Origin of the sequence: Pantoea sp. S62 (genome assembly GCF_016658625.1) — a bacterium.
In the GTDB taxonomy this organism is placed as follows: domain Bacteria; phylum Pseudomonadota; class Gammaproteobacteria; order Enterobacterales; family Enterobacteriaceae; genus Pantoea; species Pantoea vagans.
Window position 1 is genome coordinate 230,687 of record NZ_JACVVI010000004.1, and the last position, 57,334, is coordinate 288,020.

The 57,334-nt window shown below is 55.7% G+C and carries 51 protein-coding genes (1 of these 51 only partly in view); 16 read left to right on the plus strand and 35 right to left on the minus strand.

Going from position 1 to position 57,334, the window contains the following annotated elements:
* The first annotated feature begins 177 nt into the window (after positions 1–177).
* Complete coding sequence (locus IBT54_RS08695; RefSeq protein WP_201252019.1) at positions 178–1,587, plus strand: MFS transporter; 1,410 nt, start codon at positions 178–180, stop codon at positions 1,585–1,587.
* Positions 1,588–1,633: 46 nt separating this feature from the next.
* Here the strand turns inward: IBT54_RS08695 and IBT54_RS08700 are convergent, their stop codons facing one another.
* From IBT54_RS08700 to IBT54_RS08710, 3 genes are read right to left on the minus strand one after another with little or no spacing between them, the layout of a single operon-like run.
* Complete coding sequence (locus IBT54_RS08700) at positions 1,634–2,944, minus strand: cytochrome c (RefSeq protein WP_201252020.1); 1,311 nt, start codon at positions 2,942–2,944, stop codon at positions 1,634–1,636.
* A 10-nt stretch (positions 2,945–2,954) separates the two neighbouring features.
* Positions 2,955–4,739, minus strand: a complete 1,785-nt coding sequence (locus IBT54_RS08705; protein WP_095706353.1) for a GMC family oxidoreductase — start codon at positions 4,737–4,739, stop codon at positions 2,955–2,957.
* 2 nt (positions 4,740–4,741) lie between these two features.
* Positions 4,742–5,476 (minus strand): gluconate 2-dehydrogenase subunit 3 family protein, encoded by a 735-nt coding sequence (locus IBT54_RS08710; protein ID WP_201252021.1) that lies wholly within the window; start codon positions 5,474–5,476, stop codon positions 4,742–4,744.
* A 275-nt stretch (positions 5,477–5,751) separates the two neighbouring features.
* On the opposite strand from IBT54_RS08710, the gene sbmA reads away from it, so the two are divergent.
* Complete coding sequence (sbmA, locus tag IBT54_RS08715; protein WP_033781572.1) at positions 5,752–6,993, plus strand: peptide antibiotic transporter SbmA; 1,242 nt, start codon at positions 5,752–5,754, stop codon at positions 6,991–6,993.
* 50 nt (positions 6,994–7,043) lie between these two features.
* Here the strand turns inward: sbmA and IBT54_RS08720 are convergent, their stop codons facing one another.
* The 3 genes from IBT54_RS08720 to IBT54_RS08730 all read right to left on the minus strand — a co-directional run bounded on the left by IBT54_RS08720 (position 7,044) and on the right by IBT54_RS08730 (position 9,904).
* On the minus strand, positions 7,044–8,096 hold the full coding sequence (locus IBT54_RS08720; protein WP_201252022.1) for a YncE family protein: 1,053 nt from the start codon (positions 8,094–8,096) through the stop codon (positions 7,044–7,046).
* Positions 8,097–8,294: 198 nt separating this feature from the next.
* Entirely contained in the window at positions 8,295–8,504 is a 210-nt protein-coding gene (locus IBT54_RS08725) for a DUF1471 domain-containing protein (RefSeq protein ID WP_009092571.1), read from the minus strand.
* Positions 8,505–8,716: 212 nt separating this feature from the next.
* Entirely contained in the window at positions 8,717–9,904 is a 1,188-nt protein-coding gene (locus tag IBT54_RS08730; protein ID WP_201252023.1) for an MFS transporter, read from the minus strand.
* Positions 9,905–10,008: 104 nt separating this feature from the next.
* On the opposite strand from IBT54_RS08730, the gene IBT54_RS08735 reads away from it, so the two are divergent.
* Positions 10,009–10,974 carry an AraC family transcriptional regulator gene (locus tag IBT54_RS08735; RefSeq protein WP_013359813.1) on the plus strand — a complete coding sequence of 322 codons (966 nt, stop codon included), beginning with the start codon at positions 10,009–10,011 and terminating at the stop codon, positions 10,972–10,974.
* A 9-nt stretch (positions 10,975–10,983) separates the two neighbouring features.
* On the opposite strand, the gene IBT54_RS08740 is transcribed toward IBT54_RS08735, so the two are convergent.
* From IBT54_RS08740 to gltP, 4 genes are all read right to left on the minus strand, one after another.
* A complete protein-coding gene (locus tag IBT54_RS08740; RefSeq protein WP_201252024.1) occupies positions 10,984–12,528 on the minus strand; it encodes a PAS domain-containing methyl-accepting chemotaxis protein in 1,545 nt (514 codons plus the stop codon).
* 228 nt (positions 12,529–12,756) lie between these two features.
* The gene (murP, locus tag IBT54_RS08745; protein ID WP_201252025.1) at positions 12,757–14,211 is read right to left on the minus strand and encodes a PTS N-acetylmuramic acid transporter subunit IIBC; all 1,455 of its coding nucleotides are present in this window, start codon (positions 14,209–14,211) and stop codon (positions 12,757–12,759) included.
* Positions 14,211–15,122 carry an N-acetylmuramic acid 6-phosphate etherase gene (murQ, locus tag IBT54_RS08750; RefSeq protein ID WP_033781566.1) on the minus strand — a complete coding sequence of 304 codons (912 nt, stop codon included), beginning with the start codon at positions 15,120–15,122 and terminating at the stop codon, positions 14,211–14,213. Before murQ ends, murP begins: the two co-directional genes overlap by 1 nt.
* A 668-nt stretch (positions 15,123–15,790) precedes the next feature.
* Positions 15,791–17,092 carry a glutamate/aspartate:proton symporter GltP gene (gltP, locus tag IBT54_RS08755; protein ID WP_013359809.1) on the minus strand — a complete coding sequence of 434 codons (1,302 nt, stop codon included), beginning with the start codon at positions 17,090–17,092 and terminating at the stop codon, positions 15,791–15,793.
* Positions 17,093–17,677: 585 nt separating this feature from the next.
* Between gltP and acs the strand changes: the two genes are divergently transcribed.
* The 3 genes from acs (at position 17,678) to IBT54_RS08770 (ending at position 21,755) form a co-directional block, all read left to right on the plus strand.
* Positions 17,678–19,633, plus strand: coding sequence for an acetate--CoA ligase (acs, locus tag IBT54_RS08760; protein ID WP_095706360.1), 1,956 nt, complete (start codon positions 17,678–17,680; stop codon positions 19,631–19,633).
* A 140-nt stretch (positions 19,634–19,773) separates the two neighbouring features.
* A complete protein-coding gene (locus IBT54_RS08765) occupies positions 19,774–20,103 on the plus strand; it encodes a DUF485 domain-containing protein (protein ID WP_013359807.1) in 330 nt (109 codons plus the stop codon).
* A complete protein-coding gene (locus IBT54_RS08770) occupies positions 20,100–21,755 on the plus strand; it encodes a cation acetate symporter (protein WP_013359806.1) in 1,656 nt (551 codons plus the stop codon). Before IBT54_RS08765 ends, IBT54_RS08770 begins: the two co-directional genes overlap by 4 nt.
* Positions 21,756–21,836: 81 nt before the next feature.
* Here IBT54_RS08770 and IBT54_RS08775 read toward each other — a convergent pair whose 3' ends face one another.
* The 3 genes from IBT54_RS08775 to IBT54_RS08785 form a co-directional block, all read right to left on the minus strand.
* Positions 21,837–22,382, minus strand: coding sequence for a YfaZ family outer membrane protein (locus IBT54_RS08775; RefSeq protein ID WP_013359805.1), 546 nt, complete (start codon positions 22,380–22,382; stop codon positions 21,837–21,839).
* 140 nt (positions 22,383–22,522) lie between these two features.
* Entirely contained in the window at positions 22,523–23,218 is a 696-nt protein-coding gene (locus IBT54_RS08780; protein WP_013359804.1) for an LrgB family protein, read from the minus strand.
* On the minus strand, positions 23,211–23,636 hold the full coding sequence (locus IBT54_RS08785) for a CidA/LrgA family protein (RefSeq protein WP_201252026.1): 426 nt from the start codon (positions 23,634–23,636) through the stop codon (positions 23,211–23,213). Before IBT54_RS08785 ends, IBT54_RS08780 begins: the two co-directional genes overlap by 8 nt.
* 103 nt (positions 23,637–23,739) lie before the next feature.
* Between IBT54_RS08785 and IBT54_RS08790 the strand changes: the two genes are divergently transcribed.
* The gene (locus IBT54_RS08790; RefSeq protein WP_013359802.1) at positions 23,740–24,642 is read left to right on the plus strand and encodes a LysR family transcriptional regulator; all 903 of its coding nucleotides are present in this window, start codon (positions 23,740–23,742) and stop codon (positions 24,640–24,642) included.
* A 46-nt stretch (positions 24,643–24,688) separates the two neighbouring features.
* On the opposite strand, the gene IBT54_RS08795 is transcribed toward IBT54_RS08790, so the two are convergent.
* From IBT54_RS08795 to soxR, 4 genes are all read right to left on the minus strand, one after another.
* The gene (locus tag IBT54_RS08795; RefSeq protein WP_013359801.1) at positions 24,689–26,338 is read right to left on the minus strand and encodes a Na+/H+ antiporter; all 1,650 of its coding nucleotides are present in this window, start codon (positions 26,336–26,338) and stop codon (positions 24,689–24,691) included.
* A gap of 145 nt (positions 26,339–26,483) precedes the next feature.
* Positions 26,484–27,833, minus strand: coding sequence for an NCS2 family permease (locus IBT54_RS08800; RefSeq protein ID WP_095706361.1), 1,350 nt, complete (start codon positions 27,831–27,833; stop codon positions 26,484–26,486).
* Positions 27,834–28,192: 359 nt separating this feature from the next.
* Positions 28,193–28,858: a glutathione S-transferase family protein gene (locus IBT54_RS08805; protein WP_201252042.1), complete on the minus strand. Its 666-nt coding sequence runs from the start codon at positions 28,856–28,858 to the stop codon at positions 28,193–28,195.
* Between the two features lie 39 nt (positions 28,859–28,897).
* On the minus strand, positions 28,898–29,383 hold the full coding sequence (soxR, locus tag IBT54_RS08810) for a redox-sensitive transcriptional activator SoxR (protein ID WP_013359798.1): 486 nt from the start codon (positions 29,381–29,383) through the stop codon (positions 28,898–28,900).
* Between the two features lie 100 nt (positions 29,384–29,483).
* Between soxR and soxS the strand changes: the two genes are divergently transcribed.
* Both soxS and IBT54_RS08820 read left to right on the plus strand, forming a co-directional pair.
* Positions 29,484–29,909 (plus strand): superoxide response transcriptional regulator SoxS, encoded by a 426-nt coding sequence (soxS, locus tag IBT54_RS08815; protein ID WP_013359797.1) that lies wholly within the window; start codon positions 29,484–29,486, stop codon positions 29,907–29,909.
* A 255-nt stretch (positions 29,910–30,164) separates the two neighbouring features.
* Positions 30,165–30,446: a YjcB family protein gene (locus tag IBT54_RS08820; RefSeq protein WP_013359796.1), complete on the plus strand. Its 282-nt coding sequence runs from the start codon at positions 30,165–30,167 to the stop codon at positions 30,444–30,446.
* 54 nt (positions 30,447–30,500) lie between these two features.
* Here IBT54_RS08820 and IBT54_RS08825 read toward each other — a convergent pair whose 3' ends face one another.
* A complete protein-coding gene (locus IBT54_RS08825) occupies positions 30,501–31,451 on the minus strand; it encodes an ATP-grasp fold amidoligase family protein (protein WP_013359795.1) in 951 nt (316 codons plus the stop codon).
* Positions 31,452–31,459: 8 nt separating this feature from the next.
* Complete coding sequence (locus tag IBT54_RS08830) at positions 31,460–32,716, minus strand: oligosaccharide flippase family protein (RefSeq protein WP_013359794.1); 1,257 nt, start codon at positions 32,714–32,716, stop codon at positions 31,460–31,462.
* A 524-nt stretch (positions 32,717–33,240) separates the two neighbouring features.
* Between IBT54_RS08830 and IBT54_RS08835 the strand changes: the two genes are divergently transcribed.
* Positions 33,241–33,636, plus strand: coding sequence for a transposase (locus IBT54_RS08835; RefSeq protein ID WP_013359793.1), 396 nt, complete (start codon positions 33,241–33,243; stop codon positions 33,634–33,636).
* A 923-nt stretch (positions 33,637–34,559) separates the two neighbouring features.
* Here IBT54_RS08835 and IBT54_RS08840 read toward each other — a convergent pair.
* Positions 34,560–35,519 carry a DMT family transporter gene (locus IBT54_RS08840; protein WP_013359792.1) on the minus strand — a complete coding sequence of 320 codons (960 nt, stop codon included), beginning with the start codon at positions 35,517–35,519 and terminating at the stop codon, positions 34,560–34,562.
* 77 nt (positions 35,520–35,596) lie between these two features.
* A complete protein-coding gene (locus IBT54_RS08845) occupies positions 35,597–36,424 on the minus strand; it encodes an AraC family transcriptional regulator (RefSeq protein ID WP_013359791.1) in 828 nt (275 codons plus the stop codon).
* A 119-nt stretch (positions 36,425–36,543) separates the two neighbouring features.
* Between IBT54_RS08845 and IBT54_RS08850 the strand changes: the two genes are divergently transcribed.
* Positions 36,544–37,065 carry an isochorismatase family protein gene (locus IBT54_RS08850; RefSeq protein WP_013359790.1) on the plus strand — a complete coding sequence of 174 codons (522 nt, stop codon included), beginning with the start codon at positions 36,544–36,546 and terminating at the stop codon, positions 37,063–37,065.
* Between the two features lie 69 nt (positions 37,066–37,134).
* On the opposite strand, the gene ssb1 is transcribed toward IBT54_RS08850, so the two are convergent.
* Positions 37,135–37,692, minus strand: a complete 558-nt coding sequence (gene ssb1, locus IBT54_RS08855) for a single-stranded DNA-binding protein SSB1 (RefSeq protein WP_033734905.1) — start codon at positions 37,690–37,692, stop codon at positions 37,135–37,137.
* A gap of 224 nt (positions 37,693–37,916) precedes the next feature.
* Here ssb1 and uvrA point away from each other — a divergent pair, with 224 nt between their 5' ends.
* Together uvrA and IBT54_RS08865 are read left to right on the plus strand one after the other, a co-directional pair.
* Complete coding sequence (gene uvrA / locus IBT54_RS08860) at positions 37,917–40,745, plus strand: excinuclease ABC subunit UvrA (RefSeq protein WP_201252027.1); 2,829 nt, start codon at positions 37,917–37,919, stop codon at positions 40,743–40,745.
* A gap of 232 nt (positions 40,746–40,977) precedes the next feature.
* Positions 40,978–42,042 carry an NAD(P)-dependent alcohol dehydrogenase gene (locus IBT54_RS08865; RefSeq protein ID WP_013359787.1) on the plus strand — a complete coding sequence of 355 codons (1,065 nt, stop codon included), beginning with the start codon at positions 40,978–40,980 and terminating at the stop codon, positions 42,040–42,042.
* 52 nt (positions 42,043–42,094) lie between these two features.
* Here IBT54_RS08865 and IBT54_RS08870 read toward each other — a convergent pair whose 3' ends face one another.
* The 6 genes from IBT54_RS08870 to dnaB all read right to left on the minus strand — a co-directional run bounded on the left by IBT54_RS08870 (position 42,095) and on the right by dnaB (position 47,060).
* Positions 42,095–42,418: an MmcQ/YjbR family DNA-binding protein gene (locus IBT54_RS08870; RefSeq protein ID WP_013359786.1), complete on the minus strand. Its 324-nt coding sequence runs from the start codon at positions 42,416–42,418 to the stop codon at positions 42,095–42,097.
* Positions 42,418–42,837, minus strand: a complete 420-nt coding sequence (locus tag IBT54_RS08875) for a secondary thiamine-phosphate synthase enzyme YjbQ (protein WP_013359785.1) — start codon at positions 42,835–42,837, stop codon at positions 42,418–42,420. Before IBT54_RS08875 ends, IBT54_RS08870 begins: the two co-directional genes overlap by 1 nt.
* A 121-nt stretch (positions 42,838–42,958) precedes the next feature.
* Entirely contained in the window at positions 42,959–44,152 is a 1,194-nt protein-coding gene (locus IBT54_RS08880) for an amino acid aminotransferase (protein ID WP_095707672.1), read from the minus strand.
* A gap of 36 nt (positions 44,153–44,188) precedes the next feature.
* Entirely contained in the window at positions 44,189–44,803 is a 615-nt protein-coding gene (locus IBT54_RS08885; protein ID WP_033734896.1) for a YitT family protein, read from the minus strand.
* Between the two features lie 241 nt (positions 44,804–45,044).
* Positions 45,045–45,524 carry an Lrp/AsnC family transcriptional regulator gene (locus IBT54_RS08890; protein ID WP_003855753.1) on the minus strand — a complete coding sequence of 160 codons (480 nt, stop codon included), beginning with the start codon at positions 45,522–45,524 and terminating at the stop codon, positions 45,045–45,047.
* Between the two features lie 129 nt (positions 45,525–45,653).
* On the minus strand, positions 45,654–47,060 hold the full coding sequence (dnaB, locus tag IBT54_RS08895) for a replicative DNA helicase (protein WP_033734894.1): 1,407 nt from the start codon (positions 47,058–47,060) through the stop codon (positions 45,654–45,656).
* Positions 47,061–47,156: 96 nt separating this feature from the next.
* On the opposite strand from dnaB, the gene IBT54_RS08900 reads away from it, so the two are divergent.
* Positions 47,157–48,140 (plus strand): quinone oxidoreductase, encoded by a 984-nt coding sequence (locus IBT54_RS08900; RefSeq protein ID WP_033784470.1) that lies wholly within the window; start codon positions 47,157–47,159, stop codon positions 48,138–48,140.
* Positions 48,141–48,362: 222 nt separating this feature from the next.
* Here the strand turns inward: IBT54_RS08900 and pspG are convergent, their stop codons facing one another.
* From pspG to traF, 3 genes are all read right to left on the minus strand, one after another.
* A complete protein-coding gene (gene pspG / locus IBT54_RS08905; RefSeq protein ID WP_095706365.1) occupies positions 48,363–48,629 on the minus strand; it encodes an envelope stress response protein PspG in 267 nt (88 codons plus the stop codon).
* A 180-nt stretch (positions 48,630–48,809) separates the two neighbouring features.
* A complete protein-coding gene (gene dusA, locus IBT54_RS08910) occupies positions 48,810–49,802 on the minus strand; it encodes a tRNA dihydrouridine(20/20a) synthase DusA (RefSeq protein WP_201252028.1) in 993 nt (330 codons plus the stop codon).
* A gap of 106 nt (positions 49,803–49,908) precedes the next feature.
* Positions 49,909–51,159, minus strand: a complete 1,251-nt coding sequence (gene traF, locus IBT54_RS08915; RefSeq protein WP_147789987.1) for a conjugal transfer protein TraF — start codon at positions 51,157–51,159, stop codon at positions 49,909–49,911.
* A gap of 451 nt (positions 51,160–51,610) precedes the next feature.
* On the opposite strand from traF, the gene zur reads away from it, so the two are divergent.
* A complete protein-coding gene (gene zur / locus IBT54_RS08920; protein WP_033734886.1) occupies positions 51,611–52,132 on the plus strand; it encodes a zinc uptake transcriptional repressor Zur in 522 nt (173 codons plus the stop codon).
* Positions 52,133–52,196: 64 nt separating this feature from the next.
* On the opposite strand, the gene IBT54_RS08925 is transcribed toward zur, so the two are convergent.
* The 4 genes from IBT54_RS08925 to IBT54_RS08940 all read right to left on the minus strand — a co-directional run bounded on the left by IBT54_RS08925 (position 52,197) and on the right by IBT54_RS08940 (position 55,075).
* Positions 52,197–52,409 carry a CsbD family protein gene (locus IBT54_RS08925; RefSeq protein ID WP_033734884.1) on the minus strand — a complete coding sequence of 71 codons (213 nt, stop codon included), beginning with the start codon at positions 52,407–52,409 and terminating at the stop codon, positions 52,197–52,199.
* Between the two features lie 155 nt (positions 52,410–52,564).
* Positions 52,565–53,887, minus strand: coding sequence for an MATE family efflux transporter DinF (gene dinF, locus IBT54_RS08930; protein ID WP_201252029.1), 1,323 nt, complete (start codon positions 53,885–53,887; stop codon positions 52,565–52,567).
* Positions 53,888–53,986: 99 nt separating this feature from the next.
* Positions 53,987–54,601: a transcriptional repressor LexA gene (gene lexA, locus IBT54_RS08935; RefSeq protein WP_013359774.1), complete on the minus strand. Its 615-nt coding sequence runs from the start codon at positions 54,599–54,601 to the stop codon at positions 53,987–53,989.
* Positions 54,602–54,706: 105 nt separating this feature from the next.
* On the minus strand, positions 54,707–55,075 hold the full coding sequence (locus IBT54_RS08940; protein ID WP_013359773.1) for a diacylglycerol kinase: 369 nt from the start codon (positions 55,073–55,075) through the stop codon (positions 54,707–54,709).
* A gap of 128 nt (positions 55,076–55,203) precedes the next feature.
* On the opposite strand from IBT54_RS08940, the gene plsB reads away from it, so the two are divergent.
* Positions 55,204–57,334, plus strand: partial view of a glycerol-3-phosphate 1-O-acyltransferase PlsB gene (plsB, locus tag IBT54_RS08945; RefSeq protein WP_041457162.1) — the 5' portion only. 293 nt of this gene lie beyond the right edge of the window; only the first 2,131 of its 2,424 coding nucleotides appear in the window; its start codon is at positions 55,204–55,206; the stop codon falls past the right edge of the window.

Here is a 57,334-nt window from a genome sequence, read left to right on the forward strand (position 1 = left end):
CGTGCCATGGATGGCATAACCTGCAACGTACATTGCTAAATCGTCAGCAACGACGCTCTCGGCAACGGCGGATGAATTGATTATCCTGCTATCTCTTTGCTTGCTAACGGTTAACTATTTTAATAAGCCTCTGACCGGCTGCGAGTCGTATCCACACTGCCTGAGGTTCACGCTGATATGACCACCACTTCCACCAGACTGCCGCCGATGCACGCTTCATCGGCGGCCCGTAACAGCTTAGCCGCACGCGTTGATGCGCTGCCCTCCTCTGCCGGATTATGGCGCTTTATCACGCTACTGGCGCTGGGCGGTTTTTTTGAGCTTTATGATCTGTTTGAAACCGGTTATATCAGCACCGGCCTGCTATCGGCGGGCGTATTTCACACCGGCGCGGCGGGTGTACTGGGCTTCTCCGATCAGGCCGCGTTCGCCTCGGCCACCTTTCTCGGTCTGTTTTTCGGTGCCAGCCTGCTGGCACCCTATGCTGACCGCTTTGGCCGCCGCCTGACCTTTATGTGTGCGCTGCTCTGGTATGGACTGTTTTCGCTGCTGATGGCGTTTCAGCAGAGTGCGGAGATGATTATTCTGTTTCGCTTCCTGGTGGGGATCGGGCTGGGTGTCGAACTGGTGACCATTGATACTTATCTGTCGGAATGGGTGCCGAGCCATCTGCGCAGCCGCGCTTTTGCCTTCTCCTTTTTCGTGCAGTTTTTGTCGGTGCCTGCCGTGGCGCTGATGTCGTGGTGGCTGATTCCGCAAACGCTGCTCAGCCTGGAAGGCTGGCGCTGGGTGGTGATCGCGGGCGCGGTCTGTTCGCTGGTGATCTGGCTGGTACGCAGGAACCTGCCGGAATCAGCACGCTGGCTGGCGCAGCAGGGGCGTCATCAGGAGGCGCATCAGGTGTTGTCCGCGATGGAGCAGCGCTGTGGCATCCCGGCCGGACCCGCATTTTCAGCCGATGATGCGGCGGCACAGTTGCCAAAACAGGGGCGTTTCAGTGAGATCTGGTCACCCGCTTACCGTAAGCGCACCCTGATGCTGGTGGTGATGAACTTCTTCCAGGCGATTGGCTTTTTCGGCTTTGGTAACTGGCTGCCTGCACTGCTGTCAGGCCGCGGTGCCACGGTGACGCATAGCCTGCTCTACGCCTTCTTCATCACGCTGGCCTATCCGCTGGGATCGCTAATCTGTAGCCGCTACGCTGACAAAATGGAGAATAAGTGGCAAATCGTCCTGTCGTCGCTGATGACGGTGGTGTTCGGTACGCTCTTTGCCTTCCAGACGCAGCCGGTATTGCTGATTATGTGCGGCTTCCTGATCACCTGGTCAAATGCATGGCTGACCTTCAGCTTCCACGCCTATCAGACCGAGATCTTCCCCACCCATATTCGGGCGCGGGCAGTCGGTTTTTGCTACTCCTTCAGCCGCCTTTCTACAGTCTTCAGCAGCATCCTGATCGGGGTGATATTGCAGTATGCCGGAACGCCAGGCGTGATTACCTTTATCGTGCTGAGCATGGTGATGGTAATGCTGTCGGTGGGAATTTACGGGCCGAAAACGCGCGGAATCGATCTGGAGAATATTTAAAAGAAGAGGCCGTCATCCTGATGATGACGGCCTTTTTTACTGCCGGTTACTTGCCTTCCAGTACCCGGATATCTGCACTGCCCAGCCGATCTTTTTCATCTTTACGTAGCTCAGCCACCTGTTTCGCGCTGACCTGCTCCGACGCCTTGTTGCCCCAGCTGTTGCGCACGAAGTTCACCACGTCCGCCACCTGCTGATCGTTGAGGCGCCAGCCGAATGCCGGCATGGTAATGGTCGACGGCGCACCATTCACGCCAGGCAACTGTCCGCCCACCAGCACAATGTGGATCAGCGAGGTCGGATCATCCGCCATGACGACCGGATTACCGCGCAGCGCCGGGTAGAAGCGTTTATAGCCGCTGCCATCGGTCTTATGGCACGCCGCACAGCTGTCGACGTAGGTCGCCGCACCGGTCTGGCTGTCATCGCCACGCCACAGCGCTTTTGCCGTGGCATCATCCACGCTGAACGCTGCCTGATGCGGGTCTTTTGCGCCCAGCGACTTCAGATAGCGTGCAATAGCCGTGATATCGGCCTCGCTAAGGTGCTGCAGACTGTGTTCTACCACGTCGGTCATACCACCGAAAGCGGCGGTCTGATCGTTGCGGCCATAACGCAGGAACTGACGCAGGTCCCCTTCACTCCAGCGACCCAGCCCATCGCGGTTATCGCCGCGCAGGTTGCTGGCGGTCCAGCCATCAATGGGTGCACTGCTGCCCGCCAGATAGTCGCTGCCCTCCTCGTTGGTCAGCGCCTTCTCCTGCATGGTAATGCTGCGCGGTGTGTGACAGGCCCCGCAGTGGCCCAGTCCTTCAACCAGATAACGACCCCGCGCCAGCACCGGATCTTCCTGCGCTGCAGGCTGGAAGGCTTTTACATCGGGCGCAAAAATGCCGCGCCAGATCGCCAGCGGCCAGCGCATTGACAGCGGCCAGGGAATGTCGCTCTCCCGGTTTGGCTGTCCAACCGGCGCAACGCCATGCATAAAGTAGGCGTAAAGCGCCTTCATGTCCTCATCGCTGACCACCGCGTAGGAGGGGAATGGCATTGCCGGATAGAGCGTATCGCCGTTCTTCGCCACGCCGTGACGCACCGCTTTCTGGAAGTCGTCGTAGCTGTATTCGCCAATGCCGGTGTCGCGATCGGGCGTGATGTTGGTGGAGTAGATGGTGCCAATCGGTGTCGCCATCGGCAGACCTCCGGCAAACGCCGCGCCGCCTTTGCTGGTGTGGCAGGCCACACAGTCACCGGCACGCGCCAGATATTCACCCCGTTTAACCAGATCGTCCTGGCTGTTATCCGCCAGGGCGGCGAACGACAGGGAGCCGAGAATCAGAGCCAGAATGCCATTTTTCATCGCCATCTCCTTATGCCTGCACCAGTGGACCGGGGTTTTTCAGGTAGTGTTCGCGAATCGCTTTGGCTGACCAGTAGGTTAGCGCCGCCACCATGCCGGTCGGGTTATAACCCAGTCCCTGCGGGAAGGCGGATGCGCCTGGTACAAACACATTTGGCACGTCCCAGCTTTGCAGATAACGGTTCACCGCACTGGTTTTAGGATCGTCGCCCATGATCGCCCCGCCACTGATGTGGGTAGTCTGATACACCGTCGAGTCAAAATGGGTGCCCGGCTTTTTCGCGCCGCCGATGATCATCTTCGGATTCATCGCTTCCGCGATATTGCGCATCTTGCCAACCATAAACTGTGCCATTTTGATGTCGTTATCCTGCCAGTCAAAGGTCATGCGCAGCAGCGGCTGTCCATAGGCATCTTTGTAGTTGGGATCGAGATCGAGGTAGTTGGCGCGATAGGACTGGTGTGCACCGTGCGCATCCATCGACAGATGGTGGGTGTAGGTATCCGCCACCGCCGCTTTCCATTTGCTGCCCCAGTTAGGTGTACCCGCTGGCACCGGCAGGCCAGAGATCGGTTTAGTGCCCGCCTGGTTAACCCAGAATGGCGAACCGCCGACAAAGCCCAGCGGCCCGTGATCGAAGTTATCCGCGTTGAAATCATCAACCGCTACGCCTGCACCACCCGCGCCGATAAACGGATTGGTAGTGGTGTTCTTATCAAACAGCGCCTTGAGCGTAGAGAGGTTCTGATAGGCGAAGTTGCGGCCTACGGTGCCTTCATTGGTGATCGGGTTGTACGGTTTACCAATGCCTGACAGCAGCATCAGGTGAACATTGTGGAACTGGAAAGCGGAAAGGATCACCAGATCAGCAGGCTGAACCTGCTCACGACCCTGACCATCCACATAGGTCACGCCAGTTGCGCGCGTTTTGTCATCGCTGAGATTGACCCGCAGTACATAAGAATTGTTGCGCAGCTCAAACTTCGGCTCCTGACGCAGCGCAGGCAGGATGTTGACGTTAGGAGACGCTTTGGAATACATGTAGCAGGCGTAGCCGCTGCAGTAACCGCAGAAATTGCACGGCCCCATCTGCGCGCCATAGGTGTTGGTGTAAGGACCCGAAGTATTGGCGGACGGCAGATCGTAAGGGTGATAACCAACCGACTCGGCCGCCTGAGCAAACAGCTGTGACGAATAGGTGCGCTTCTGCGCGGGCAGCGGGAAGTTATCGGAGCGATCCGGCGCAAACGGGTTGCCGCCTTTATCTTTGCCGACCACTTTCCCCTTGATGCTCCAGGCGCTGCCGGAGGTGCCAAAGACTTTTTCTGCTTTGTCGAAAAACGGCTCCAGCTCATCGTAGCTGACGCCAAAATCCTGAATCGTCATGCCTTCCGGGATGAAGTTCTTGCCGTAGCGCTCTTCGTAATGGCTGCGCATCCGCAGTTCAACCGGATCGACACGGAAATGGACGCCGGACCAGTGCAGGCCCGCACCGCCAGTACCGGTGCCGGGCAGAAATGCCGCCAGTTGACGATAGGGAACGGCCGTCTGCGAAGCGTCATGACGAATGGTCACGGTGCTTTTCGACAGATCCTGGAACAGCTTTTTGCGGATGTTATAGGTCAGCTCATCAATGGACTGCGGATAAGAGCCATCAGGATAGGTGTCGCGATGCGGTCCGCGCTCCAGCGCCAGCACGTTAAGGCCCGCTTCGGTCAGCTCTTTCGCCATAATTGCGCCTGCCCAGCCGAAGCCGACAATCACTGCATCCACTTTTTTCATTTCGTTAGCCATGCTTAGCTTCTCTCCCCGCGAATCGACACTGATGGGAACGGATATCGTTCGCCGCGCTCTACCCAGTCCATAAAGTCGGCGCGTGCGCCAGGGAAGTTGATCAGCTTCCAGCCGACCATGCCCTGATTTCCGCCGTGGATGGGATCGCTGAAGAAGCCTTCGCGGGTGTTCTGCAGCAGGAAGCTGAAGAAGACTTTTGATGGCAGCTGACTGAATTCCGCGCTGCCACTCTCCATCGCCTGCAACAGGGCATCCTGCTGCTCGCCACTGAGCTGGGCGAAAACCTTGCCGTGCTGCTGCTTGCTGTAACTGTCGGCATCGGCCAGACCGAGCCGGTAGATCTGCTGGGGTACCAGCGGCAGCTGATAGCCCAGCTCTTTCGGCAGATCGGGATTAAACGGCCCCTGCATATACCAGTTTGAACCCGTGGCATACGGTGTATTCATCTGACGATCGATAAACTCCGGCACGCCGGCTTCCAGCGCACCCGGCCCGCGTTCATCGCTGGGGATCAGGCGAGCTACGGCGGCAGTAATAAAGGCAAACTCTTCGGCGGTAAACCAGGCTGGCTGGTAGTCACGCGCCTGCTGTGGACCCGCCGGGGTTTCAGCCGCCTGCGCAGCGAGCGGCAGGGAGAGCACGCCCATCGCTGTGGAACCTACCGCCATTGCAGGCGCCAGGGTAATAGTCTTCAGCAAAAAATCCCTGCGTGAATGACCCTTTTTTTGTTCTGACATGACATTGCCTCATTCCCGCTATCGTGAGCGGTATGAAAAAGTAGAGGGTTGCGTTGTAATGGTTTTTATAAGCAAATTCAGGGTGACAGATTTTTGTTACCGGTAACAAAGCACCATATTGTAACACTGCCATTCACAAAAATTTAGTTCCACGAAACAAAACCGCACAATTTCATTAACATCTATCACCGTCCTGTCATGAGCAGAAACAACAGACTACAGACAGCGACCCGCCAAAAACGTTATAACAGGCAACACACAACAGCGGAGTGCCTATGTTTAAGTCTTTTTTTCCGCGGCCAGCGCTGTTTTTCAGCTCTGCGGCTGTCTGGAGCTTAGTAGCGATTTTTGCCTGGTTCGGCTTTGCCGCACATCTGCCCGGCATGTGGCCGACTTTTGAAACGGCAATGAAACAACCTTTACCGACCACAGCGGCACGTTTTATCGCTGCGAGTCAGATCTGGTTTTATCTCTATTACTGGATCATGGTAGCCATTTTTGCCCTGGCCTGGCGGCTGATTGATGCGCATCCGTGGCAACGCTGGTCAGTATGGGGTTCCGCGCTGATTATCTTTGTCACCTGGTTTGGTGTGCAGGTGGGCGTGGCCATTAATGCCTGGTATGGTCCGTTCTATGACCTGATTCAGAAAGCCCTGACCAAAGCGGGATCGGTGCAGATTGCAGAGTTTTACCATGAGGTTATCTCTTTTCTCGGCATCGCATTAATCGCGGTGGTGATTGGCGTTCTCAACTCCTTCTTTATCAGCCACTGGGTTTTCCGCTGGCGTACCGCCATGAATAACTACTACATGCATAACTGGCAGCGTCTGCGTCATGTGGAAGGTGCCGCACAGCGTGTGCAGGAAGACACCATGCGGTTTGCAACTACGCTGGAAAACTGGGGTGTTAGTTTTATTCAGGCGATTATGACGCTGGTAGCGTTTTTACCGGTGCTGGTGGCGCTGTCACATCACGTGAAAGATATCCCGATCCTCGGCAATATCCCTTACGCGCTGGTGATTGCAGCGGTGCTCTGGTCTGTGTTCGGCACCGGCTTGCTGGCGCTGGTCGGGATTAAGCTACCGGGTCTGGAGTTCCGTAATCAGCGGGTTGAAGCTGCATACCGTAAAGAGCTGGTCTACGGCGAAGACAATGCCGATCGTGCACAGCCACAGACAGTGCAGGAGTTGTTCAGTCGGGTGCGGGTTAACTACTTTCGTCTCTACTTCCACTATCTCTACTTCAACATCACCCGCATTCTTTATCTGCAAGTCGATAACGTGTTTGGTTTGTTCCTGCTGTTCCCGTCGATTGTGGCAGGCACCATCACGCTGGGCTTACTCAACCAGATCACCAACGTGTTTGATCAGGTGCGCGGTTCGTTCCAGTATCTGATCGCCTCCTGGTCAACGCTGATCGAGCTGATGTCGATCTACAAACGTCTGCGCAGCTTTGAACAGATCCTGGATGATGTGCCGCATGATGAGATGATGCGCGAGGCATCGGAAGAGGTTTAGTGGTTCAGGGGAAGACTCTTCCTCTCTGGCTGGAGAGGAAGAGGAATCACTTACAGTACAATACGCATCACGCTGTCAGGATTTTTTGGCGGTTCCTTGCGCGAGCCGGGCTGTTTTACGCTGACGTACAGCACCTTACCATCCGCCGAGAGCGCCAGACTGTTAGGCAATGCCGGGGTTTTTACCGTGCGCTTCACCTTATAGCTGCTGGCGTCGATGATGCTGACTTCACCGGCTTTGCGATGGGTAACATAAAGCTCATCACGCTGCGCATTGAACAACACCGCCAGCGATTCAGGCACATCAATCCGCTGAATTACCTGCTGATTACGCAGATCCACTACCAGCACCTGCGCCTGCTTTGAATCGGTCAGGAAAGCGCGCTGACCACCGGTATCCAGCGCAAGGTTCAGGAAGAAGTGCGCTTTATCGCCGTCAATCCTCTGCTTCTTCTCAACCGCATTTGTACGCGCATTAATCGTGACCAGTTCGCCATCGGCATTGGTGACGTAGACCTTTTGCGCATCGGCATCCACAGCCAGACCGGTGCCCATTTTGCCGGTATTCGGAATGGTGCTGACAAGCTTCATCGTGCTGCCATCCACCACCCAGACCACGCTCTGCGGTCCCAGTCCGGTGATATACACCCGGTTAGTTTTCACATCCACCGCCACCTGGCGCGGCTGCAGCGGACGCACGGTCTCACTGCGCGGACGGCTATCCAGCACCAGCGTATTCAGTACCTTACTGCTACTGGCATCGATAGCGGTGACCGAACCGTTTACGGTATTACCAATATAAAGCACGTTGGTTTGGGGATTGATTGCCGCACCAAAGGATTTCAGCTCAGTGTTGATTGCCTGCTGTACCGCCAGCGTAGCCGGGTCGAGACGGAAAACCGTACCGCCGTTACCGCTGCTGTTCTGCGCTGTCGCCACGAACAGCGCGTTGTCTTTCGGGCTGACCGCCAGTTCATAAACACCTTTACCCACGGACTGATTAAGATCCGCCGCCTGCGCTGCCAGCCATCCTGAGGCAGAGAACAGGGCCGTAGCCAGTAACAGCGGACGCAGAGTCCGGCGCGTAATGGTAATCGCTTTCATAACTTCTCCAGAGTTAATCCACTGCAGACGCAGTGATAAGAAAGCCCGACATTGCAACCAGAAAGGCCTGACGCACAGGCTGATTTACGTTTTTTTGAGAATGATAATTATTTATGAAGGAAAGGGACAGGATTATTCGCGCAGAAACGAAGCCAGGACGCCCGGAGGCATCCTGTCAGCACAAGAGGGTAAAGCGTTTTATTTCAGCAGCTCAGCGGTCATGTGAACGCCGTTGTTGGTGTAAGCTTCAGTGATTTTATATGAAGCACCAGCTTCCTGCGCCTGTGCAGCAATTTTCGCTTCTGCACCATCCAGCGTAGAGTCGATAGCGGTCACAGATTGCGCGAAGCTGGCGAATGGCAGAACAGAAAGCGCGATAACAGCTGCAAAAGTTTTGATAGATTTCATGGTCAATTCCTCGGTTAATTTTTATCAGGTAAGGCGTGCTGCCTTGTTGATAGATATATTAGTCCGGAATTTGATCAGTAAAAAGCGGAGGGTTTTGCTTATCTCTTTCAGTAAAATTGAACATAAAAAGCACGTATCGCACAGTTATCGCTCAAAAGGTTAATAACCCACTTCCATAAAAAAAGGCAGCATAATGCGCTGCCCTCAGAAGTTTAACCGTGATGCCGCACCCGCGTGAAGATGGTCAGTGCAGCCAGCAGCATCAGCACGCCACTGGCAACGAACACGCCGCCTGCTCCGCGCAGGTCAAACATCCAGCCGCCCGCAGCCGCGCCGACGGTAATCGCCAGCTGAATGGTGGCGACCAGTAACCCGCCGCCTGATTCCGCGTCATCCGGCACCGCGCGCGAAATCCAGGTTGACCAGCCGGTTGGCATCGAACCAAATGCCATGCCCCAGATTGCCACGCCTGCGCCTACCATCCAGCTGACATCGCCAAAGCTCACCAGCATCAGCGCAGTGACGCTCATTAACAGCGCCATCCCGCTCAGCGTCAGCGATACGCTGCGGGTGACCAGAAAACCCGCCAGCGAGGTACCAAAGAAGTTCGCCACGCCAAAGGCGAGCAGCGCCAGCGACAGCTGATTAAGGTTGAGGTGTGCAACGCCTTCCAGGAATGGACGCAGATAGGTGAAGAAAGCGAAGTGGCCGGTAAACATCATGATCACCGCCAGCATGCCCCAGCGCATCACGCCGATACGCAGGAGCGCCAGCACGCCGCCATTGCGGGCTTTGTTCTCTGCTGGCATGGCGGGCAGGGTAAAGAACTGCCACAGCAGCGCCACCGCACCCAGTCCGGCGGTCAGCATAAAGATGTTGCGCCAGCCCACCAGTCCACCGAGATAGCTGCCAAGTGGCGTGGCGATAATCGTCGCCAGCGAGATCCCGCTGAAGACAATAGAGAGCGCACGCGGTACCTGATCGGTGGGTACCAGACGCATGGTGATGGCCGTTGAGAGCGTCCAGAAGCCGCCAATGGCCATCCCCAGCAGCACCCGCGCCAGCAGGATCACCGTCAGGTCAGCCGCAAACGCCACCATTAGCGCCGAGGCAATCAGCAATAGCGAAAACACCAGCATAACGATGCGGCGATCGATGCGCCGCGTGACGCTGCCGGTAACCAGACTGGTAAACAGCGCCACCAGCGCGGTGATAGTGACGGTCTGTCCCGCCTGCCCTTCTGAAACGCCCAGGCTGTGGGCCATTGGCGTCAGCAGACTCACGGGTAAAAATTCGGCGGTAATCAGGCTGAACACCCCAAACGCCATAGCAAACACCGCGCCCCAGGCGGGACGGGTCGGCGAGGAAACCTCATCAGCCACTTCGGTTGTCAGACTCATGCTGCTTCTCCGGAAGATAAAAAAGTGAGTGAGAGCATAGAGTGGAGCGTCAGGACGATCTATGATGCTTACACCTTCATTTTTGATAATTCGTCTGGAATCGTATGAGCCACTATGGAGATCTGACCAGTGAGCTGCTGATGGGAATGCGTTTGTATGGCGTGAACTATCAGCGTATCGCTGTAAGCGCGCCGTTCGGGCTGCATTATGAGCACGCGCCGGGGCGGGCGCAGTTTCACTTTGTCGGGCGCGGTTCACTGCTGGTACGCGGCGCCTCCGGTGAGGTGTTTCAGCTCAACAGCGGTGATGCGCTGCTGGTGCCGCACGGTAAGCCACACAGCCTGATCTCCAGTGAGGAGGCGGACTGCCAGTGTATTAAGAACATGGCGAGTAAGCCGATTTGCGACAGCGTCTGTGCGATTGCCGCACCGGAAGATGCCTGTGATGACGAGCACAGCGTGCTGCTGTTCAGCGCCTGCATGGCGTTTGAGCTTGGCGGCATGCAACCGCTGATCAACACCATGCCGGATGTGATGCTGGTGAGTACGCTGCTGTCGCAGTACCCGGAGATTCAGCCTATTCTGGCGGCGATGGAGCGGGAATCGCGGACCCGCCAGGCGGGATTTGCCGGGATTCTGTCGCGTCTGGCTGATGTGGTTGCCGCGCTGATAGTTCGCGGCTGGGTAGAGAACGGCTGCGGCCAGAGTAGCGGGCTGGTGCAGGCGATGCGCGATCCGCGTCTGAGCCAGGCGATTGCCGCGATGCATCGGGAGCCGGGCGAAAACTGGACGGTGGCGCGACTCGCCAGCGTGGCGGGCTGTTCGCGTTCGGTGTTCGCCGGACGTTTTCTCACGGCTACCGGCATGACGCCGCTGCGATATCTGACCGAATTGCGAATGCGGCTGGCGGTGCAACGGATTGTAAACAATGGCGAAGCGGTGGAAGCCGTCGCTTATCATCTCGGCTACGGCTCGATTGCGGCGTTCAGTCGCGCCTTCAAGCGGATTGTCGGGCAGTCGCCAGGCGCGCTGCGTGCCGGACGCGACGGCACGCAGGCGCTAGCCTCGTAATCGGATCTCTTAACGAAACACGCTGATCGCTTCCACCAGCCGGTTAGCCTGATGGGTCATGCGACCTGAAGCCTCGGCGCTTTCTGTTACGCGGGCAGCGTTCTGGTGGGTGATGTCATCAAGATCTTCCACCGCTGAACTGACTTCGCTGAGCGCGGTCGCCTGTTCGGCCGTGGCGGCGCTGATCTGAGCGATCAGGGCAGTCACATTCTGTACCTGTGACACGATATCCTGCATCGTCCGGCCCGCCGCGCTGGCGTGCTCATTGCCCGACTGAACGCGGCTGGCACTGGTTTCGACCAGCATTTTGATTTCGCTGGCGGCTTTGGCGCTGCGCTGTGCAAGGCTACGAACTTCGCCTGCCACCACCGCAAAGCCTTTGCCCTGCTCACCGGCCCGTGCCGCTTCTACTGCGGCGTTCAGCGCCAGAATATTGGTCTGGAATGCAATGCCGTCAATAACGCTGGTAATATTGGCAATCCGCTTTGAACTGTCAGCAATTTCGCCCATCATACCCATCATCTCGGTCATTACCTCACCGCCTTTACTGGCTGCCTGACTGGTGTCAGCTGACAGGGTATTCACCTCGTTCGCCGTTTCAGTATTGCTCTTCACCGTGGCGGTCATTTCGTTCATGGTGGCTGCGGTCTGCTGTACGTTGGCCGCGGCCTGCTCGGTGCGACGACTCAGTTCGTTATTGCTGCGGGCAATGGCGTCGCTGGCGCTTAACACATTGATCGCCTGACCGCTGACATCATCCACCAGCCAGCGGAACATCAATCCGAGCTGACCGATAGCGCGCAGCGTGACGCCGACCTCATCAACGCGATCCATCTGCTCGACCTTGTGACTCGCACCGGTCGCCACGCTCAGCGCCTGTTTGCACATCCGCTCGATAGGCCGTGAAATCTGCTGTTCCAGCCACAGACTGCTCAGTGTGAGTAGCGCCGCCATGCCTGCGGTAAAGCCGGCCAGTGCTGCGTGCGTCATACCCAGCGCCCAGACACCTGCCACTGAGAGGGGCAGTAACGCCAGCAGCGTACTGCGGATCCGCCAGCGCAGGGGCAGCGTTTTCAGAATGGAGGCGGGACGACGCCAGCCGCTGCGAACCAGCAGGCCTTTGTAAAAACGTCGCCCTCTGGCGCGGCCTTCACGAAAATCCTGATAGAGCGCTTCGGTCTGACGGACTTCCTCTGCCGTGGGTTTGGTGCGTACTGACATATAACCCTGCACTTTACCGTCGCGCACCACCGGAATGGCATTGGCCCGCACCCAGTAGTGATCGCCATTTTTACGACGGTTTTTGACCAGCGCGGTCCAGGGTTCACCCTGTTTCAGCGTCGCCCACATATCGGCAAACGCTTCTGGCGGCATATCGGGATGGCGCACCATGTTATGCGGCTGCCCGTTAATCTCGTCAGCAGTGAATCCACTTGCTTCGATAAACGCGTCGTTGGCGTAGGTGATGTGGCTGTTGAGATCGGTGGTCGACATGAGTGTCGCATGATCGTCAAACTGATATTCACGCTGAGAGACAGGCTGGTTGTTACGCATCAAAAATCCTTGAAGACCCGACCGCCTTCACGTGACAGTCTGCGTGTCAGCGTGAAAACGGTGGGCTGAGAAATAACGATTACCTTTTTTTATGTTTTCGGCATGCTTCCTTACTCTCTTTAACGTTTCAGTTAAATTTCCGCCGCGAAAAAAGCCGCTTTGCGGCAGATTTCACATTTTCAGGTGATTATTTATCCGTTAGCCGGATTTCAGAATTCCGGCAGGCGCTCAGCTGAGGTCGACATTCCGGGTGCCAAACCACCAGGTGAGCAGGAATCCGCCGGTCCAGGCCACCATCAGTCCGGCCAGGTAGACCGCCATACCCGCGAAGATCCCCTGGCTGGAGGTCATCAGCGGCAGCGTGACCAGCCCGGACGGTCCGAATACCGTGTTCATCCCCACCGGCAGACCCAGCCACGCTATCAGCCCGATAAAGAACCCGCCCAGCGCCCCGCCACCGCAGGCAGTAATAAACGGCTTGAGGCGCGGCAGCGTGACGCCGTAGATCAGCGGTTCTCCAACGCCCAGCAGGCCGGGCACGATAGCTCCTTTGATCTGCGCCCGTAACAGCGCGCCTTTTTCTGCTTTGCACCACAGCGCCAGGGATGCACCGACCTGTCCTGCGCCCGCCATCGCCAGAATCGGAAACAGCGAGTTAAAACCCTGCGTTTCCATCAGCGCAAAGTAGACCGGAATAAAGCCCTGATGGATGCCGAACATCACCGCGATCAGGAATAGCCCGGCCAGCAGCGCACAGCCAAAGGGATTGTTATTGAGATGGATAAACAGCCACGACATCCCCTTAAACAGTTCACCACCCAGCGGCATGATGAGCAGATAGGTGATGGCCCCGGTAATCACCAGCGTAAACAGTGAAGTCAGGATCATATCGAGGTTGTCGGGAATGATTTTGCGCAGCTGTTTCTCAATCCACGCCCCGATAATCGCCGCCATCAGCACACCAATAATGTTGCCGCGCGGGTCGATCGTCAGGCCAAAGAAGCTCTCCATGCCGCTGTAGTAGCCGGTGGTGGCGGTGGGCACATAGCCGAGCACAAACAGTGAGGCGATGATGGCACCATTGACGCCGCTGCCGCCAAAGGCTTTTTGCGCGTTGTAGCCAATCAGGATGCTGAGAAAGGTGAACAGTCCTTTGCCGAACACTTTCATGTACGCCACGGTGTGCAGCAGCCAGGGCGCATGGTCGCCGGGCGCATTAAGGTGGAGGCTTTGCTCAATCAGCGTGGCAAAGCCCAGCAGCAGCCCCGCGCCGATGAAGCCCGGGATCAGCGGGGTGAAGATGGTGGCGAAGCGCGACAGGAACTGATGCACGCCGCTGGTCTGTTTCGCCTTTAGCTGCTGCTTTTGCTGCGCCGCCCGCTTGCTAAGATCGGCTTTTTCGTCCTGTGATGCCGGTGTGCTTTCATCCTGCACCAGCAGGCTCTGAATCCCCTCGGCGGCGGTTTGCGCTTTGCCTGGCCCCAGGACAATCTGTAACTGCGCCTCGCTGTCGATAACGCCCAGCACGCCCGGCAGGCTTTTTAATCCTGCCAGATCAGCCTGTTCCGGCTGATTTAGCGTCAGGCGGAGCCGCGTCATGCAGTGACCACAGGCCGCGATATTTTGCGCGCCACCGACCGCCTGCAGGATGTCACGCAACAGTGCTTCGGTGATTTTCGCCATTAGCGTGCTCCCGCTGCCTGCAGAGCCTGACGGATAAAGCCCTGATGCTGACTGAGCAGCGCTTTCGCCTCATCGGCGGCCAGGTCAGCCAGCACCATCAGGATCGCGGTTTTGCAGTGTCCGCCGCAGGCGGTAAGCGCAGCGCTGGCGGTCGCGTCATCACAGTCCGTGGCCTGCATGACGATGTTGACCTGGCGCTGCACCAGTTTCTGGTTGGTCGCTTCCACATCAACCATCAGGTTGCCGTAGACTTTTCCGCTGCGGATCATCGAGCCTGTGGTGAGCATGTTGAGCACCAGTTTTTGTGCCGTGCCCGCTTTCATGCGGGAGGAGCCAGTGACCACTTCCGGGCCGACCACCGGCGTGAGCGCAATCGCAGCGACCTGCGACATGGCGCTGCCGGGATTACAGGTGAGCGACACGGTAGTCGCACCAAGCTCGTTGGCGTAAGCCAGCGCACCGAGCACGTAAGGTGTGCGACCGCTGGCGGCGATACCGACCAGCACATCGTGGCGGCTGAAGTGGATATCTTTCAGATCCTGCGCGCCCTGTTCCCGGTTATCTTCGGCATTTTCGACCGCCTGGAGTATGGCGGTATGACCGCCGGCAATCAGGCCGATGACCTGTTCGCGTGGCGTACCAAAGGTAGGCGGGCATTCGCTGGCATCCAGGATGCCCAGCCGCCCGGAGGTGCCCGCACCGCAATAGATTAATCGCCCACCCGCCTGGAACGCAGCGCAGATGGCGTCAACGGCGTCGGCGATCTGCGGCACGATGGCCTCTACCGCCAGCGCCACCTTTTTATCTTCATCATTAATGACGCGCAGCATCGCTTCGGTAGAGAGTTCATCGATGTTCTGGCTGGCCGGGTTGCGGCCTTCGGTGATCATCTGGCTGAGGTCGAGTTTCATGACGGGCTCCGTTAAGGAATAAATTATTCAAATTACCAAACATCATAACGAATGATTAATTCATTGAGTGAGATCTTTTTTCAATGGATGTGGGGTGAATCATGTTGCGGGGAGTGGGCGGGACAGCGTTGAGTTTAAGCAGGGTGACTGGTATACGGGGTTTAAATGCTGTGCATTCCGGCCTGGGCGCAGGGTGTGTGAGTAGTGTTGCTGGGAAATCGGAGCCGGTCAGAAAAGGTTCACCTGATCGTAAAGACGCATTCGTCATCCATGACGCTCGGCCCACGCCGTCCCTGGCGTGGGACGCTTTACTCTTCAGGTGAACCTTTTCTTCCCTCAGGCTGTTTTACTGCTGTTCGAACAAGTGTGGCGAATAAACATGAGTAGCGGAGTAAAGCATCCGCCGCATGGACAAAAACGCCTGGAGCGTTTTTGAACAACGTAAAGCGCTGGCCCGCTTGCGGGCGAGCCTCATGGATGAGGCGAGTAACCGGCGGCCGAGGCCCAGGGACGGGTTTATCCCGACTTTACGCAGCCTGCCTTTGTGCCCGACTGAACGGCACAAAGGCTGATCTTTCATTTCTGCTCTATTGACCAGGTAAGAACTAAGCCGCACAAACAAAAAGGGCCCAACTTTCGTTGAGCCCTTTTTTACGTTAGTGCTGTTCTCAGCTTGCCGTCTGCGTCCGCAGCTGCAGCTCATACGCTTTCGCCTGTTCGGCGTCGAACTGGTTTTCCCAGCGGGCAATCACCAGCACTGCCAGCGCGTTACCGACCACATTCAGCGCGGTACGCGCCATGTCCATGATGCGGTCAACACCGGCGATAAACGCCAGACCTTCCAGCGGAATGCCGACGCTGCCCAGCGTAGCCAGCAGCACCACGAACGAAACGCCTGGCACGCCAGCGATCCCTTTCGAGGTCACCATCAGCGTCAGGACCAGCACAATCTCATCGGTCAGCGACAGGTCAATGCCATACAGCTGCGCAATAAAGATTGCCGCGATGCTCTGATACAGCGTTGAACCATCCAGGTTAAATGAATAACCGGTCGGCACCACGAAGCTGGTGATCGCTTTCGGCGCGCCGTAAGCTTCCATCTTCTCCATGATGCGAGGCAACACGGTTTCCGAGCTGGACGTGGAGTAAGAGAGAATCAGCTCATCTTTCAGGATACGCATCAGCGTGGTGATGCGCAGCTTACAGAAGCGCGCTACCCCGCCCAGCACCACAAAGGCGAAGAACAGAATGGCGGCGTAAACCAGCAGCACCAGCTTAGCCAGCGGCCACAGCGAGGCAAAACCGAAGTTAGCAATCGTCACCGCAATCAGCGCAAACACACCGACCGGCGCATAACGCATGATCATGTGCGTCACTTTAAACATCGCTTCAGAGATACCACGGAACAGGTTCACCAGCGGATCGCGCTGTTCTGACGGCAGTGACGACAGGCCTAAGCCAAACAGTACCGAGAAGAAGATAATCGGCAGCATGTCGCCCTTCGCCATAGAGGCGAAAATATTCTGCGGGATCAGCGACAGAATAGTGGTCACGAGGCTGTGCGGACCGCCCTGTACCTCTGCCGTTGTGGCTTCATATTTAGAGATGTCCACCGTTGCCAGCGTTGACATATCAATGCCGGTGCCGGGTTGAAATACGTTGGCCAGCGTAATACCGACCACAATGGCAATGGTGGTGATCACTTCAAAGTAGAGAATTGTTTTGACGCCGATGCGTCCCAGCTTCTTTGCATCACCCACGCCAGCGATGCCGACAATCAGGGATGAAATCACAATCGGTACCACAATCATCTTGATAAGATGAATAAAGATATCGCCTGCAGGACTGAGAATGTTGGTGACTAACCATTCACGATTGTCTGGCTGATTATGCAACACAGCACCCACAACGATGCCGAGCACCAGGGCTGTCAGAATCTGCCAGGCCAGGCTGATTTTAAAACCTTTCATAACGCGTAATTTCCTCAGTCAAAACCCGTTTCTCTCTACTGCGAAGGTGCAGAAGACAATACACACAGGGAGTGAGCAAAAAGCCCGGTAAATTAGAGGGTGTTTAGAAACAGCGCCTCGTATGAAAATCTGATGATTCCCATACCCATTTTCAGACGCGGTCTGAGTTGATACCTGCAGAACAGGGGCGAGATAAGTACCATTTTCACTGTGGTAAATGCAACCCCTGGCGAATCCGATTAAAAGTTAGCCACCTGAGTAGCATAAAGTGCTGCCGGAAGTAAAAATCCCTAACCTGCTGTTATGAAAAGTAATACTTAGATGAATTTCCGCATAGCTATGCAGAGTGGGTTAAAAACGCGTCCGGCGCGTTTGCTTGCTTTTTATCCAGCCTAATCCCGGATGACACCGCTTCTTAATTCCCCCTCGCCGCCAGAGAGTTAACCGGAAATATCAGAACGGCTTCACGCTTCTCCCGAAGAGGTTTATCTCGTGATCTGTGGCGCAAAAAAGAAACAAAGCTATGGCGCAGGCTTCAATTAACCATTGATTGACATATCATTAACATCTTCAAGGAGATCCGCCATGAGCCAAATACATAAACATCCCGTTCCAGAGAACATTGCAGCAAACACCCTGATTACGGCTGAACAGTACCAGGCGATGTATCAGCAATCTGTCGACGATCCAGACAGTTTCTGGGGCGAACAGGGCAAAATCCTTGACTGGATTAAACCTTACAGCAAGGTGAAAAATTGCTCGTTTGCGCCAGGTAACATTAACATTCGCTGGTACGAAGATGGCACGCTCAACCTGGCGGCAAACTGCCTTGACCGTCATTTAGCGACGCGCGGCGATCACCCGGCGATTATCTGGGAAGGCGACGACGCCAGCGAAAGCAAAACCCTGACCTTCCGCCAGCTGCATGCTGAAGTCTGTCGCTTCGCCAATGTGCTTGAGTTGCTGGAAGTGAAAAAAGGCGACGTGGTGGCGATCTACATGCCGATGGTGCCGGAAGCGGCGGTGGCGATGCTGGCCTGTGCGCGTATCGGTGCCGTTCACTCCGTGATCTTTGGCGGCTTTTCACCGGAAGCGGTCGCTGGCCGCATCGTCGACTCCAGCGCCTCGCTGGTGATTACCGCCGATGAAGGGATCCGCGCCGGTCGCAGTATTCCGCTGAAGAAAAATGTCGATGACGCGTTAAAAAATCCGAATGTCACCAGCGTGAAAAACGTGGTGGTGTTCCAGCGCACCGGCAAAGATGTAGGCTGGGTTGAAGGCCGAGATCGGTGGTGGCATGACCTGATGCGGGACGCCAGCACCAACCACTCTGCAGCCGAAGTTGGCGCGGAAGATCCGCTGTTTATCCTTTATACCTCTGGCTCTACCGGCAAACCCAAAGGCGTGCTGCATACCACCGGCGGTTATCTGGTTTATGCCGCCACCACCTTTAAGTTCGTCTTTGATTATCATCAGGATGACATTTACTGGTGTACCGCCGATGTCGGCTGGGTAACAGGACACAGCTATCTGATTTATGGCCCGCTGGCGTGCGGTGCCACCACGCTGATGTTTGAAGGGGTGCCGAACTGGCCAACGCCGAGCCGTATGGCGGAAGTGGTCGATAAACATAAAGTCACCCTGCTCTACACCGCACCCACCGCCATCCGTGCACTGATGGCCGAAGGAGACAAGGCCATTGAAGGTACCGATCGCAGCAGCCTGCGCATTATGGGATCGGTCGGTGAGCCCATTAACCCGGAAGCCTGGGAGTGGTACTACAAAAAAATCGGCAACAGCCGCTGTCCGATAGTGGATACCTGGTGGCAGACCGAAACCGGGGGCTTCATGATCACGCCATTGCCGGGTGCGACCGAACTGAAAGCAGGTTCCGCCACCCGACCCTTCTTTGGCGTGCAACCGGCGCTGGTGGATAACGAAGGTCAGCCCCAGGAAGGTGCCTGTGAAGGCAATCTGGTGATCACCGAGTCCTGGCCAGGACAGGCGCGCACCCTCTTTGGCGATCATGACCGTTTCGAGCAGACCTACTTCTCCACCTTTAAAAACGTCTACTTCAGTGGTGACGGTGCCCGTCGCGATGAAGATGGCTACTACTGGATCACCGGACGTGTCGACGACGTGCTCAACGTCTCCGGTCACCGTCTTGGCACTGCCGAGATTGAATCGGCGCTGGTGTCGCATCCTAAAATTGCCGAAGCGGCCGTGGTCGGGATTCCGCACAGCATTAAAGGTCAGGCGATTTACGCCTATATCACGCTGAATCACGGCGAAGAGCCGTCGCCCGAGCTGTACACCGAAGTGCGTCAGTGGGTCCGCAAAGAGATTGGCCCGCTCGCCACGCCGGATGTACTGCACTGGACCGACTCACTGCCGAAAACCCGCTCCGGCAAAATCATGCGCCGTATTCTGCGCAAAATTGCCACCGGCGATACCAGTAACCTGGGTGACACTTCTACCCTCGCCGATCCTGGCGTTGTCGAAAAACTGCTTGAGGAGAAACAGTCGATCAAAATGCCTTAAGCGCACGCTGTCCGGCGGGAAGATCGCTTCCCGCCACACCCGCCCTACGCAGTCTGTTTCGCTAGTCACAAAAATTATAACCAGCTGAATCCGCGCCCTGTCGTGAGGTTCTCGCCTGCAAGCCCTCTGGAGAAAATGTGATGAATGACGCCCTTTCGAATCAGGATGCAATCAATCAGCAGATTGAACGTAATCCCCGTTTTCATGAGTTAGTCCGTAAGCGCCAGGCGTTCGCGACGCTGCTGTCGCTGATCATGCTGGTGCTCTATGTCGGCTTTATCCTGCTGATTGCATTTGCCCCCGGCTGGCTCGGCACGCCGCTGCATGCCGGTACCAACGTCACGCGCGGTATCCCGATTGGTGTCGGGCTGATTGTGATGTCGTTTGTGCTGACCGGCGTCTATGTCTGGCGCGCCAACGGTGAGTTTGACCGTTTAACCAAAGCGATCCTCAGCGAGGTGAAATCATGACCCGTCTCACCTTATGGCTGCTGGCCTTAATGTTGCCGTTTTCAGCGCTGGCCGCCGATGCGATCACCGGTGCGGTGCAGCGCCAGGCGACTAACTATCAGGCGATTATCATGTTTACGATTTTCGTCGGTGCCACCCTGGGGATTACTTACTGGGCATCAAAGCGAACCCGTTCGCGTAACGACTACTACACCGCAGGCGGCAATATCACCGGCTTCCAGAATGGCCTGGCGATGGCGGGTGACTTCATGTCAGCGGCCTCGTTCCTGGGCATTTCAGCGCTGGTTTACACCTCCGGCTATGACGGGCTGATCTACTCGCTCGGCTTCCTGGTCGGCTGGCCGATGATTCTGTTTTTAATCGCCGAGCGGCTGCGCAACCTGGGCCGCTACACCTTTGCCGATGTCGCCTCCTATCGTCTGAAGCAGATGCCGATCCGTACCCTGTCAGCCTGCGGTTCGCTGGTAGTGGTGGCGCTCTACCTGATCGCCCAGATGGTAGGTGCCGGTAAACTGATCCAGCTGCTGTTTGGTCTTAACTATCATGTCGCGGTGGTTCTGGTCGGCATTCTGATGGTGATGTATGTGCTGTTTGGCGGCATGCTGGCGACCACCTGGGTGCAGATCATCAAAGCGGTTCTGCTGCTGTTTGGTGCCTCCTTTATGGCCATAATGGTGATGAAAGCGGCCAACTTCAGCTTTAACACGCTGTTCACCGAGGCGATGGCGGTCCATCCCAAAGGCATCGCGATCATGCAGCCTGGCGGGCTGGTCAAAGATCCTATCTCGGCGCTGTCGCTGGGGCTGGGGTTGATGTTTGGTACGGCCGGATTGCCGCATATTCTGATGCGCTTCTTCACCGTCGCGGATGCCAAAGAGGCGCGCAAAAGCGTCTTCTGGGCCACCGGCTTTATGGGCTACTTCTACTTCCTGACCTTTATTATCGGCTTCGGAGCGATTCTGCTGGTGGGTGCGAACCCGGCCTTCAAAGATGCCAGCGGCGCGCTGATTGGTGGCACCAATATGGCGGCAGTGCATCTGGCTAACGCGGTCGGCGGCAGCACCTTCCTGGGCTTTATCTCTGCGGTGGCCTTCGCCACGATTCTGGCGGTAGTCGCAGGCTTAACTCTGGCGGGTGCGTCAGCGGTGTCGCATGACCTCTACGCCAGCGTCTATCGTAAAGGCAAGGCGAGCGAGAAAGATGAGCTGCGGGTTTCCAAAATTACCGTGCTGGCGCTGGGCGTGGTGGCGATTGCGCTGGGAATACTGTTTGAGAAGCAGAATATCGCTTTTATGGTCGGGCTGGCCTTCTCGATTGCGGCCAGCTGTAACTTCCCGATCATCCTGCTCTCGATGTACTGGTCAAAACTCACTACGCGTGGCGCGATGGTGGGCGGCTGGCTCGGTCTGCTGACCGCGGTTATCCTGATGATCCTCGGCCCGACCGTGTGGGTACAGGTGCTGGGCAACGCCACGCCGATTTTCCCGTATGAGTATCCGGCGTTGTTCTCGATGGTGGTGGCCTTTGTCAGTATCTGGCTCTTCTCGATTACCGACCATTCGCAGCAGGGCGCAGAGGAGCGTTCACGCTTCCGCGCACAGTTTATTCGTTCGCAGACCGGTACCGGCATTGAACAGGGCAAAGCGCACTGATCGCCATTTTCATTCCTGACGATCGGACAATAAAAAAGGGCGGCTACCTGGGTAGTCGCCCTTTTCTTTCACGCAGCAGAATCAGAAGCGCAGTGATGCACCCACGTACGGGCCATCGACCAGCACGTTATCTTTGCGTCCATCTTTGTTGTTCAGTTCGATGTACTGATAACCCACACGCAGGTTAAGCAGTGAAACTGGCGTGAAGCTCAGGCCGCCAGCGGCTTCCTGATAGCTGTCGAGCTGATCGGTGAACGACTCTGGCGCATAATAATATTCGCCATACAGGCCCCACATGCTGTTCAGGCTGTAGTGCGCTGCACCACCCACCGCCACCGCAAACCCATCTTTTCCATCTTCAGGATGGGTGAAGATCGCTTTTGCGGTCGGCGCCAGACGCAGCGGCCCGAAGTCAACGTTGTAGCCCAGACCGGCACCGTAGGTGCTGCCGTCATGGTCGCTACGCAGCCAGTTACCTTTCAGAAACAGACCGGGGGTAGTGGTGCCCAGACCCAGATTCAGGTTGGTGTTGTGTTCGCTGACATCAACACTCCCTTCAATCGCCTGAGCGGCACCACTCAGTAAAACCAGCCCGAGGGCGCTCCCGGTAACAAGTTGCTTAAACATGATTCCACTCCGTGAAGGACAATTAATTCGGCCGCAAGGTTAACAGCCTGAAACGGGGAGACAACAAAATCCGGGAAACTTTACGTAAAAATACGTGTCGCGTTCAGAATTACAGCTGTCCCTGCGCAACGCAGTGTAGACTATATTGTCCACATCAGGTGTCCAATCACCGGAGCCAGTATCACGGTCACGACGCCCGAGAGCATCATGACCAGGCTGGCGACGACGCCCTCCTGCTGCCCAAGCTGATAAGCGCGAGCTGTGCCGGCACCGTGTGACGCAGCCCCAAACCCGGCCCCTTTCGCCACCCCCTGCTTAATCGCGATGCGCAGAAACAGCACGTCACCCACCGCCATGCCAAACACGCCGGTAATGACCACAAACAGCGCCACCAGATCGGGCTGACCGCCAATCGGTCCGGCTGCGGCCAGCGCAAACGGCGTAGTAATGGATCGCACCGCCAGACTACGCTGGATCGACTCCGGCAGCGTCAGCAGCCGCGCCAGCCAGACCGAACTGCAGACGGCGACCAGCGTGGCGGTCAGAACACCCGCGCTCAGTGACAGCCAGTGGCGTTTTATAATCTCCACGTTCTCATAGACCGGTACCGCAAACGCCAGCGTCGCCGGGCCCAGCAGCCAGAGCAGCCAGTGGTTTTCTGCAATGTAATCCTGCCAGCTGATGTGGGTCAGCAGCAGCAGTGCCACCAGCACCAGCGGCGTCATCACCAGCGGCATTAACAGCAGCGTCCGCCAGCGGCGGTAAAGCCGTTTATTCAGCGCATACACCAGCAGCGTAACCGCCACACACAGCAGGCTGAGCAGAAAATCACGCATGAGGATCCTGCTTACGCGCGGCGCGCGCGACTTCATAGTGATAAAGCCGATCCACCACCCAGGCGGTGGAGGCCAGCACCAGCAGCGTGCTGACGCCGATCACCACGCAGATGCGCCAGCCATCGACCCGCAGCAGATCGCCATAATTTACCACCGCCACCACCGCCGGAATAAAGAACAGCAGCATCTCGGCCAGTAGCCAGCGCGATCCGGCTTTTACCCAGTTCAGCGGCACAACCCGCGTCACGATTAACGCCAGCAGCAATAGCATCCCGACAATGTTGGCGGGCAGCGGCAGATGTAGCCAGCTCACCAGCCGGTCACAGGCGACAAACAGGCCGATATAGAAACTCAGCTGCAGCGGCAGGCTGATCCACTGCATGGCGCGGTTGCTGCGTAAAGTGAGTGCTGACGCCATCACCTTGTCTCCCCGATTAAATTGATGTCACCAGTATAAAACGCCAGCACAAGGTGAAAAAAATGAATTAAAATTATCGCAATCATGCCTTAAAGGAATAGTTATGGATGTCCGCGCCCTGCGTTACTTTACTGAAGTGGTCCGCCAGCAGAGCTTTACCCGTGCGGCGCAAAAGCTGTTTGTCACCCAGCCGACCATCAGCAAAATGCTGCGTCAGCTGGAGGAGGAGCTGGGCTGCACGCTGATCCTGCGAGATGGCCGTCGTCTGCACCTTACCGACAGCGGCCAGGCAGTTTATCAGCGCGGCCTGGCGATCCTGCAGGAGTTTCATCAGCTGGAGGCGGAGATTGGTGACATCAACCAGCTCAAAACCGGCGAACTGCGGCTCGGTATTCCGCCGATGGTCGGTATGCAGATAGCGGGATCGATTTCCGCCTTTCGCCGTCGCTATCCCGGTGTGAAGCTGAAAATTTCAGAGTTCGGCGGCCTGACCGTACAGCAGGCGGTGCTGGCGGGCAGTCTGGATATTGCCCTGACTGCGTTGCCGGTTGACCCTGAGCTGCCGCTGAACACGCTGCCCCTGATGCATCATCCGCTCTGCGTGCTGTTGCCGCGCCGCCCGGAGTGGCTCAGCCGCCAGCAGGTAGGACTGGCAGAGCTGGCAGAGCATCCCTTACTTATTTTCAATGAGGAATTCTCGCTGAATCGCCAGCTGATGCAGGCGTTTCAGCGGCTTAACCTGACGCCAACGGTGGCGGTGCGCAGCGGTCAGTGGGATTTTCTGGCAGCAATGGTGCAGGCGGAGATGGGGCTGGCGATTCTGCCGGAGCCGATCTGTCAGCGGCTGGATAAGCAGTCGCTATTGTGGCTGCCGCTGGAATCGGAGCTGAAGTGGAGTCTGGGATTGATCTGGCGGGAAGGGAGTTATCTGTCGCGCAGTGCGCAGGCGTGGATCAACTGTTGTCGCGAGCACTGGCCGGATGAACCGCCGCGCCTGTCGGTATGAAAAGCTGGCACGCCCGCATGAATCCACAGGCGTGCCAGTCTGAGGCTTACTCTTCTTTTTCGATCAGCAGTGCTTCCAGCAGATCCAGGTCGTGCAGTAACGTCTGCATCGTCTCATTAGAGATCTGCTGGGTGGCGCGCAGATGATAGACCTCTGCGCGTTCGGCACGCAGCCCGGTCAGGCGGAAGCGACGCTCGAGGTTCTCAGCGTACAGCGCATGTTCAAGATCATTCTTCCCTTCAGCGCGACGGCGTAAGTTTCCAATCACGCGCAGACTGACCTCTTTCAGCAGTTCCGGATCGATGTTCTCTTCCGACTCATTCTCCAGCCGATCTTCCATCTTATGCAGGCTTTCAATGGCGGCACCCGCCATCACCGCACGGGCATTCTGCAGCTCACGGCGATGGGCACCTTTATCGATGCTATCAATGCCGCGCAGCAGAATCGGCAGGATCACGACCCCTACCAGCAATGAGACCAGAATCACGCCGGTGGCGATAAACACCAGCTCATAGCGCGCCGGGAAGGGATCACCCGTGGTGAGATACAGTGGAATCGACAGCACACCCGCCAGGGTAATCGCCCCGCGCACACCGGCAAACGTGGCGATCAGCAGCTCACGCAGCGAGTAGTTCGCGAACTCCAGCGGCTTCTTCTTCAACAGGCGTTTGCTCAGACGCTGCATGATCCACAGCCAGCCAAAACGCACCAGCATCAGCGCGGCATAGACCAGCCCGATATCGGCGAACAACATCCACAGCTCGACGTTGGTGTCGGCCTGCGCCTGGTCGATAGAGGTCTGCAGAATGTCCGGCAGCTGCAGGCCCAGCATCAGGAAGACCATGCCGTTGAAGATGAATTCCAGCATCTGCCAGACGCTGTTAGCACGCAGGCGCATCGCCAGCGGTGCCTGACGAATAATACCGGAACGGGTAATAGTCATACCGGCAGCCACGGCCGCCAGGATGCCTGAGACACCCAGATGTTCGGCAATCAGGTAAGAAGCGAACGGCAGCAGCAGCAGCAGCACGGTCTGGGTCGCCGGGTCATCCCCGCTCCAGCGGCTGAACAGGCGCAGTGATTTCCCGTACAGCCAGCAGATGGCCACACCGGCAATCAGGCCGCCAATGGCGACTTTCATAAACTCAACGCTGGCTCCGCCCCAGGTAAACACCATGGTGCCCATGGCCACGGCCACGGCAAACTTCAGTGATACCAGGCCCGATGCATCGTTCATCAGGGCTTCACCCTGCACGATCGACATAATCTTCTTGGGAATGCGGCCTTCACCGACAATGCCGGAGAGCGCCACGGCATCGGTCGGCGACAGCACCGCCGCCAGCGCAAAGGCGGGGATCAGCGGGATACCTGGCACCATCCAGTAGATCAGATAGCCGATACCGATCACGGTAATCAGCACCAGCGCCAGTGCTAAGCCGATGATCTCGCGACCATGATGCAGGAACTCACTGATCGGCGTTTTCCAGCCATCTGCGAACAGCAGCGGCGGGATGAACAGCACCAGAAACAGCTCCGGATCAAAGTCGACATGCAGACCAAACGTGGGCCAGGCCAGCATCGCACCTACGGCGATCTGCACCAGCGGCAACGGGATCTGAAAAGGGAGAATGCGGGCCGCGACGCCAGAGAGCGACACGACCAGCGTCATGATGAGAATAGTAAAAAAGATTTCCATGCTTTCCTTAGGCGTCGTTTCTTTCAATCATTGGTTAAGCGCTAAAGTGTAAAACAAACGGCGGTGAAGGTTGTCAGCTACGCGTGCGCCGGGCGGGAAAAAAGTGAAAAATTCCGGGCGCGCAGTCGCACGCCCGGTTATACAGTCAGATCGCCCAGCCACCGGCGTAAAACGCCACCAGCGCGACGGCAATGATCACGGTGCCGACGTTGAGCTTACGCCATTCACCGGCGAACAGACGCCCCACTACCAGGCTGGCGAAACCGATCATGATGCCGGTCACGATGTTGCAGGTAAGCACGATGATCACCGCCGTGAGCAGGCCCGACATCGCATCGACAAAATCACCGAAGTCGACTTTCGCCACGTTACTGAGCATCAACAGACCGACATACATGAGTGCAGGCGCAGTCGCGTAAGCGGGAACCAGATAAGCCAGCGGCGACATAAACAGGATGGCGAGGAACAGCAGGCCCACCACAATCGCGGTGAGGCCGGTCTTACCGCCCGCCGCCGTTCCTGCCGCCGATTCGATGTAAACCGCAGCCGGTGACGCGCCTACCAGACCTGCGAACAGGCTGCTGACGGAGTCGCTGGTCAGCGCACGACCGCCATTGATAATCTGGCCCTGTTTATCCAGCAGGTTAGCCTGCCCTGCGACCGCGCGGATGGTGCCGGTGGCGTCAAAAACAGCCGTCATTACCAGTGCCAGCACGCTGGGCAGCACCACAGGCTGCATCGCGCCCATGATGTCGAGGCTGAACAGCAGCGACTGACCGCTGGCGTCACGCAGGCTCGGCAGGGCAAACAGTCCCTGCCAGGTCACCGACGGGTCAAAGATCAGGCCGAGCAGCGAAATAGCGATAATGGTCAGCAGGATGCCGCCCGGTACCCGGCGCTTCTCCAGTCCGATAATCGCGGCCAGTCCCAGTAGCGTCATCATCACCGGGAAAGTGGTGAAGTGACCCAGCGCTACCGGCAGGCCCGGAGCCGGGTTTTTTACCACCAGACCCACGCCATCAGCGGCGATGAGCAGCAAAAACAGGCCAATCCCGACGCCGGTGCCGTGCGCCACGCCCATCGGCAGGTTACGCAAAATCCAGGCACGAATGCCGGTCACGGAGATCAGCGTAAACAGCAGGCCCATCAGGAACACTGCGCCCAGCGCCACCGGCACGCTGATATGCTGACCCAGCACCAGACTGAAAGCGGTAAAGGCGGTTAAGGAGATGGCACAGCCAATCGCCATCGGCAGGTTGGCCCACAGTCCCATAAGGATGGAACCAAAGCTGGCGACCAGACAGGTGGCGACAAACACGGCGGATGGGGAGAAACCGGCTTTGCCCAGCATTCCCGGTACCACGATGACGGAGTAAACCATCGCCAGGAAGGTGGTGAGTCCGGCCAGAATTTCCTGACGCACGCTGCTGCCGCGCGCCGAGATCGAGAACCAGGCGTCCAGTTTTCCACTGGCCGGGCGTGATTCAGTTGACATAGTTGAGCCTCAAAAATTTTTGTTGTGTGGATCGCTCTGCGACCATCGCTGTCCCTGGAATAAGCGGGTAAACGGCGTCACTGTCGGGATTAACCCGCCAGGCAAACGTTTACCTTGCCGCAGATAATTAGCCGTCAAAAGCGGCCAGATAAAAAGGCATGCGATTATCCGGCGTTTAGCGCCACGTTTTCAACTCTAAGAGGGAGATTCTTTGGCATAAAGATTGGGCGTAACAGGCTGGCCGACACCCGGCGGAAGCCAGTCTGAAACGCTGAGGCCATAAACTTAATGTCATATAAAGAGAGGATTTACACCGGCGCAGCGGTGATCGTACAGCACGCGCCGGTGGAGAGAGACGATTAACCTGGCAGCGAAAGCTCGCCGCCCTGCGCAATCGCGCGTTGCCAGGCGGCGCGCTGCTGCACCGTCTGCAACCATTTCCCGGTGGCGGGCATCTGATCGAGTCCGGCACGGCGCGCCAGTGCCAGCAGCGGAAAGCTCATCTGGATATCCGCAATGGTAAAACGCTCACCGGCAAACCAGGGATGCGCCGCCAGATGCTGTTCGATCATCTGCCTGTGCGGCTTAAGCTGTTTATCCAGGAACGCCTTCTGCACCCCTTTGCCAAATGCCGCGCCGACCGGACGCAGCAGCCACGGCACCGGCGCTTTGCCCATCTGCCCGAAGATCAGCTTCATTACCAGCAGCGGCATCAGCGAGCCTTCAGCATAGTGCAGCCAGTAGCGGCACTGTAACCGTGACGCCTCATCACTCACTTTCAGCCGGAATTCGCGATCATATTTCTCTTCAAGGTATTCGAGAATAGCACCCGATTCAGCTACCACCTGGTTTCCGTCAGTAATGACCGGCGATTTTCCCAGTGGATGCACTTTTTTTAGTGCCTCCGGGGCCAGCATGGTGGGTTCGCGTTGATAGTGTTTAATCTGGTACGGCACTTCCAGCTCTTCCAGCAGCCACAGCACCCGATGCGAGCGCGATTTTTCAAGATGGTGAACGGTGATCATCATGATTCCCTGTGTGTTGACCTTCACCAAGTATAGACATCACTCCACAGGCGGATGTTTATCATCCTGTTCCGGGTCAAGCAGCACTGCACCCGAGCCCTGCTGACCCAGCCGGTCGCCAGGATTGCGCAGCGGACAGTCGCGCATCGACAGGCAGCCGCAGCCGATACAGCCATCCAGGTCATTGCGCAGGCGAGTCAGGGTTTCAATGCGCTTATCCAGCTCTTCGCGCCAGTGCCGGGTCAGCGCATCCCATTCCGTCGTCGACATGCGCTTATCAGGCGGAATGTGGTCAAGACTGTCGCTGACCGTCGCCAGCGGGATGCCAATGCGCTGCGCAATCTTGATGATCGCCACGCGTCGCAGCACGTCGCGGCTGTAACGGCGCTGATTACCGCTGTTACGAGTGCTGAAAATGAGGCCTTTGGTTTCATAAAAGTGCAGCGCCGAGACCGCCACACCGCTGCGGCGCGCCACTTCACCGGGTGTTAAAACCGGTTTTGGATAGTTGCGTTCTTTTTTCATCAGACCCTTTACCTCAAGTTAACTTGAGGAATTATACTCCTTCTCCATTGAAACCCCTAAACTCCCATTACCCCTTATTAAGCACCAGAAGGATGAGGCCATGATGCAAGAAGAGATCATTCATTCCCTGACGGACTGGATTGACCAGAACCTCGATAAGAGCCTGTCGATTGATGAGGTTGCGGCAAAATCAGGCTATTCGAAATGGCACCTGCAGCGTATGTTCCGTTCCGTGACGAAACAGACGCTGGGTGGCTATATTCGTGAGCGCCGCCTGACGCTGGCCGCAGAAGCGCTATCGCAGACACAGCGTCCGGTGTTTGATATCGCGATGCAATATGGCTATGACTCGCAGCAGACCTTCTCCAGGGTGTTTCGTCGTCAGTTTTCACAGACCCCGACCGCTTACCGCCACACCATGCGCCGCCAGGCGATTCAGCGCCCTCGCCTGCTGAGTTTTGGCTGTAACGACGGCATTACCAGCTTTACCCAGCGCACCACCGGCGAGTGCTGCCCGGTCCGTTAATTCTTTGCTGCGCCCGCTCCGGGCGCATCTGCCTGATTTCCCCCGCCGTTCTTCTTCTGCTGCTCACTTTTTCCGCACGTCACTACCATACAAGAGTCAAATTTTGTTCAAAATTTAAAATTGGGTGATATAATGTGACCCAAGTCACACTTTGAACCTGGGTTGACGGCAAAAAAGTCCTACCTGACACACTTTTTTGTCGCCGGTGATGTCCGCAGATTGTCAGGAATACTTACTGATATTGAGGTCCGGCCGATGGCTACGTTAACCGCCAGTTTTCTTGTTATGCGTTGGGAACTGCTGAGCGCAATCATGATGTTTTTTGCCAGCACCCTGAAAACCAAACTTCGTCAGGACAGCCGTCACGTGATGGCCTTTATGTGTGGCGGGATTGGTTTAGGCATGACCTGCTGGTTTGTTACCGGTCTGATGGGCATTACCCTGAGCATGGAAAACGTGCACAACTTCGTGGAAATCTCAAAGCACGCCTTTATTGATGCGATGAGCCAGGCGCCTGCTGACTGGCCGATGCCCTGATTTTTACGCATAAAAAACCCCGCTTAGCGGGGTTTTTTATATTGCTGTGTGAACTTAAATTTTCTTCAACATGGCAGGGATATTAACATCCTGCACTGTAACGCCCGGGCTCTGCGTTCCGCGGCGGTCCTGAATCCACATATCTCCCATCATCTGGTTTAAACCACGATCCAATCCGGTAACCAGCCCTGCACCTGGGGTGAAGGTCAGTTCGCCAAAGTAGATGTGCTCGTCATGGATATACCAGTCCACACGCACGTAGTCGAAATCACTGGCCAGCTTTTTGCTCAGTTCGAGCGCATGTTCCAGTGACGGCATAATCGGTGAAACATCCAGACCGGTATCGCGAATCTTGTGATAGGCCTCATTGAGGTTATTCACGTAGAAATTCATCGACAGCAGCGGCTGACAGCGGTTGTAGATCACCTGCAGCACATATTCGAACCGGCCATCACGCTTGTTGAACATATGAAACTTGTAATCGATCGGCGCGCTTTTGCCATCACCAATGTACTTCTCAACCAGGATGCGTGGCTTGATGTAGCGATAGTGAATCTCACGCGCTTCGTTGGCGAAGTCGGTCTTCAGCCAGCGATAGCAGTCATGAATGATCTGCTGCTTGCGCAACGCGTCCGGCTCTTCCAGCAGAATTTCTACCATGTTGGAAGCGTGGTTCGGCTTGATCACCGTTCCCTTCCAGCAAGGCAGGCTGTTCAGCGTGGTTGGGTCAGTAGTTTCGTGTACCAGCGGGATCAGGTATTCATTACCGATTTTTTCAGCAATGAATTCGCGCACCGAGTACTTATCTGACAGACGACCGTAGTTCTGGTAATCGCCGAAGATAAACTTACGGTACAACACCTTCTCGTTGAACACTTTTGGCTGACGCAGATTGGGCAGCTTTCTGAACTTATGGAAGTAGTAGATGCGGTCCTGATAAGCCCAGGGCATCTTCTTGATAAAGTACTGCACACTTTTTCTGAGTTCTTCTTTCAACTTGAGCATATCTGACCTCATTTGTATGTTTTGTAGTTGAGTGAGGAAACCTGAATCTTTTGAATGACGCCGTTTTTAAAGAAGTAATTCATTACGGTCAGGGACAAAAGTTCTGAAAGGAAAACGCTCCACGCGGCCCCCATGATGCCGTGACCCTGGATCAACCACCAGGAGAGCGGCAGACTGATGACCATCAGGCAGATGATTTTCCTCAGCAAGTAGTTAAATCCTCCCTCTTTGACCATGTAGCGATACGCTACGGTCCCCATTGCCGAAAAGCTGGTCGCTATCGACAGCAACGTAATGAGACTTCCTGACTGTGTGTATTCCGGTCCGTACAACGCGATGATGATCTGCTCGCCGTAAAGCGAAATGACCAGCAGCATCAGCAATGAAACTGCCATAACGTAGCCATTGAGCCGGGCAGCCAGCTTAATAGCCACCTCGCCGCGCTCCCTGAAGATTTCAGTGAAGCAGGAGGTGATCAGCGCAACCGGGATAAAAATCCAGGAGGCGGAAATGGTATTTGCCGCCGCAAACAGACCGAGGTCGCGCGCAGGCGCCGTGCCTGCCAGAAACATCTGCGCCGCTTTAACCTGCACCGAGATAAAGATGCTGGAGATCGCCAGCGGCAGACCGGCATACATCAGATAGCGCAGATAGGCGGTGCGCTTTTCGCGCGGCGGCATCTGATCCTGATGGTCCTGATAGAAGTTGTGACGCTTGATCAGGTAAGGCACCAGCGTCACGGCAACAATCGACAGCGTCAGCCAGAGCGGATTAAGACGCAGCCAGGCGACGGTAAAGCTGATGCCGAAACTCAGCAGCATGCCCACAGCGTTAGCGATGGTGTTAAGACGCGAAGCAAGACGTGCGTTGTTATAAACGCTGAAGGTGTCCTGGGTGACAAAAACCGAGGCAACAAATGAGGCCAGTGCAAACGCCAGGAAGTTTTCCTGCATGTTGTACCAGACCCAAATTAAGACTGGCACCGACGTGACCAGCAATAGCACCATGCGCAGCGTACGGGCGATGGTCATCAGGCGCAGGCCTTTCGACGCATTTTTGCTGACGCGCTTAAACAGAATGGTTTCGGTGCCAAAGATTGCGACGGTTTGCACCATGGCAAATAGTGAAGTAGAAAACGCCATCTGGCCAAACACCGTTGGACCAAAGGATTTAGCCACGTAAGACGTCACAAAAATGACGCCAAAAACGGAGATGATCTTCTCAGACATCATCCAGGCGGCATTAGACATTACGCTCAATTTCATCGACTCTTCCTTAGTATTACTCAACTACAACCGCTTCGGTACAACATCCCTGTAACGAATTAATAAGCGCTCAGTGGGCCTGGCGAAAATGTATGACTTCAGACCAAACTGGTCCGAAAATTGAGATGTAAATCATGATCCGGAGAGTGAGTTCAGGATAATTCTTATTATAAATGGCGCGAATCACTTCTGATGGAAACGATTTCAGGCTGAAAATAAAACAACCTTAAACAGCTATACCGGCATATTAATCAAGTCGGCGAAGCTAAATATCCAGTGTACGTAGAATTTTTTCGTATTTTGGATGCGATGAATTTATAACAAAAACCCGCCTCCAGGAAGGCACGCCCCCCGGATAAGAATAAAATAAGATTTATCCCATGATGATATTTCTTCTAAATATCTTAATTTAGGCTTCGCAATTCAATTCGCGCACTTTAATACTGCCTTAATAAAATCTTACAGTGCCAGAAATTATTAAAGTCATTCTCATCCATTAATCGATAAGAAAGGTAAGAGCATTTATGAGAAAGTCACGATACAGCGAAGATCAAATCACAAATGCCATTAAAGCTTCTGAATCGGGCGTGAAAGTCAGAGAGATTTGTGAAGAGTTAGGCATCTCTGAAGCCACGTTCTATAGCTGGAAAAAGAAGTTTTCTGGGTTGTCTTCGGAAGAAGGCAGAAAAATCAAGGAGCTGGAAGAAAAACTGCAGAATGTCACACGTGAACTGCAGACGCTCAACTCGGACAAAGAGATGCTGCAGAGCGTTCTGAAGCACTTCTTTACTACTAATGAAAAACGACAGGCTGTGGATTTCCTGCAGACCACCTTCGACATTGGCACCCGCCGCAGCTGCCGCTTATTAGATATCAGCCGCAGCGTATACCACTATCCGTCAGGCACGGAGAATCGCTAAACCTAATGCTACCGCGCTTTTTAGACTTAACGCTGAGATTTGTTCTTACCAGAAGAGATGAAGATCATTTAACAGGACAATTGCGGCACCCTTTTCCGCTCCATTTATAACTAATGAATGGCTTCACGGCTAAGCTTCTTTTTTTGCGGTAAAATTGATTCACAACAGCAAAAGTCTCGCATTCCACGCCTTATCTTCCCCTCCCAATCTCGTTTACGCGGGATTGGGCCTTCCCTTTTTTAGTTTAGTCCTGCTAATCGTCGGAACTAAATCGTCTCAATATCATTAAGCCGCTTTAAACATCGCACAAACATTAATCACCGTAAATTTGAGTTAATGATGGACCTGCCTGAAATTTTGCGGTTGCGCTTTAATTCCCGATGATGGGTTTATTGCATTAACTTTCTCCAGGATTAATCCGGGTTAAATAGTTTATTACTCCTTATCACTAACGTTATGGGTCTATCTTTTGACTCTCTTCATTGCGCATCATTGATGCCAGAGATTAATCTTTAATTATTAACGCAGCGGCGGAATTCTCTTACTCATTTATCACTGAGTGAAGTTAATGGTGGTTTTTAGTCCCCTTTTCTCAGGTCCATAACGCAATAAACAGCAGTGGATAAAAGCGTAACGTCCATAATGCTGCGCTATTTTTCCTGATTAATGACCGATATCTGACCGGTGAACGGTTGCCAGCGCTGGAACAGGCCACTTTCAGCCGCCAGAAAGGGCCGTTTTTTTACTGACAAAGGGAGGATGAAGGGGGTTATCGGGGGATACCGGACAACAGTGCGGAACCATGAAATCGATTTCGCGGTATAAATCTGCCGGAGAGCGAGCAAATCAGGATAGGGTTTAATCTTAAAAAGCCGCGCGGCGTCTTGTCCGCGCGGTAAAGGCATTCAGGTGAGCTTTACGGTTTACTCTTTAATCGCGACGACCTGGGGTTGGGGTTTGATGCGCATTGCCCAGATCACACCCGCCATCAGACAAACAATGCCCATCAGAGTGAGCTGCGGCGGCCAGCGTTGATACCAGAGAAAAGTCCATAACAGGCCAAAGAGTATCTCGAAAACGATCAGCGGTCCCATCAGTACGGTAGGCAGACGCTGGCTGGCAGCATTCCAGCATAAGGTACCCAGCCAGGAACAGAGCAGGCCAATCGTCAGCATCAATGCGATGAATACCATGGGTCGCGGCCCGAACGGCAGCGAAAAATCGGGCTGCTGCCAGGCGAGCTGAACGCTGACCAGCGCGTACAGGATCAGTGCCATCGGCAGCGTCACCAGCCCCTGCGCGGTAGCCCAGGTTGAGGGGCGCAGTTCGGGATGCGTACGCAGCCAGCGGGCATTACGCAGCGGATACCAGGTCCAGCAGACTACCGCCAATAGTGCCAGCACGATACCGGTCAGATAACGACTGAGATCCAGCGTAGCACCCTGACTCTGCAGCTCCGCCGCGTTCACGCAAAGCAAGCCAGCCGCCATCATGACCAGTGCCGGGAACAACCGCCGCCACGGCAATCGTCCTTCAAGATGGCCATAACAGAGATTAGCCGTGACGGCGATCACCACCGGCAGCGTGCCGATAATCATGGTGGAGACCGGCCCGCCGGTTCGCTGAATGGCGTTCGCCAGAAACGCATAGTAAAAGAGGTTTCCCACCAGCGAGAGCTTTACGGCCTCAAGCCAGTCAGCGCGTGACAGCTGACGCAGACGACGACGGCTGTGCCAGGCCAGCGGTAGCGCAATCAGCCCAAACGCCACATAACGTCCCGCCGATTGCAGCGCGCCAGGATAGTCCGGCACCAGCAGCGGCCCGACAAAGATTAGCCCCCACATCAGTCCGGCAGTGACGGCAAACATAATTCCCGCAAACATGATTTCTTCCTTATACAGACTTTTGGCAGAGTGTGGCGGGTTCGGGCGGGAAATGCTTGTAGCAGATTGCGGTGGTATCAGGGCTGGCGGACCTGCTTTTGATAGCGGCCCGGCGTAATGCCATAACGGTGAGCAAAGGCGCGGGTGAGATGAGCCTGATCGGTCAATCCCACCGCCGCCGCGACGCTGGCGGCCGCTTCACCCTGTGCCAGCCTTTGCTTGGCGTCATAGAGCCGGAAAGCCATCAGCATCTGATGCGGCGTAACGTGATAGTGCTGGCGAAAGGCACGTAAGAAGTGCCACGGCGACAGTGAAGCCAGCGCCGCCAGCTCCTCCAGCCGAACCGGTTCTGCGAGGTTTGCGCGCAGAAAATCTCTGACCTGGTCGAAACGATGCCGGGCATCGGGTCTGCTCTGTGAAGACATATGCGCCAGCGGACGGATTTGCAGCAGCAGCTCAGCAATCAGGCTCTGGCGCGCCAGTTCAGATTCTGCCTGCCAGAGTGCGGCAAGCAGGCGGGAGAGCGGCTGCGCCACGCGCGGATCGGTCAGCAGCGCCTCGTTAAACCACCAACCGCGGTCGCCGGTCAGTTCATCCATCAGCTGCGGCTGAATGTAGATCATCTGATAGCGCCAGCCCTCTTCGCACGCTGACTCACCCGTGTGCAGCTCATCCGGGTTCATCATGACCAGTGAGTTCTCCGGCGCAGTATATTCGGTGCCGCGATAGCGAAAGCGCTGCGCGCCCGCTTCAATGGTGCCGATCCCAAAGGCTTCGTGGGTATGGGGTTCAAAGGCGTAGCGGGAGATGTGGGCCTGATAGAGTTCCACACCGGGCAGCTCTGCGAGTTGCCGGAACCGGGCGCGATCTTTCTCACAGGGGAAACTTGCCGGAACACCGTCCACTTCTCTCTCCTTATTTAACCAGTCTGCTAAGCATGCCTGTGACCGGGTCTGAAATGCAAAAGATTGCTATCTGCAATGCCACAGGTAACACTGTTTTTTTCAGACGGATGGGGTCAAGCATGGCACAGCGTGTGGCAGTGGTTATCGATATGCAGAATGGGGTCTTCAGCTCGCCACGCTTCGACCAGGCGGGTCGGGTGGCGCAGATTAACCGGCTGACTGAACGCGCCGACATCACCATTTTTATCCAGCACCGCGAAGGCGCGATGTGCGAGGGGAATGAGGCTTTTAATCTGCTGCCGGAACTGGTTCAGCCTGCTGGCGCGCATTACGTTACAAAAACCGCCTGCGACAGCTTCTGGCAGACAGAGCTGGCCGCACTGTTAAAGAAGCTGGCGGTGGAAGAGTTTGTGGCGTGCGGTTGTGCCACTGACTACTGTCTGGATACCACCATAAAAGTGGGTGCCAGTGCGGGCTATGCCATTACCGTGGCTGCTGATGCGCATACCACCGCCGATCGTCGCTGGGTCAGCGCTGAAGCGTTGATAAACCAGCACAATGAGGTCTGGTCCTCATTGTCGATTCCCGGCCACGTGCCGCGCGTGCTGAGTACCGATGAGATTGTGGCGGAATGGTCGTAACCGCCCGCAAAAGCCGCGCATAAAAAAGCCCGCATAAGCGGGCTTTTTTGCACTCTCTGTCCAGCGGGATCAGAACGGAATATCGTCGTCGAAATCCATCGGAGGTTCGTTGTTGTTGCTGGCCGGTGCGCTCTGTGGCTGCTGCTGCGGACGGGACTGCGCGCCGCCACTGAACTGGTTGTTGTTGCCCTGCGGCTGCTGCGGCTGACCCCAGCCATTGTTGTTGCCACCGCCCTGCGCGCCGCCACCTGCTGGTGCACCCGCGTTGCCGCCCTGCTGACGGCCACCCAGCATCTGCATGGTGCCGCCAACGTTGACCACGACTTCGGTGGTGTAACGTTCCTGGCCGCCCTGATCCTGCCATTTACGGGTACGCAGCTGACCTTCGATGTAAACCTGCGATCCTTTTTTCAGGTATTCGCCTGCGACTTCAGCCAGTTTGCCAAACAGCACCACACGGTGCCATTCAGTGATCTCTTTGTTTTCACCGGTCTGCTTGTCGCGCCAGCTTTCCGACGTAGCCAGCGTAATGTTGGCAACCGCGCCACCATTTGGCATGTAACGTACTTCCGGATCCTGACCCAGATTCCCGACAAGAATCACTTTGTTAACGCCACGACTGGCCATGTTGCTGTCTCCCGATGAGTTAATGCATACAGTCTAATCTATCAATTCTAACACGTCCTGTGGACTGTTTCCCACTTTCGAGCGGGGTTCCAGTTTTAATCCCTCTCCGCTTCCCGGCCGAGAGTACTGGATATATATTCAGTCTATTTTTTGTGCCATAATGACACGTTTATTCTGGCCGTGTCGGCAAGGCACGGTGAGTGCAGCTAATCCGGGAAAGGTGAATGGATAAGATCGAAGTTCGTGGTGCCCGCACCCATAATTTGAAAAACATCAACCTGACCATCCCACGCGACAAACTCATTGTGGTAACCGGCCTGTCAGGGTCCGGTAAATCCTCACTGGCGTTTGATACGCTGTATGCGGAAGGTCAGCGCCGCTATGTGGAGTCGCTCTCTGCATATGCGCGCCAGTTTCTTTCGTTAATGGAGAAGCCGGACGTCGATCATATCGAAGGTTTGTCGCCCGCCATTTCCATTGAGCAGAAATCCACCTCGCACAACCCACGCTCGACGGTGGGAACCATCACAGAGATCCATGACTACCTGCGTCTGCTGTTTGCCCGCGTAGGCGAACCGCGCTGCCCGGATCATGATGTGCCGCTGGCGGCGCAGACCGTGAGCCAGATGGTGGATCAGGTGCTTTCCCAGCCGGAAGGTCGTCGCCTGATGCTGCTGGCCCCGGTGGTGAAAGATCGTAAGGGTGAGCACACCAAGACGCTGGAGAATCTGGCGACGCAGGGCTACATCCGTGCGCGTATCGATGGCGAAGTGTGTGACCTCTCCGATCCGCCGAAGCTTGAGCTGCAGAAGAAGCACACCATTGAGGTGGTCATTGACCGCTTCAAAGTGCGTGAAGACCTGGCAACCCGTCTGGCGGAGTCGTTTGAAACCACGCTGGAGCTTTCCGGCGGCACGGCTATCGTGGCGGACATGGATGACAGCGACGCAGAAGAGCTGCTCTTCTCGGCTAACTTCGCCTGTCCGATTTGTGGTTACAGCATGAGCGAGCTGGAACCGCGCCTGTTCTCGTTTAACAACCCGGCGGGCGCCTGCCCAACCTGTGACGGCCTGGGCGTACAGCAATATTTTGATCCTGCCCGCGTGGTGCAGAATCCCGAGCTTTCGCTGGCGGGCGGCGCCATTCGCGGCTGGGATCGTCGTAACTTTTACTATTTCCAGATGCTGCGTTCGCTGGCGGAACACCTCGATTTTGATATCGAAGCGTCATTCGGCAGCCTGCCAGACAATGTGCAGAAAGTGATTCTGTATGGCTCAGGCAAAGAGAGTATCGAATTTAAGTACATCAACGATCGCGGCGATACCTCGGTTCGTCGTCATCCGTTTGAAGGCGTGCTCAATAATATGGAGCGCCGCTATAAAGAGACGGAATCCTCTGCGGTTCGCGAAGAGCTGGCGAAGTTTATCAGCAACCGCGCCTGTGCCAGCTGTGAAGGCACCCGTCTGCGTCGTGAAGCGCGCCACGTCTTCGTTGAGAACACCACGCTGCCGACCATCTCTGAGATGAGCATCGGCCATGCGATGTCCTTCTTTGAAAACATGAAACTCAGCGGCCAGCGTGCGCAGATCGCCGAGAAAATTCTGAAAGAGATTGGCGATCGCCTGAGCTTCCTCGTCAACGTCGGCCTGAACTATCTGTCGATGTCACGCTCTGCGGAAACCCTGTCCGGGGGTGAAGCACAGCGTATCCGTCTGGCCAGCCAGATCGGTGCCGGTCTGGTCGGCGTGATGTATGTGCTGGATGAGCCTTCTATTGGACTGCACCAGCGTGACAACGAACGACTGCTTGGCACCCTGATTCATCTGCGCGACCTCGGCAACACCGTGATTGTGGTTGAGCATGATGAAGATGCGATTCGTGCCGCAGACCACGTGATCGACATCGGTCCGGGTGCAGGCGTACACGGCGGTCAGGTGGTCGCAGAAGGCACCGTTGATCAGATTATGGCGCAGGAAGAATCGCTGACCGGTCAGTACCTGAGTGGCAAGCGTGGCATTGTGGTGCCAGAGGAGCGCGTTAAAGGCGATCCGGCCAAAGTGCTGAAGATTACCGGCGCACGCGGCAACAACCTTAAGGATGTTACGCTGACGCTGCCGGTCGGGCTGTTCACCTGTATTACCGGTGTTTCTGGTTCGGGTAAATCGACCCTGATCAACGATACGCTGTTCCCGATTGCTCAGCGTGCGCTGAACGGCGCGACCATCGCCGAACCGGCACCTTACCGTGACGTGGCAGGCCTGGAGCACTTCGACAAAGTGATCGACATCGACCAGAGCCCGATTGGTCGTACACCGCGCTCCAACCCGGCCACCTACACCGGTATCTTCACCCCGGTGCGTGAACTCTTTGCGGGCGTGCCGGAAGCGCGTTCGCGCGGCTACAATCCGGGTCGCTTCAGTTTCAACGTGCGGGGCGGACGCTGTGAAGCCTGTCAGGGCGATGGCGTGCTGAAAGTCGAGATGCACTTCCTGCCGGACATTTATGTGCCGTGCGACCAGTGCAAAGGCAAACGCTATAACCGTGAAACGCTGGAAGTGAAATACAAAGGCAAGAGCATTCACGAAGTGCTGGAGATGACGATCGAAGAGGCGCGTGAGTTCTTCGATGCCGTGCCAGCGCTGGCGCGTAAGCTGCAGACGCTGATCGATGTGGGTCTCACCTATATCCGCCTCGGTCAGTCCGCCACCACCCTTTCCGGCGGTGAAGCCCAGCGTGTGAAGCTGGCGCGTGAGCTGTCGAAGCGTGGCACCGGTCAGACGCTCTACATTCTGGATGAGCCGACCACCGGCCTGCACTTTGCCGATATCCAGCAACTGCTGGAAGTGCTGCATAAGCTGCGCGATCAGGGCAATACCATCGTGGTGATTGAGCACAACCTCGATGTGGTCAAAACCGCAGACTGGATTGTCGATCTTGGTCCGGAAGGCGGCAGCGGCGGCGGTGAAATCCTGGTGGCGGGTACGCCAGAAACCGTGGCGGAGTGTGAGAAATCCCACACCGCGCGCTTCCTGAAGCCCCTGTTACAGAAGTAATTCTCTCAGGCCCGCCGCGTGCGGGCCTTTTTTATCCCCTGCCGATTCAGCCAGAAAAATGCAGAATCAGGCAAGATTCAGACATGTATAGGCATATACGCTTTTCCTCACGCTGACTATCCTTAAGCGGTTCCTCTTTGGCACGCCCCTGGCGTCGCCCTGTTTTCGCAGCACATCCACGCTGCTGCACATCATCAAAAAACACTCACGACACATCGAAACTGGAGACACCATGAATATTACGCATGCGTATGCTGCTCAGGATGCAAAATCCAAACTGGCACCGTTCGATTTTAAGCCGCGTGAGCTGCGCGCCCATGACGTTCAGCTTGAGGTGCTGTTCTGTGGCGTTTGCCACTCAGACCTGCATCAGGCCCGTAATGAGTGGAAAAACACCATTTTTCCCGTCGTTCCGGGGCATGAAATTGTGGGTCGCGTAACTGCTGTTGGTCCACAGACGCAGAAATACAAAGTCGGCGATCTGGTTGGCGTCGGCTGTATGGTCGATTCCTGCCGCAGCTGTCCGAGCTGTCAGCAGGGTCTGGAACAGTACTGCGAAAACGGCTTTGTCGGCACCTATAACGGCGAAGATCGCGAAACCGGCGCCATTACCTACGGCGGCTACTCAACGTCGATGGTGGTTGATGAAAGCTTTGTGCTGCGGATCCCGGAAAACCTGGAGCTGGCGGGCGTGGCACCGCTGCTGTGTGCTGGTATCACCACCTATTCGCCGCTGCGTCACTGGAATGTCGGTCCTGGCAAGAAAGTGGGTATCGTAGGCTTAGGCGGCCTGGGCCATATGGGCGTGAAGATTGCGCATGCCATGGGCGCACATGTGGTGCTGTTCACCACCTCACCATCCAAAATTGAAGATGGCAAACGTCTGGGTGCCGATGAAGTGGTGATCTCCAAAGATGCGGATCAGATGGCGCAGCACGCGAACAGCTTTGACTTCATCCTGAACACCGTGGCGGCTCAGCACGATCTAAATCCGTTCATCACCCTGCTGAAGCTGGATGGCAACATGACGCTGGTGGGCGCACCGGAGCACGATCATCCGGCACCGCAGGTCTTTAACCTGATCTTTAAACGTCGCAGCATCGCCGGTTCACTAATTGGCGGCATCGCGGAAACCCAGGAGATGCTCGATTTCTGTGGCGAGCACGGGATTACGTCAGACATTGAGCTGATCGCGATGGACCAGATCAACGAAGCGTATGAGCGCATGCTGAAAAGCGATGTGAAGTATCGCTTTGTTATTGATATTAACACCCTGCGCGATCAGTCTGCCGCGTAAGCGGTCTGATCTGAAACCCTCCTGCTCAGGTAAGAGGGTTTTTTATTGCCGTTTAACGGGCAGCCGCCGCCTGCTGGTATGAGGCATCGACCAGATAGTAGATCTGCGAATCTTTCAGCGAACCGTCGAGGAACAGCGTGCTCCAGTGAGACTTATTCAGATGCTCGCTGGGAATAATATCGCTGTGCTCATCGCGCAGCAATTCGGCCAGCGCTGGCGTCGATTTCAGCGAGACGGCGGGCCGCCCTTTTACCTCGTGCACCATTGCAAACAGCACGCCGTTACTTTTAATCTGTGTAGCCTTCCAGTCATTGTGGACGCTCTGCTCCGCGCCCGGCTTGCTCATGCAATAGGTCAGTAAGTCTGAGTTATTCATTACGACTCCCCTTGTAAAGTGGCGACAATCCGCCTGGCACCGCCATCAATGCGATGCTCGCCCAGCCAGATACCCTGCCAGGTGCCCAGCACCAGACGTCCCCGCTGAACCGGTAATAACAACGAAACCCCTAAGGTCGATGATTTGATGTGCGCTGGCATATCATCACGTCCTTCGTAGTCGTGCTGATAAGGCGCATTCTCCGGCACGTGCCGCATGAAATGCTGCTCCATGTCGCTGCGCACCGTCGGGTCGCAATTCTCGTTTAAGGTTAACGACGCCGAAGTGTGCTGCAACAGCAGATGCAGCAGTCCGGTTTTGATATCACGCAGTCCGGAAAGCGAATTAACGACCTCATCGGTGACCAGATGAAACCCGCGCGACTTCGCACTCAGCGTTATAGTTTGTTGATGCCACATAGCTTATTCCTGAAACGGTTATCCCGTTTAAGTGTGCAGCATGTCGCCGAAAGGTAAACCCTGACCCATAAAAAAACCGCCAGAGAAAACCCTGGCGGTCTTGTTTACAGCCTGGCTGCTGTTACATCACGGCGGCAAACGCTTCCGCTACCTGATGCACATTTTTGCTGTTCAGACCGGCCACACACATGCGGCCGCTGCCCACCAGATAGATGCCAAATTCGTTACGCAGGCGATCAACCTGCTGCGCACTCAGGCCGGTATAGCTGAACATGCCACGCTGCTTCAGCAGGTAGTCGAAGTTTTTACCTGGCAGCGCGGTGCTCAGTACGTCCACCAGCGACTGGCGCATCGCAAGAATGCGCAGACGCATCGCCTCTACTTCAGCCAGCCAACTGGCCTTCAGCGCCTCATCGTTGAGGACGCGTGCGACAACCTGCGCACCAAAATTCGGCGGGCTGGAGTAGTTACGGCGAACGGTAGCTTTTAACTGGCCCAGCACACGTGCTGACTCTTCGGCACTGTCGCAGACGATAGAGAGACCGCCTACGCGCTCGCCATAAAGCGAGAAGATTTTGGAGAAGGAGTTACTGACCAGCGCAGGCAGACCCGCCGCCGCGACCGCGCGCAGGGCATAGGCATCCTGTTCCATACCCGCACCAAAGCCCTGATAGGCGATATCCAGGAAAGGAATCAGCTGCTGTGCTTTCAGCACCTCAACGGTCTGATCCCACTGCGCATCCGTCAGGTCAGCGCCGGTCGGGTTATGACAGCAGGGATGCAGCAACACGATGCTCTGCGCGGGCAGGGTTTTCAGGGTGCTGATAAAGGCATCAAACCGCACACCGTGGGTTTCGGCGTCATACCAGGGATAGGTATTTACCTCTAAACCTGCACCGTTAAAAATCGCGATGTGGTTTTCCCAGGTCGGATCGCTGACCCAGACGGCAGACTGCGGGAAGTAGCGCTTGAGGAAATCCGCGCCGACTTTCAGCGCGCCAGAACCACCCAGGGTCTGAATCGACGCAATACGGCCCGCTTTTAATACCGGATGATCGGCACCAAACAGCAGCGGTGCAATCGCACTACGGTAGCTGTTCAGCCCTTCCATTGGCAGATAGAGCGATGCCTGATGCGGCTCAGCATAGATCTGCTCTTCGGCAGCCGCTACAGCTTTCAGCTGCGGGATAATGTTCTGTTCGTCGTAATAGAGCCCGATACTCAGGTTAACTTTGTGTTCGCGTGGGTCTTGTTTGAAAGCTTCCATCAACGACAGAATCGGATCGCCAGCATAGGCATCAACGTTTTGAAACACGGTGTAGGTCTCCATGATTGGTCCGTAAGCGGCGGATTAAACCCGATAGCGTCCCGGACGGTGGTTCATTGCAATAATCAGGTTCAGGATCACCGCACCCGCAATCGACGCGAGCAGGATGGGGCCACTCACCACAAACAGTGACGCCAGCACGACGCAGGTATCGACTGCCATCTGCAGTTTACCCGCGCGGATCCCAAAGCGATCCTGTAGCCACAGCGCCAGAATATTGATGCCGCCCAGGCTCGCCTTATGACGAAATAACACTATAAACCCGATTCCCATGATGACGTTACCGAACAGTGTCGCATAGAAGGGGTTAAGGTCAGAAAAGTGGACGAACAGCGGGTGCAGCTGGGTGAAGAGCGACACCAGCCCGACGGCGCAGAAGGTTTTCAGGGTAAATTCCCAGCCCATGCGTTTAACCGCCAGCCAGTAAAACGGGATGTTGATCAGGAAGAACGCGCTGCCGAACGAGAGCGGCGAGAGATAGCTGATCAGAAAGGCGATACCTGCGGTGCTGCCGGTCAGCGCGCCCGCCTGTTTCAGCATAATGACGCCGAACGAGACCATCAGGGTGCCGAGCACCATCGCCAGCGCATCTTCAATGCGCGAATGCGGGACGCGGGTGGGTTCTGCGATGTTATCCATGGGGGTTTTCTCAGTGCAAATGATGCGGTTCCGATGCAAAAAACGCACCATCGTCACAGCACTGAACGGCTGTAAAGCGGATGCCAGCGATATCCCGTTGATATCTAAGGCGCTTTATAACGGAACTTTGTGCATGAATTTCGACTGATGCCGTCAACCTATGCGCCAAAGCCATCTTAAATGCGCGTTATTTGCATTAACTGCCGCCAGTGTGCACCAAAATCGCACAGCACGCACTCTTTTAGCGCGTCTTCTCTCCGGGGATCATCATCAGCCCGTTTTCTTTCATTCGCCCAAGCACTACCGAGGTTTTCACATGAGAAACGCTCTGGTGTCCGGCAACTAACTGGCTGATTAACGCACTGAGGGAGTTGAGATCGGCCACCGCCACTTTGAGGAGGTAGTCTGCATCACCCGTGGTTTTGTAGGCATCCACGATCGCCTGCTCCTGCTCCACCATGCGGTGAAAGCTCTCAACATATTCTGCGGTGTGATTAATCAGGCGCACCTCTATTAATCCCACCATGCCAAGCCCGATCGCATCGGGCGACAGCCGGGCGTGATAACCCAGGATGAGATTAGCCTGTTCCAGATTGATACGGCGGCGGGAACATTGAGAGGCAGAAAGGCCGACCAGATCGCTGAGTTCCTGATTGGTCAGACGGCCGTTAGATTGTAATAAAGTCAGGATTTTAAGGTCGTAATCGTCTACGTGAGTCATTCCGTTTCCACAGCGTAATGGGCGTCGCTTTGTTACAGATAACCCGATAACCCGAGAGGTTGTCCAACACTATTTTCTGATGATGAGGGCTGTCATGCACAGATCGTGCATGACAGCACAAAGCGGAGATTATTCGTCGTCGTATTGCGGACCCGCGTAGTTGTCGAAGCGTGACCACTGGCCATTAAAGGTCAGGCGCACCGTACCGATCGGGCCATTTCGCTGTTTACCCAGGATGATCTCGGCGATCCCTTTCAGATCGCTGTTTTCGTGGTAAACCTCATCGCGATAGATAAACATGATCAAATCCGCATCCTGCTCGATCGAACCCGATTCACGCAGATCCGAGTTGACCGGCCGTTTGTCAGCACGCTGCTCCAGTGAGCGGTTAAGCTGCGACAGCGCCACCACCGGCACATTCAGCTCTTTGGCCAGCGCTTTCAGCGAGCGGGAGATTTCTGCAATCTCCAGCGTACGGTTGTCCGACAGTGACGGCACGCGCATCAACTGCAGGTAGTCGATCATGATCATACTTAAGCCACCGTTTTCACGGTAGATGCGTCGGGCGCGCGAACGCACCTCGGTGGGCGTCAGGCCAGAAGAGTCATCGATGTACATGTTCTTCTTCTCCAGCAGGATGCCCATGGTGCCGGAGATACGCGCCCAGTCCTCATCATCCAGCTGTCCGGTTCGGATGCGGGTCTGATCGACGCGGGAAAGTGACGCCAGCATACGCATCATGATCTGCTCGCTGGGCATCTCCAGACTGAAGATCAGCACTGGCTTCTCCTGCAGCATGGCGGCGTTTTCGCACAGGTTCATCGCAAAGGTGGTTTTACCCATCGATGGACGGGCGGCAACAATAATCAGGTCAGAGCCCTGCAGGCCGGCAGTCTTTTTATTGAGGTCCTGATAGCCAGTATCCACGCCGGTGACGCCGTCATGCGGTGTCTGATAGAGCGATTCGATACGGGAGACGGTTGATTCCAGAATCTGCTCGATGTTTTTCGGGCCAGCATCTTTATCCGCACGCGCTTCCGCAATTTTAAAGACGTTCGACTCTGCGAAGTCGAGCAGCTCTTCGCTGTTACGTCCCTGCGGATCGTAGCCGGCATCAGCAATCTGGTTGGCAACGGAGATCATCTCACGTACCACTGCGCGTTCGCGCACAATGTCAGCATAAGCGCCGATGTTCGCCGCACTCGGGGTATTTTTCGCCAGCTCAGCCAGATAGGCGAAGCCACCGGCCATCTCCAGTTCGCCGCGGGTTTCCAGCGATTCAGAGAGCGTAATCAGGTCGATGGGTTTGCTGTTTTCCAGCAGCCGCTGCATCTCGGAAAAAATCAGCCGATGCGAGCGGTTGAAAAAATCATTCGCGACGACGCGCTCAGAGACGTTATCCCAGCGCTCGTTATCCAGCATTAACCCACCGAGCACCGACTGCTCCGCTTCCAGAGAATGCGGGGGCATTTTCACGCCTGCGAGCTGGCGATCCTGCGTTTCGTTCGATTTGTTGGTGGGTTTATTTCCTGCCATAGTGAATGCATTACCGATCTTCTGTGGGGACGCGCAAGTATACCTTAGTTGGGGTGCGCGCCTCACCCTCATGATGAAACAATCACAGGAGTCAGAATGGCAAAGCGTATTCAGTTCAGCGCGCATGGTGGCCCGGACGTCTTAGAGTGGACAGATTTTGAACCTGCTGACCCGGCTGAACATGAAGTGCAGGTTGAGCATCGCGCTATCGGGATTAATTACATCGATACCTATGTTCGCAGCGGGCTCTATCCGGTTGCCGCTTTTCCCTCTGGCCTGGGAACGGAAGCCGCAGGTGTGGTGTCGCGGGTTGGCCGTGGCGTGACTCTGTTTAAACCTGGCGATCGCGTAGTCTACTGTCTGGCATCGATGGGGGCCTATAGTGAAGTGCACAACGTAGCGGAAGATCGCCTGATGCATCTTCCGGAGGCGATCAGCTTTGAGCAGGGTGCGGCAAGCTATCTGAAAGGGCTGACCACGCAATATCTGCTGCGCCAGACCTATAAAATCAGCGCCGGTGAGACCTTTCTGTTTCATGCCGCGGCGGGCGGCGTCGGGTTAATCGCCTGTCAGTGGGCAAAAGCGCTGGGTGCGCATTTGATCGGCACCGTGGGTTCAGCGGAAAAAGCCACGATGGCGAAAAATGCTGGCGCATGGGAGACCATTAATTATCGCGAAGAGAATATTGCACAGCGCATTAGCGAACTGACAGAAGGGAAAAAAGTGGGTGTCGTGTATGACTCCGTGGGTAAAGATACCTGGGAAGCATCGCTGGATTCGCTGCGCCGTCACGGTCTGATGGTCAGTTTTGGTAATGCATCGGGTCCGGTGACCGGCATCGATCTGGGCATTCTGAATAAGAAAGGCTCGTTGTTTGTGACCCGACCTTCCCTGTTTGGCTATATCACCAATCGCCAGGAGCTGGAAACCGCCAGTGCCGAGCTGTTCTCCCTGCTGGCGAGCGGCGCGATCAAGGTTGATGTGCCGGAGCAGCAGAAGTTTGCGCTGAAAGAGGCCAGCCAGGCGCACCAGATGCTGGAGAGCCGTGCCACGCAGGGATCCTGCCTGTTAATCCCGTAACAGCCAGCACCCCGTAAGCAGCAAAAAGGGCCTCCCGTGGGAAGCCCTCTTCTTTTTTTTATTTTTTGTTCGCGCTGGTGTAGGGACAGCGGCGATAAATTCATGTCGAGTCGATGGCACATCGATTTGACGACAGGCATCCTGCCAGAAAACATAAGTAAAAAATATGTTTAATTGCAGATCAGCGCCGAACAATCTCTCACACTGTGATCGCTACCGCATTTAGCGCCAGCCTTTGCGGTCTAACCTGTTGATCTTACGTCTCAGCTTACGGCGCGCTCGCGCATCGCTATCGCCAAAAAAGGCACGATGCAGCCATACAGCGATGACCGCCAGCACCAGCCACGGCAACACTTTGATAACAAGTGCAAACAGTCCACCGACAAACATCACGAGGGTAGCGACCACCAGTGCCGCCAGCACGCCCAGCAGTGAAACGCCGGTCAGCAACAGCATCAGGAAAAACCCCAATACGAATAAAATTTCCACGTCAGCGCTCCTTTTAAAATCAGTTGTTATAGCTATTACAAAAAGCGTGCCAACTGATAACTTATTGATTTAAAGCTGATAAGGATTAAAAAAGGTGTAGCGACCTGGTGAGAAAAACCACATTCTGGCGTAAAAAAAACCAGCTTATCAGAGCTGGTTTATCAGGGTTACGATCACGGATCAGACTTCCTGTGGGATCTTATCCGCCACCAGCGCCAGCGCGGCTTCCAGTACGCGAACATCCGCCCCCGGCTTGTGAGCGTTTTCACTCAGGTGACGTCGCCACTGGCGGGCGCCCGGAATACCCTGGAACAGTCCCAGCATATGGCGTGTGACGTGTCCCAGATACGTGCCCTTCGCCAGTTCCGCTTCGATATAGGGATACATGGCGCGCACCACTTCCACCGGGTTTGCCGCCGGGTGCTGACGACCAAACAGCGTCTGATCGACCTGCGCCAGAATGCCGGGGTTTTGATAGGCTTCGCGTCCCATCATCACACCGTCCAGGTGCTGCAGGTGGGTCTGTGCCTCTTCCAGCGTTTTTACGCCGCCATTAAGCGCGATCGTCAGATGCGGGAAATCGCGTTTCAGCTGATATACGCGTGGATAGTCCAGCGGTGGAATTTCGCGGTTCTCTTTGGGGCTGAGGCCAGAGAGCCAGGCTTTGCGCGCATGGATGATAAACGTCTCACACTCACCGCGACCTGCCACCGTGCCGATAAAGTCCGTAAGGAATTCATAGCTGTCCAGCTCATCAATCCCGATGCGGGTTTTCACCGTCACCGGAATCGATACCACATCGCGCATCGCTTTAATCGCATCCGCGACCAGATTCGCCTCGGCCATCAGGCAGGCACCAAAACGACCATTCTGAACCCGATCCGAAGGACAGCCGACATTCAGGTTTACTTCATCGTAGCCGCGCTGCTCTGCCAGCTTCGCACACTGCGCCAGCGCCGCCGTATCGCTACCGCCAAGCTGCAACGCGACCGGATGTTCCGCCTCGCTGTATGCCAGGTAATCCCCTTTGCCATGAATGATCGCGCCTGTGGTCACCATTTCGGTGTAGAGCAGCGCGTCACCGGTCAGCTGACGATGAAAATAGCGACAGTGGCGATCGGTCCAGTCGAGCATGGGGGCGATAGAGAAACGTTGCGAAGAGAAATTAGGCATGAAGCGCAGACAATCCGGTAATTAAGGGTGATGGAATTCTGTGCAAGGATAACACAAGGGCGGGCGATAGTGCATCGCCCGCCCCCGAACAGCCTGAATATCGTGCTTAGAAGTTAAAGCCCAGCTGCATCATCGCGCCCCAGGTGTTGTTAGCCCCCACCGAGCCAGCCAGATCCAGATGGACAGCTTTGTTAAACGGTGACAGACCAAAACCTGCGGTGGCAACATTTTCGTCGTTAGACCGCATGTCCGCACGATAACCGGCACGCAGTTGCAGCCAGTCAAGCACGCGGTACTCCGCCCCTACTGCCGCATACTGGCTGTTATCCTGGGTTTTGAAGCGTTTGGTTTCAGTCAGATCCACATCGCCTGTCACGGTAAACGGCCCTTTATCCCAGGATAGTCCGGTGGTGACCAGCGGGCGAATCTGGTAGGTATCGCGGAACCCGTTGACCTCTTTAGTCTGCAGATCGCGCGAAACCAGGTTCTGTCCGGTCACACCCAGCGTCCAGTTTTCAGCAAAGGTAGTCGCCAGACCGGCATCAACGTTAAAGCCGGTGTCGGTGCTGCGATACTGGCTATTATTGATGTCGTTCTTGTCGTAGTTATAGATGCTGGCAGTGTAGTTATAGAGCGAGGTTTTCTGCACTTTCGGCGTTACGCCCACCGAGACTGGCTGACCGGCGATGGTGAACTCATGTGCCACTGCCACACCATAATCAATGGTCAGTGCCGCTAAGCCATTCGCACTGGAACGCAGGTTATTTTGATCGCCAGGACGTGGCGGCACCGTTCCGTTAGCAACACCGCGCAGGTAGTCGATATCACCCTGGACCACGTTGGCACGGACGTGCGCCGTACCGTAGGCTTTGGTAATAAACGCAAAAGGCAGGGTCTCATTAGGGATCGTGACGGCCACGGCCACGCCTGCACTGCCGTCCGCTTTGTTACCGCGTAAATCGCTGAGCTTGTCAGCGACGTCGCCGGAGGCAGCACGCAGTTCAGGGTAGCCACGCAGATAATCCGCAAAAGTCAGGTTACCAATCACGTCGCGATAGCGATCCACGGTGTCAGTAATATCATCGACTTTATCAATCAGCTTATCTTTGTCAGTAACCTGAATACCTGCCGAGGGAATAATAATGCTGACGTTATCGTCAGATTTAGCACGCGTCATTAATGCCGGGTTCGCCAGCACTGCTGAGCCATAAACAGAAGATGCTACGCCGGTGCCGCCCATGGCGTCATTACGTGCATCATACCAGGTCCCTGCCGCCATGGCGGAAGAAGAAAGGAAAAGCGCGGTCGCTGCAGCGGAATACTTCAGCGCTGAACGTTGAGCGGATTTTTTCACCATTTGCCTGCCATCACCTGAGAAATTGTCATTGAAACATTCAACGACTGAATAGTTTGTTAGCCCTATTGTGAACCCTGGCTAACGCGTTATTGCTGTGAATTCAAAGGAAACAGTGTCTTAATTCAAAGGATTGGACGTTTTCCAATCAAAAAACCGTTGTAATTGTTCAGACTGTGTCGGGTTATTTCAAATACTGCCAGACTTTCCTTAAGTCTTTCTGAACATTACTTCTTAACTCAGTGAGATGCAAAGCAAAATGCCAACAAATTCCGCTTCATGTCGATTGAGAATGGATCTGATTTCTCGTCAGATTTGAGATAGATAGCGGCTTAAATTCTTAAAATGCTGCTTTATCAGGCAAATAATGCTGTTTTAACAGGCGAAAACGAACATCAGCGCCGCAAAACTATGTGTGATAAAATAACATCACTTATCCAGCGGAGAATTTTTCATGACAAACATGACATCGCAGCAAATTTTGATTCAGGCTGAAAAAATGTGCCTGCAGCGCGGTGTACGTCTGACTTCGCAGCGTGCTGAGGTATTGCGCCTGATGGCCGAACAGCCTGGCTCGATCAGCGCTTACGATCTGCTGGATCAACTCCGCATCAGCGAACCGCAGGCCAAACCCCCTACCGTCTATCGTGCGCTGGACTTCCTGCTGGAGCAGGGTTTCATTCATCGGGTGGAGTCCAACAATAGCTACGTCATGTGTCACCATTTCGAGGCACCGGCACATACCTCAGTGATGCTGGTCTGCGACCGCTGTGCAGCAGTAACGGAGAAACAGGCGCAGGGCGTGGAGAAGATTATCGCGACGCTGGCGGGTGAAGCGCAGTTCGCTTTACGCCACAGTGTGATTGAAGCGCATGGTTTATGTGAAAATTGTGCTGCAGTAGAAGCCTGTACGCACCATGAAAGCTGCGAACACGATCATCAGGATGAGGGGAAAAAGCGGGGAAAACGCGGGTAACTGGCGCATCCTTGTGTGATTCCGGTGCGGGTGCACCGGAATGTGTTAACTGATCAGCGCTGCATTACCAGCGGTGGTCTTTATTCTGGCCTTCCCAGTCCGTCACTTCACGCTCTGCTTCATCTTTCGCATAGCCATAACGTTCCTGGATTTTGCCGACCAGCTGATCGCGTTTGCCTTCGATAACCTGCATGTCATCGTCGGTCAGCTTGCCCCATTTCTCTTTCATTGTGCCTTTGAACTGCTTCCAGTTGCCGCTCGCTTCGTCTTTATTCATGGCAGACCTCCAACCCTCGGGTTTAATGATTATCTTGTTATTTAACAAAATAACGATATAAAGCGCTGGTTAACTGCGCCAGATAAAGTTAATTGTAGCAACCAGATTCACAAACCCGGAATAATACGGAATAATCTGTATCAATCTGTGCAGCGTCAGGCATCAAACCAGCTATTCTGACGCCAGTGCCTGCGCCAGATGAGCCACAGTGACAGACCGCGCAGCGCCAGGAAAACCGTTACCGCCAGCCACAGTCCATGATTGCCCAGCGCCGGTACGCTCAGCAGCGTCAGAAAGTAGCCTGCTGCTGCTATCACCATGCTGTTACGCATCTCACGTCCGCGCGTCGCGCCGATGAACATCCCATCCAGCAGATAACACCAGACGCCGATCAGCGGCATAACGATCTGCCAGACCAGATAGCGGTCAGCACTTTGTTGCAGCGAAGGAAGGGAGGTCAACAGGGTAACAATCTGCGAGCCAGCAATGGCATAGATCAGCGAGAAGAACAGCGCCACCACCACCGCCTGCCGACAGGCAGAGTGCCAGACACGCCGCAGTTTGCCGCCATCTTTTGCACCATGCGCCTCGCCGGCAAACGCTTCAACCGCGTAGGCGAAGCCATCCAGCGCATAGGCCGTGAACGTAATGAACATCAGCAATACCGCGTTAACTGCCACCACATCCGGGCCAAGCCGCGCGCCCAGCACGGTCAGCGAGGCGAAACAGAGTTGCAGCATCAGTGAGCGCAGCATGATATCCCGGTTCAGCCGCAGCAGTCGGCCGCTGTCACCGCGCCAGCTCTGCTTCAACAGGCTTAGCGAAATGCCGCGCAGCTTCAGGACCCGCCAGACCATGATGCTGCCGACACCCAGCGTAATGTACTCCGCCAGCGCCGTGGCGGTTGCTGCACCCGCGACACCCCAGTGCAGCCCCATCACCAGCCAGAGATCGAGCACGATATTAACCACATTGCCCACCACCAGCAGGATCACCGGCGCGCGCGCATACTGCACGCCCAGCAGCCAGCCCAGAATGACCAGATTTGCCAGCGTAGCAGGCGCACTGAGCCAGCGAATCTGAATAAACAGTGCCGCCTGTTCCAGTACCGCGGGGTTACCGCCAACCAGATGGGTCGCCAGCTGAATAATCGGATAACGTAAAGCGATGAACAGTACACCTGCCAGCAGCGCAATAATCAGCGGCTGCGTCAGCGCGCGTGCCAGCGCAGTTTTATCGCCCGCACCAAACGCCTGCGCCGTAAGGCCAGTCGTACTCATTCGAAGGAAAAGCAGCAGCATAAAGAGGAAGCTGGTCACCGTGGTCCCGACCGCAACCCCGCCAAGATAGACAGGGCTGTCGAGATGACCTATTACTGCCGTATCGACCACCCCCAGTAAGGGAACGGTGATATTTGAAAGGATCATTGGCAGCGCAAGCCGCCAGAGATTTTTATCGGTTGCCGTGATAAAGCGCATTCGCCGTTCCGTGCTCGGTGTCGCTGCGCAAAACAGGCAGCGACAAAATTAGGGCAGACAGAATAGCATCAGAAAAGGCGAATGCACGCAGGCCTCAAATCAGAGCCACTCGCCGTTGCGCACCACACCAACCGCCAGACCTTCAATGGTCAGTGACTGTGCACGGGTATCGACAACAATCGGGTCAAAATCACTGTTTTCAGGCAGCAGATGCACGATAGCACCCTGCTTTTTCCAGCGCTTAACGGTGACTTCATCATCAATGCGGGCAACGACAACCTGGCCGTTGCGTACATCCTGGGTTTTATGTACCGCGAGCAGGTCGCCATCCATAATCCCGATATCTTTCATCGACATTCCGCTGACGCGCAGCAGGAAGTCGGCAGACGGCTTAAACAGGCCCGGATCGACCTTGTAGTGGGTTTCGATATGTTCCTGCGCCATGATCGGCTCACCGGCAGCAACCCGGCCAATCAACGGTATGCCTTCTGAGGCTTCTTCTTCCATTAGCAGACGAATGCCGCGCGATGCACCGGAAACGATCTCGATAACGCCTTTACGCGCCAGCGCTTTCAGGTGCTCTTCTGCCGCATTCGGTGAGCGGAAGCCCAGTTGTGCAGCAATCTCTGCGCGCGTAGGCGGCATGCCTGTTGAAGAAATATGGTCGCGAATCAGGTCATAGACCTGCTGCTGCCTGCTGGTTAATGCTTTCATCCCGCCCCCTGGTTGTTTATACAGTCGCTGTGAGTATATACAGGTATTGGCGAAATGGAAACCGATTGTCAGGCAAAACGCGGCTTCCGGCGCGATATGGAACGCTTATCGCAAATGTGTCCAGAGCAGCGCTATCCAGACAAACAGTGCCAGTAAGATGCTGATCAGTACCGCCGCAGAGCCCATATCTTTGGCCCGGCCCGCCAGCGGATGATGCTCCTGACCGATGCGGTCAACGACCGCTTCAATGGCGCTATTGAGGATTTCAACAATGACCACCAGCACCACCGACCCAATCATCAGGATGCGTGAGACCACATCGACATCCAGCCAGCAGGCGATAATAATGGCGACCAGCGCAGCCAGGGCCTCCTGACGAAACGCCGCTTCATGTTGCCAGGCGGCACGCAGTCCCTGCCAGGAGTAACCTGCGGCTTTAACTATTCTGATAAGTCCGGTGGCATTATTTGCCATGATGTGGGAACCCTTTTATCGGATTGACGTCAATGTCTGGGCTGCGTGCAATTGGCACCACCACAGATCTTCGCTGCACTTTCTGGTATGCTTGCGGCGCTTTGCTAACAAGAGGCTTCATGTTGTCTATGTCAGGTTGGCGTAAACTCTATTACAAATTACTTAATTTACCACTGTCGTTTTTGGTAAAAAGTAAGGCCATTCCGGCCGATCCCGTGTCTGAACATGGTCTGGATCCGACCCGACCTATTATGTATGTTTTGCCTTACGATTCGAAGGCCGACTTACTGACTTTACGCGCGCAGTGTCTGCGGCATCATCTGCCTGACCCGCTCTCTCCGCTGGAGATTGATGGTTCACTGCTGCCGCGCCACGTATTTATCCACGATGGCCCGCGCGTCTTTCCCTATTTTGTGCCTAGCGTGGAATCGGTGAAAATCTTTCACGATTACCTCGATCTGCATCGCAATAATCCTACGCTGGATATCCAGATGCTGCCGGTCACGGTGATGTTTGGCCGCGCACCAGGACGTGAAGTCCAGGGCGAAGCCACGCCACACCTGCGGGTGCTGAACGGCGTACAGAAATTCTTTGCGGTGATCTGGCACGGACGCGACAGTTTTGTTCGCTTCTCGCCGACCGTTTCGCTGCGCCGCATGGCCACGGAACACGGTACGGATAAGTCGATCGCCCAGAAGCTGGCTCGCGTGGCGCGCATCCATTTTGCCCGTCAGCGGCTGGCGGCGATTGGCCCGCGGTTACCGGCGCGTCAGGATCTCTTTAACCGTCTGCTGCAATCCAAAGCGATTGAAAAAGCCGTCGAAGATGAAGCACGCAGCAAAAAAATCTCCCATGAGAAAGCGCAGCAGAATGCTGTCGAGATGATGGAAGAAATTGCCGCCAACTTCTCTTATGAAGCGATTCGCGTTACTGACCGCGTGATGGGCTGGCTATGGAGTCGTCTCTATCAGGGCATCAACGTTAATGGCGGCGAAAAAGTGCGCCAGCTGGCGCAGGATGGCCACGAGATTGTCTATGTGCCGTGCCATCGCAGCCACATGGATTATCTGCTGCTCTCCTACGTGCTCTATCATCAGGGCCTGGTCCCGCCGCACATTGCTGCCGGTATCAACCTCAACTTCTGGCCAGCCGGCCCGATTTTCCGTCGTCTGGGCGCATTCTTTATTCGTCGTACTTTTAAAGGCAACAAGCTCTACGCCACGGTGTTCCGTGAATATCTCGGCGAGCTGTTTACCCGCGGCTATTCGGTTGAGTACTTTGTCGAGGGTGGACGTTCTCGTACCGGCCGCCTGCTGGACCCGAAAACCGGCACCTTAGCCATGACATTGCAGGCGATGCTGCGCGGCGGTAACCGCCCGATCACGCTGGTGCCGATCTACATCGGCTATGAGCACGTGATGGAAGTGGGTACTTACGCCAAAGAACTGCGCGGCGCGGCGAAAGAGAAAGAGGGCTTCATGCAGATGGTGCGTGGCTTGCGCAAGCTGCGCAATCTCGGTCAGGGTTACGTTAACTTTGGCGAACCGCTGCCGCTGGTCAACTATCTCAACAAGCAGGTACCGGAATGGCGCGATGCCATCGATCCGATTGAGCCGCAGCGTCCGAGCTGGTTAACACCGACGGTCAATGATATCGCGGCCAGCCTGATGGTACGTATCAATGAAGCGGGCGCGGCCAATGCCATGAACCTCTGTGTTACCGCTTTGCTGGCGTCACGTCAGCGCTCACTCACCCGTGAACAGCTGATTGAACAGCTGGAATGCTATACCCAGCTGCTGCGCAATGTGCCTTATTCACCTAACGCGACCGTACCCGATCTTTCAGCGGAAGCGCTGCTGGATCACGCCATGGGTATGAATAAGTTTGAGAATGAAAAGGACAGTATCGGCGACATCATCATTCTGCCGCGTGAGCAGGCGGTGCTGATGACCTACTATCGCAACAATATTCATCACATGCTGGTGATGCCGTCGCTGATTGCCGCCATAGTTCAGCAGCATCAGACGCTGACTGAAGCCGAACTGCTGCGTCAGGTAAGCCTGATCTACCCGATGCTGAAGAGCGAACTGTTCCTGCGCTGGCAGACCGATGAGTTGCCGCAACTGCTGACCGATATCAGTCAGGAGCTGGCGCGTCAGGGCCTGATTACCTTTGAAGCCGGTGAGTTGCGCTTTACTGCGGCGCGCTACCGCACGCTGCAACTGCTGGCTGCCGGTGTGCGCGAAACGCTGCAGCGTT

What these genes read in the sequence shown, in the direction of transcription:
- IBT54_RS08695 (WP_201252019.1), top strand. Translation starts at nt 178, where the DNA reads ATGACCACCACTTCCACCAGACTGCCGCCGATGCACGCTTCATCGGCG.
- IBT54_RS08700 (WP_201252020.1), bottom strand. Translation starts at nt 2,944, where the DNA reads ATGAAAAATGGCATTCTGGCTCTGATTCTCGGCTCCCTGTCGTTCGCC.
- IBT54_RS08705 (WP_095706353.1), bottom strand. Translation starts at nt 4,739, where the DNA reads ATGGCTAACGAAATGAAAAAAGTGGATGCAGTGATTGTCGGCTTCGGC.
- IBT54_RS08710 (WP_201252021.1), bottom strand. Translation starts at nt 5,476, where the DNA reads ATGTCAGAACAAAAAAAGGGTCATTCACGCAGGGATTTTTTGCTGAAG.
- sbmA (WP_033781572.1), top strand. Translation starts at nt 5,752, where the DNA reads ATGTTTAAGTCTTTTTTTCCGCGGCCAGCGCTGTTTTTCAGCTCTGCG.
- IBT54_RS08720 (WP_201252022.1), bottom strand. Translation starts at nt 8,096, where the DNA reads ATGAAAGCGATTACCATTACGCGCCGGACTCTGCGTCCGCTGTTACTG.
- IBT54_RS08725 (WP_009092571.1), bottom strand. Translation starts at nt 8,504, where the DNA reads ATGAAATCTATCAAAACTTTTGCAGCTGTTATCGCGCTTTCTGTTCTG.
- IBT54_RS08730 (WP_201252023.1), bottom strand. Translation starts at nt 9,904, where the DNA reads ATGAGTCTGACAACCGAAGTGGCTGATGAGGTTTCCTCGCCGACCCGT.
- IBT54_RS08735 (WP_013359813.1), top strand. Translation starts at nt 10,009, where the DNA reads ATGAGCCACTATGGAGATCTGACCAGTGAGCTGCTGATGGGAATGCGT.
- IBT54_RS08740 (WP_201252024.1), bottom strand. Translation starts at nt 12,528, where the DNA reads ATGCGTAACAACCAGCCTGTCTCTCAGCGTGAATATCAGTTTGACGAT.
- murP (WP_201252025.1), bottom strand. Translation starts at nt 14,211, where the DNA reads ATGGCGAAAATCACCGAAGCACTGTTGCGTGACATCCTGCAGGCGGTC.
- murQ (WP_033781566.1), bottom strand. Translation starts at nt 15,122, where the DNA reads ATGAAACTCGACCTCAGCCAGATGATCACCGAAGGCCGCAACCCGGCC.
- gltP (WP_013359809.1), bottom strand. Translation starts at nt 17,092, where the DNA reads ATGAAAGGTTTTAAAATCAGCCTGGCCTGGCAGATTCTGACAGCCCTG.
- acs (WP_095706360.1), top strand. Translation starts at nt 17,678, where the DNA reads ATGAGCCAAATACATAAACATCCCGTTCCAGAGAACATTGCAGCAAAC.
- IBT54_RS08765 (WP_013359807.1), top strand. Translation starts at nt 19,774, where the DNA reads ATGAATGACGCCCTTTCGAATCAGGATGCAATCAATCAGCAGATTGAA.
- IBT54_RS08770 (WP_013359806.1), top strand. Translation starts at nt 20,100, where the DNA reads ATGACCCGTCTCACCTTATGGCTGCTGGCCTTAATGTTGCCGTTTTCA.
- IBT54_RS08775 (WP_013359805.1), bottom strand. Translation starts at nt 22,382, where the DNA reads ATGTTTAAGCAACTTGTTACCGGGAGCGCCCTCGGGCTGGTTTTACTG.
- IBT54_RS08780 (WP_013359804.1), bottom strand. Translation starts at nt 23,218, where the DNA reads ATGCGTGATTTTCTGCTCAGCCTGCTGTGTGTGGCGGTTACGCTGCTG.
- IBT54_RS08785 (WP_201252026.1), bottom strand. Translation starts at nt 23,636, where the DNA reads ATGGCGTCAGCACTCACTTTACGCAGCAACCGCGCCATGCAGTGGATC.
- IBT54_RS08790 (WP_013359802.1), top strand. Translation starts at nt 23,740, where the DNA reads ATGGATGTCCGCGCCCTGCGTTACTTTACTGAAGTGGTCCGCCAGCAG.
- IBT54_RS08795 (WP_013359801.1), bottom strand. Translation starts at nt 26,338, where the DNA reads ATGGAAATCTTTTTTACTATTCTCATCATGACGCTGGTCGTGTCGCTC.
- IBT54_RS08800 (WP_095706361.1), bottom strand. Translation starts at nt 27,833, where the DNA reads ATGTCAACTGAATCACGCCCGGCCAGTGGAAAACTGGACGCCTGGTTC.
- IBT54_RS08805 (WP_201252042.1), bottom strand. Translation starts at nt 28,858, where the DNA reads ATGATCACCGTTCACCATCTTGAAAAATCGCGCTCGCATCGGGTGCTG.
- soxR (WP_013359798.1), bottom strand. Translation starts at nt 29,383, where the DNA reads ATGAAAAAAGAACGCAACTATCCAAAACCGGTTTTAACACCCGGTGAA.
- soxS (WP_013359797.1), top strand. Translation starts at nt 29,484, where the DNA reads ATGATGCAAGAAGAGATCATTCATTCCCTGACGGACTGGATTGACCAG.
- IBT54_RS08820 (WP_013359796.1), top strand. Translation starts at nt 30,165, where the DNA reads ATGGCTACGTTAACCGCCAGTTTTCTTGTTATGCGTTGGGAACTGCTG.
- IBT54_RS08825 (WP_013359795.1), bottom strand. Translation starts at nt 31,451, where the DNA reads ATGCTCAAGTTGAAAGAAGAACTCAGAAAAAGTGTGCAGTACTTTATC.
- IBT54_RS08830 (WP_013359794.1), bottom strand. Translation starts at nt 32,716, where the DNA reads ATGAAATTGAGCGTAATGTCTAATGCCGCCTGGATGATGTCTGAGAAG.
- IBT54_RS08835 (WP_013359793.1), top strand. Translation starts at nt 33,241, where the DNA reads ATGAGAAAGTCACGATACAGCGAAGATCAAATCACAAATGCCATTAAA.
- IBT54_RS08840 (WP_013359792.1), bottom strand. Translation starts at nt 35,519, where the DNA reads ATGTTTGCGGGAATTATGTTTGCCGTCACTGCCGGACTGATGTGGGGG.
- IBT54_RS08850 (WP_013359790.1), top strand. Translation starts at nt 36,544, where the DNA reads ATGGCACAGCGTGTGGCAGTGGTTATCGATATGCAGAATGGGGTCTTC.
- ssb1 (WP_033734905.1), bottom strand. Translation starts at nt 37,692, where the DNA reads ATGGCCAGTCGTGGCGTTAACAAAGTGATTCTTGTCGGGAATCTGGGT.
- uvrA (WP_201252027.1), top strand. Translation starts at nt 37,917, where the DNA reads ATGGATAAGATCGAAGTTCGTGGTGCCCGCACCCATAATTTGAAAAAC.
- IBT54_RS08865 (WP_013359787.1), top strand. Translation starts at nt 40,978, where the DNA reads ATGAATATTACGCATGCGTATGCTGCTCAGGATGCAAAATCCAAACTG.
- IBT54_RS08870 (WP_013359786.1), bottom strand. Translation starts at nt 42,418, where the DNA reads ATGAATAACTCAGACTTACTGACCTATTGCATGAGCAAGCCGGGCGCG.
- IBT54_RS08875 (WP_013359785.1), bottom strand. Translation starts at nt 42,837, where the DNA reads ATGTGGCATCAACAAACTATAACGCTGAGTGCGAAGTCGCGCGGGTTT.
- IBT54_RS08885 (WP_033734896.1), bottom strand. Translation starts at nt 44,803, where the DNA reads ATGGATAACATCGCAGAACCCACCCGCGTCCCGCATTCGCGCATTGAA.
- IBT54_RS08890 (WP_003855753.1), bottom strand. Translation starts at nt 45,524, where the DNA reads ATGACTCACGTAGACGATTACGACCTTAAAATCCTGACTTTATTACAA.
- dnaB (WP_033734894.1), bottom strand. Translation starts at nt 47,060, where the DNA reads ATGGCAGGAAATAAACCCACCAACAAATCGAACGAAACGCAGGATCGC.
- IBT54_RS08900 (WP_033784470.1), top strand. Translation starts at nt 47,157, where the DNA reads ATGGCAAAGCGTATTCAGTTCAGCGCGCATGGTGGCCCGGACGTCTTA.
- dusA (WP_201252028.1), bottom strand. Translation starts at nt 49,802, where the DNA reads ATGCCTAATTTCTCTTCGCAACGTTTCTCTATCGCCCCCATGCTCGAC.
- traF (WP_147789987.1), bottom strand. Translation starts at nt 51,159, where the DNA reads ATGGTGAAAAAATCCGCTCAACGTTCAGCGCTGAAGTATTCCGCTGCA.
- zur (WP_033734886.1), top strand. Translation starts at nt 51,611, where the DNA reads ATGACAAACATGACATCGCAGCAAATTTTGATTCAGGCTGAAAAAATG.
- IBT54_RS08925 (WP_033734884.1), bottom strand. Translation starts at nt 52,409, where the DNA reads ATGAATAAAGACGAAGCGAGCGGCAACTGGAAGCAGTTCAAAGGCACA.
- dinF (WP_201252029.1), bottom strand. Translation starts at nt 53,887, where the DNA reads ATGCGCTTTATCACGGCAACCGATAAAAATCTCTGGCGGCTTGCGCTG.
- lexA (WP_013359774.1), bottom strand. Translation starts at nt 54,601, where the DNA reads ATGAAAGCATTAACCAGCAGGCAGCAGCAGGTCTATGACCTGATTCGC.
- IBT54_RS08940 (WP_013359773.1), bottom strand. Translation starts at nt 55,075, where the DNA reads ATGGCAAATAATGCCACCGGACTTATCAGAATAGTTAAAGCCGCAGGT.